This window comes from Paenibacillus pectinilyticus (assembly GCF_001700435.1).
Taxonomy (GTDB): domain Bacteria; phylum Bacillota; class Bacilli; order Paenibacillales; family NBRC-103111; genus Paenibacillus_E; species Paenibacillus_E pectinilyticus.
Window position 1 is genome coordinate 356,363 of sequence record NZ_LYPC01000020.1, and the last position, 57,671, is coordinate 414,033.

Annotated in this window: 58 protein-coding genes and 1 pseudogene; 45 read left to right on the forward strand and 14 right to left on the reverse strand. The window is 43.5% G+C overall.

Annotated features, from left to right (window positions below):
- The first annotated feature begins 36 nt into the window (after positions 1-36).
- The 9 genes from A8709_RS15515 to A8709_RS15545 all read left to right on the forward strand — a co-directional run bounded on the left by A8709_RS15515 (position 37) and on the right by A8709_RS15545 (position 9,689).
- Positions 37-3,114 carry an efflux RND transporter permease subunit gene (locus A8709_RS15515; RefSeq protein WP_065853256.1) on the forward strand — a complete coding sequence of 1,026 codons (3,078 nt, stop codon included), beginning with the start codon at positions 37-39 and terminating at the stop codon, positions 3,112-3,114.
- A 144-nt stretch (positions 3,115-3,258) separates the two neighbouring features.
- Positions 3,259-4,548, forward strand: a complete 1,290-nt coding sequence (locus A8709_RS15520; protein ID WP_065853257.1) for a VTT domain-containing protein — start codon at positions 3,259-3,261, stop codon at positions 4,546-4,548.
- A gap of 50 nt (positions 4,549-4,598) precedes the next feature.
- Positions 4,599-5,132 (forward strand): RNA polymerase sigma factor, encoded by a 534-nt coding sequence (locus A8709_RS15525; protein WP_065853258.1) that lies wholly within the window; start codon positions 4,599-4,601, stop codon positions 5,130-5,132.
- Position 5,133: 1 nt separating this feature from the next.
- A complete protein-coding gene (locus A8709_RS15530; RefSeq protein WP_065853259.1) occupies positions 5,134-5,643 on the forward strand; it encodes an anti-sigma factor family protein in 510 nt (169 codons plus the stop codon).
- On the forward strand, positions 5,640-6,467 hold the full coding sequence (locus A8709_RS15535) for a hypothetical protein (protein ID WP_065853260.1): 828 nt from the start codon (positions 5,640-5,642) through the stop codon (positions 6,465-6,467). Before A8709_RS15530 ends, A8709_RS15535 begins: the two co-directional genes overlap by 4 nt.
- Before the next feature lie 804 nt (positions 6,468-7,271).
- Positions 7,272-7,448 (forward strand): response regulator, encoded by a 177-nt coding sequence (locus tag A8709_RS35170; RefSeq protein WP_244163219.1) that lies wholly within the window; start codon positions 7,272-7,274, stop codon positions 7,446-7,448.
- Between the two features lie 37 nt (positions 7,449-7,485).
- The gene (locus tag A8709_RS35605; protein ID WP_341833426.1) at positions 7,486-7,962 is read left to right on the forward strand and encodes a CBO0543 family protein; all 477 of its coding nucleotides are present in this window, start codon (positions 7,486-7,488) and stop codon (positions 7,960-7,962) included.
- Positions 7,963-8,214: 252 nt separating this feature from the next.
- On the forward strand, positions 8,215-8,343 hold the full coding sequence (locus A8709_RS35450) for a hypothetical protein (protein ID WP_279615871.1): 129 nt from the start codon (positions 8,215-8,217) through the stop codon (positions 8,341-8,343).
- A 125-nt stretch (positions 8,344-8,468) separates the two neighbouring features.
- Positions 8,469-9,689, forward strand: a complete 1,221-nt coding sequence (locus tag A8709_RS15545; protein WP_065853261.1) for an IS256 family transposase — start codon at positions 8,469-8,471, stop codon at positions 9,687-9,689.
- A gap of 269 nt (positions 9,690-9,958) precedes the next feature.
- On the opposite strand, the gene A8709_RS15550 is transcribed toward A8709_RS15545, so the two are convergent.
- From A8709_RS15550 to A8709_RS15560, 3 genes are all read right to left on the reverse strand, one after another.
- On the reverse strand, positions 9,959-10,219 hold the full coding sequence (locus A8709_RS15550; RefSeq protein WP_065853262.1) for a hypothetical protein: 261 nt from the start codon (positions 10,217-10,219) through the stop codon (positions 9,959-9,961).
- A gap of 51 nt (positions 10,220-10,270) precedes the next feature.
- Positions 10,271-11,845, reverse strand: a complete 1,575-nt coding sequence (locus tag A8709_RS15555; protein WP_065853263.1) for a multicopper oxidase family protein — start codon at positions 11,843-11,845, stop codon at positions 10,271-10,273.
- Positions 11,846-12,340: 495 nt separating this feature from the next.
- On the reverse strand, positions 12,341-12,682 hold the full coding sequence (locus A8709_RS15560; RefSeq protein ID WP_208607685.1) for a hypothetical protein: 342 nt from the start codon (positions 12,680-12,682) through the stop codon (positions 12,341-12,343).
- Between the two features lie 853 nt (positions 12,683-13,535).
- On the opposite strand from A8709_RS15560, the pseudogene A8709_RS33725 reads away from it, so the two are divergent.
- The 4 genes and pseudogenes from A8709_RS33725 to A8709_RS15575 all read left to right on the forward strand — a co-directional run.
- Positions 13,536-13,671, forward strand: a pseudogene (locus A8709_RS33725) (GMP synthase (glutamine-hydrolyzing)); the annotation flags it as partial.
- 218 nt (positions 13,672-13,889) lie between these two features.
- Positions 13,890-16,190: a type IA DNA topoisomerase gene (locus A8709_RS15565; RefSeq protein WP_065853265.1), complete on the forward strand. Its 2,301-nt coding sequence runs from the start codon at positions 13,890-13,892 to the stop codon at positions 16,188-16,190.
- Positions 16,191-16,616: 426 nt separating this feature from the next.
- The gene (locus tag A8709_RS15570) at positions 16,617-18,590 is read left to right on the forward strand and encodes a type IA DNA topoisomerase (RefSeq protein WP_244163216.1); all 1,974 of its coding nucleotides are present in this window, start codon (positions 16,617-16,619) and stop codon (positions 18,588-18,590) included.
- A gap of 19 nt (positions 18,591-18,609) precedes the next feature.
- Complete coding sequence (locus A8709_RS15575; RefSeq protein ID WP_141692558.1) at positions 18,610-19,305, forward strand: uracil-DNA glycosylase; 696 nt, start codon at positions 18,610-18,612, stop codon at positions 19,303-19,305.
- An 89-nt stretch (positions 19,306-19,394) separates the two neighbouring features.
- On the opposite strand, the gene A8709_RS15580 is transcribed toward A8709_RS15575, so the two are convergent.
- A complete protein-coding gene (locus A8709_RS15580) occupies positions 19,395-20,327 on the reverse strand; it encodes a zinc dependent phospholipase C family protein (protein WP_065853266.1) in 933 nt (310 codons plus the stop codon).
- Between the two features lie 190 nt (positions 20,328-20,517).
- Here A8709_RS15580 and A8709_RS15585 point away from each other — a divergent pair, with 190 nt between their 5' ends.
- The 6 genes from A8709_RS15585 (at position 20,518) to A8709_RS15610 (ending at position 26,505) form a co-directional block, all read left to right on the forward strand.
- Positions 20,518-22,701: a PAS domain S-box protein gene (locus A8709_RS15585; protein WP_065853267.1), complete on the forward strand. Its 2,184-nt coding sequence runs from the start codon at positions 20,518-20,520 to the stop codon at positions 22,699-22,701.
- A gap of 615 nt (positions 22,702-23,316) precedes the next feature.
- Positions 23,317-23,973, forward strand: coding sequence for a deoxynucleoside kinase (locus tag A8709_RS15595; protein ID WP_065853269.1), 657 nt, complete (start codon positions 23,317-23,319; stop codon positions 23,971-23,973).
- 117 nt (positions 23,974-24,090) lie between these two features.
- The gene (locus A8709_RS34565) at positions 24,091-24,240 is read left to right on the forward strand and encodes a hypothetical protein (protein ID WP_167357085.1); all 150 of its coding nucleotides are present in this window, start codon (positions 24,091-24,093) and stop codon (positions 24,238-24,240) included.
- A 127-nt stretch (positions 24,241-24,367) separates the two neighbouring features.
- Positions 24,368-25,060 (forward strand): copper homeostasis protein CutC, encoded by a 693-nt coding sequence (locus A8709_RS15600; RefSeq protein WP_065853270.1) that lies wholly within the window; start codon positions 24,368-24,370, stop codon positions 25,058-25,060.
- Positions 25,061-25,087: 27 nt separating this feature from the next.
- Positions 25,088-26,071 (forward strand): NAD-dependent epimerase/dehydratase family protein, encoded by a 984-nt coding sequence (locus tag A8709_RS15605; protein ID WP_065853271.1) that lies wholly within the window; start codon positions 25,088-25,090, stop codon positions 26,069-26,071.
- A 125-nt stretch (positions 26,072-26,196) separates the two neighbouring features.
- On the forward strand, positions 26,197-26,505 hold the full coding sequence (locus tag A8709_RS15610) for a DUF4870 domain-containing protein (protein ID WP_065853272.1): 309 nt from the start codon (positions 26,197-26,199) through the stop codon (positions 26,503-26,505).
- Positions 26,506-26,572: 67 nt separating this feature from the next.
- On the opposite strand, the gene A8709_RS15615 is transcribed toward A8709_RS15610, so the two are convergent.
- Positions 26,573-27,334: an MBL fold metallo-hydrolase gene (locus A8709_RS15615; RefSeq protein WP_065853273.1), complete on the reverse strand. Its 762-nt coding sequence runs from the start codon at positions 27,332-27,334 to the stop codon at positions 26,573-26,575.
- Positions 27,335-27,589: 255 nt separating this feature from the next.
- On the opposite strand from A8709_RS15615, the gene A8709_RS15620 reads away from it, so the two are divergent.
- The 6 genes from A8709_RS15620 (at position 27,590) to A8709_RS15645 (ending at position 33,742) form a co-directional block, all read left to right on the forward strand.
- The gene (locus tag A8709_RS15620) at positions 27,590-27,850 is read left to right on the forward strand and encodes a hypothetical protein (protein ID WP_065853274.1); all 261 of its coding nucleotides are present in this window, start codon (positions 27,590-27,592) and stop codon (positions 27,848-27,850) included.
- A 231-nt stretch (positions 27,851-28,081) separates the two neighbouring features.
- Positions 28,082-29,083: a ubiquinol oxidase subunit II gene (gene cyoA / locus A8709_RS15625; RefSeq protein WP_065853275.1), complete on the forward strand. Its 1,002-nt coding sequence runs from the start codon at positions 28,082-28,084 to the stop codon at positions 29,081-29,083.
- A gap of 32 nt (positions 29,084-29,115) precedes the next feature.
- On the forward strand, positions 29,116-31,083 hold the full coding sequence (locus A8709_RS15630) for a cbb3-type cytochrome c oxidase subunit I (RefSeq protein ID WP_065853276.1): 1,968 nt from the start codon (positions 29,116-29,118) through the stop codon (positions 31,081-31,083).
- The gene (cyoC, locus tag A8709_RS15635; protein ID WP_065853277.1) at positions 31,083-31,700 is read left to right on the forward strand and encodes a cytochrome o ubiquinol oxidase subunit III; all 618 of its coding nucleotides are present in this window, start codon (positions 31,083-31,085) and stop codon (positions 31,698-31,700) included. The genes A8709_RS15630 and cyoC overlap by 1 nt, the downstream gene beginning before the upstream one ends.
- Positions 31,701-32,030 (forward strand): cytochrome o ubiquinol oxidase subunit IV, encoded by a 330-nt coding sequence (cyoD, locus tag A8709_RS15640; RefSeq protein WP_065853278.1) that lies wholly within the window; start codon positions 31,701-31,703, stop codon positions 32,028-32,030.
- Positions 32,031-32,230: 200 nt separating this feature from the next.
- Positions 32,231-33,742 (forward strand): L,D-transpeptidase family protein, encoded by a 1,512-nt coding sequence (locus A8709_RS15645; RefSeq protein WP_065853279.1) that lies wholly within the window; start codon positions 32,231-32,233, stop codon positions 33,740-33,742.
- Between the two features lie 93 nt (positions 33,743-33,835).
- Here the strand turns inward: A8709_RS15645 and A8709_RS15650 are convergent, their stop codons facing one another.
- A complete protein-coding gene (locus A8709_RS15650; protein ID WP_065853280.1) occupies positions 33,836-34,951 on the reverse strand; it encodes an aminopeptidase in 1,116 nt (371 codons plus the stop codon).
- Positions 34,952-35,114: 163 nt separating this feature from the next.
- Between A8709_RS15650 and A8709_RS15655 the strand changes: the two genes are divergently transcribed.
- Together A8709_RS15655 and A8709_RS15660 are read left to right on the forward strand one after the other, a co-directional pair.
- Positions 35,115-35,657 carry a hypothetical protein gene (locus tag A8709_RS15655; RefSeq protein ID WP_065853281.1) on the forward strand — a complete coding sequence of 181 codons (543 nt, stop codon included), beginning with the start codon at positions 35,115-35,117 and terminating at the stop codon, positions 35,655-35,657.
- On the forward strand, positions 35,647-36,807 hold the full coding sequence (locus A8709_RS15660; protein ID WP_065853282.1) for an MFS transporter: 1,161 nt from the start codon (positions 35,647-35,649) through the stop codon (positions 36,805-36,807). The genes A8709_RS15655 and A8709_RS15660 overlap by 11 nt, the downstream gene beginning before the upstream one ends.
- 59 nt (positions 36,808-36,866) lie before the next feature.
- Here the strand turns inward: A8709_RS15660 and udk are convergent, their stop codons facing one another.
- Positions 36,867-37,502, reverse strand: a complete 636-nt coding sequence (udk, locus tag A8709_RS15665) for a uridine kinase (protein WP_065853283.1) — start codon at positions 37,500-37,502, stop codon at positions 36,867-36,869.
- A 101-nt stretch (positions 37,503-37,603) separates the two neighbouring features.
- Positions 37,604-37,921 carry a hypothetical protein gene (locus tag A8709_RS15670; protein WP_065853284.1) on the reverse strand — a complete coding sequence of 106 codons (318 nt, stop codon included), beginning with the start codon at positions 37,919-37,921 and terminating at the stop codon, positions 37,604-37,606.
- 347 nt (positions 37,922-38,268) lie between these two features.
- On the opposite strand from A8709_RS15670, the gene A8709_RS15675 reads away from it, so the two are divergent.
- The 11 genes from A8709_RS15675 (at position 38,269) to A8709_RS15725 (ending at position 48,079) form a co-directional block, all read left to right on the forward strand.
- Positions 38,269-38,625 carry a hypothetical protein gene (locus A8709_RS15675; protein ID WP_141692550.1) on the forward strand — a complete coding sequence of 119 codons (357 nt, stop codon included), beginning with the start codon at positions 38,269-38,271 and terminating at the stop codon, positions 38,623-38,625.
- Between the two features lie 122 nt (positions 38,626-38,747).
- Entirely contained in the window at positions 38,748-40,181 is a 1,434-nt protein-coding gene (locus tag A8709_RS15680) for a sensor histidine kinase (RefSeq protein ID WP_208607686.1), read from the forward strand.
- On the forward strand, positions 40,178-41,740 hold the full coding sequence (locus tag A8709_RS15685) for a DUF3369 domain-containing protein (RefSeq protein ID WP_065853287.1): 1,563 nt from the start codon (positions 40,178-40,180) through the stop codon (positions 41,738-41,740). The genes A8709_RS15680 and A8709_RS15685 overlap by 4 nt, the downstream gene beginning before the upstream one ends.
- A 334-nt stretch (positions 41,741-42,074) precedes the next feature.
- Positions 42,075-42,926 (forward strand): patatin-like phospholipase family protein, encoded by an 852-nt coding sequence (locus A8709_RS15690; protein WP_065853288.1) that lies wholly within the window; start codon positions 42,075-42,077, stop codon positions 42,924-42,926.
- 13 nt (positions 42,927-42,939) lie between these two features.
- Entirely contained in the window at positions 42,940-43,347 is a 408-nt protein-coding gene (locus A8709_RS15695; protein WP_065853289.1) for a VOC family protein, read from the forward strand.
- 384 nt (positions 43,348-43,731) lie between these two features.
- Entirely contained in the window at positions 43,732-44,763 is a 1,032-nt protein-coding gene (locus A8709_RS15700; protein WP_065853290.1) for an ABC transporter substrate-binding protein, read from the forward strand.
- Positions 44,764-44,791: 28 nt separating this feature from the next.
- A complete protein-coding gene (locus tag A8709_RS15705; protein WP_065853291.1) occupies positions 44,792-45,082 on the forward strand; it encodes a thiamine-binding protein in 291 nt (96 codons plus the stop codon).
- Positions 45,082-45,849, forward strand: coding sequence for an ABC transporter permease (locus A8709_RS15710; RefSeq protein WP_065853292.1), 768 nt, complete (start codon positions 45,082-45,084; stop codon positions 45,847-45,849). Before A8709_RS15705 ends, A8709_RS15710 begins: the two co-directional genes overlap by 1 nt.
- 17 nt (positions 45,850-45,866) lie before the next feature.
- A complete protein-coding gene (locus A8709_RS15715) occupies positions 45,867-46,643 on the forward strand; it encodes an ABC transporter ATP-binding protein (protein ID WP_065853293.1) in 777 nt (258 codons plus the stop codon).
- Positions 46,630-47,418, forward strand: coding sequence for a TatD family hydrolase (locus tag A8709_RS15720; RefSeq protein WP_065853294.1), 789 nt, complete (start codon positions 46,630-46,632; stop codon positions 47,416-47,418). Before A8709_RS15715 ends, A8709_RS15720 begins: the two co-directional genes overlap by 14 nt.
- 103 nt (positions 47,419-47,521) lie before the next feature.
- Positions 47,522-48,079 carry a DNA-3-methyladenine glycosylase I gene (locus A8709_RS15725; RefSeq protein ID WP_065853295.1) on the forward strand — a complete coding sequence of 186 codons (558 nt, stop codon included), beginning with the start codon at positions 47,522-47,524 and terminating at the stop codon, positions 48,077-48,079.
- Between the two features lie 179 nt (positions 48,080-48,258).
- Here A8709_RS15725 and A8709_RS15730 read toward each other — a convergent pair whose 3' ends face one another.
- The 3 genes from A8709_RS15730 to A8709_RS34570 all read right to left on the reverse strand — a co-directional run bounded on the left by A8709_RS15730 (position 48,259) and on the right by A8709_RS34570 (position 50,015).
- On the reverse strand, positions 48,259-48,561 hold the full coding sequence (locus A8709_RS15730; protein ID WP_065853384.1) for a hypothetical protein: 303 nt from the start codon (positions 48,559-48,561) through the stop codon (positions 48,259-48,261).
- 128 nt (positions 48,562-48,689) lie between these two features.
- Positions 48,690-49,676 carry a YpdA family putative bacillithiol disulfide reductase gene (locus A8709_RS15735; protein ID WP_065853296.1) on the reverse strand — a complete coding sequence of 329 codons (987 nt, stop codon included), beginning with the start codon at positions 49,674-49,676 and terminating at the stop codon, positions 48,690-48,692.
- 162 nt (positions 49,677-49,838) lie between these two features.
- A complete protein-coding gene (locus A8709_RS34570; protein WP_167357086.1) occupies positions 49,839-50,015 on the reverse strand; it encodes a hypothetical protein in 177 nt (58 codons plus the stop codon).
- Positions 50,016-50,194: 179 nt separating this feature from the next.
- Between A8709_RS34570 and A8709_RS15740 the strand changes: the two genes are divergently transcribed.
- From A8709_RS15740 to A8709_RS15750, 3 genes are read left to right on the forward strand one after another with little or no spacing between them, the layout of a single operon-like run.
- Positions 50,195-50,503: a Dabb family protein gene (locus tag A8709_RS15740; protein ID WP_065853297.1), complete on the forward strand. Its 309-nt coding sequence runs from the start codon at positions 50,195-50,197 to the stop codon at positions 50,501-50,503.
- A gap of 15 nt (positions 50,504-50,518) precedes the next feature.
- Positions 50,519-50,773 (forward strand): DUF2164 domain-containing protein, encoded by a 255-nt coding sequence (locus tag A8709_RS15745; protein WP_065853298.1) that lies wholly within the window; start codon positions 50,519-50,521, stop codon positions 50,771-50,773.
- A 42-nt stretch (positions 50,774-50,815) separates the two neighbouring features.
- Positions 50,816-51,454 carry an NUDIX hydrolase gene (locus A8709_RS15750; RefSeq protein WP_065853299.1) on the forward strand — a complete coding sequence of 213 codons (639 nt, stop codon included), beginning with the start codon at positions 50,816-50,818 and terminating at the stop codon, positions 51,452-51,454.
- Between the two features lie 131 nt (positions 51,455-51,585).
- On the opposite strand, the gene A8709_RS34575 is transcribed toward A8709_RS15750, so the two are convergent.
- Positions 51,586-51,750, reverse strand: a complete 165-nt coding sequence (locus A8709_RS34575) for a hypothetical protein (protein WP_167357087.1) — start codon at positions 51,748-51,750, stop codon at positions 51,586-51,588.
- 14 nt (positions 51,751-51,764) lie between these two features.
- Entirely contained in the window at positions 51,765-52,019 is a 255-nt protein-coding gene (locus A8709_RS15755; protein WP_065853300.1) for a YpbS family protein, read from the reverse strand.
- 162 nt (positions 52,020-52,181) lie between these two features.
- Here A8709_RS15755 and hrpB point away from each other — a divergent pair, with 162 nt between their 5' ends.
- Genes hrpB through A8709_RS15770 form a run of 3 tightly spaced genes read left to right on the forward strand, consistent with a single transcriptional unit; the run spans position 52,182 to position 55,696 of the window.
- Complete coding sequence (gene hrpB, locus A8709_RS15760) at positions 52,182-54,665, forward strand: ATP-dependent helicase HrpB (RefSeq protein ID WP_065853301.1); 2,484 nt, start codon at positions 52,182-52,184, stop codon at positions 54,663-54,665.
- A gap of 55 nt (positions 54,666-54,720) precedes the next feature.
- On the forward strand, positions 54,721-55,440 hold the full coding sequence (locus A8709_RS15765; protein WP_065853302.1) for a hypothetical protein: 720 nt from the start codon (positions 54,721-54,723) through the stop codon (positions 55,438-55,440).
- Entirely contained in the window at positions 55,433-55,696 is a 264-nt protein-coding gene (locus tag A8709_RS15770) for a hypothetical protein (RefSeq protein WP_065853303.1), read from the forward strand. The genes A8709_RS15765 and A8709_RS15770 overlap by 8 nt, the downstream gene beginning before the upstream one ends.
- Positions 55,697-55,785: 89 nt before the next feature.
- Here the strand turns inward: A8709_RS15770 and A8709_RS15775 are convergent, their stop codons facing one another.
- Positions 55,786-56,688 carry a LysR family transcriptional regulator gene (locus tag A8709_RS15775; RefSeq protein ID WP_065853304.1) on the reverse strand — a complete coding sequence of 301 codons (903 nt, stop codon included), beginning with the start codon at positions 56,686-56,688 and terminating at the stop codon, positions 55,786-55,788.
- Between the two features lie 158 nt (positions 56,689-56,846).
- On the opposite strand from A8709_RS15775, the gene A8709_RS15780 reads away from it, so the two are divergent.
- A complete protein-coding gene (locus tag A8709_RS15780) occupies positions 56,847-57,596 on the forward strand; it encodes an SDR family NAD(P)-dependent oxidoreductase (RefSeq protein WP_065853305.1) in 750 nt (249 codons plus the stop codon).
- Positions 57,597-57,671 lie beyond the last annotated feature (75 nt).

Genomic DNA, 57,671 nt, shown 5'->3' on the forward strand with positions numbered 1-57,671 from the left:
ACTCAATAAGAGAAAAAAAGGAATGAGGTTGGAATAATGAAAAGAATAATCGAAGGTTCAATGCAAAGGGCGATTCTAGTTGTAGTCTGTATGCTGCTTATTTTAGCTTGGGGCGGTGTCTCTGCCTTTCAAATGCAGCGTGATTACTTACCAGGCATTAATAATACAACACTGCTTGTTTCAGTACGGGCATCATCTTATCAGGCGGATCAGGTCAAACTAAATGTAACACCAAAATTAGAAGATGCTATTAGGTCTTCTGATGGCTTAATGGATGTAGAAACGAATTCCTATGATGGCGGACTTTTAATGAATCTGTACTATCCAATGGATTTTGATATGAAACAAGCAGAGAGTGACATCAAACAAGCGTTATCAAGCGCAGTGCTGCCAACTGACGTTGGGGCTCCGGTTATCACTCGTGTAACGACGAGTACATTTCCAATTTTGAGCTATAGCTTAACTTCAAACAGTACAAACATTGACGAAACTACACTTCGTTCTTCGGTCGAGGCTGATATAGCTAAACAACTGAAATCCGTTCCGGGAGTCGCAGATGTGCGTGTCACTGGAGCAGCAAACAATGGTTATGTTTTAAGTGTTAGGATGCAGGATTTAATGAAGAGTGGTTTAACCATGGATGATTTGAATCAGTCACTAACTGCCGCGCTGCCGAATTGGTCCACTGGTAAAGTGTCTAACAATAAAGACTCGTTTCCATTAACGGTGAATGGTTGGAACTTAACAGACCAAGAGTTAAGCAATATTCCGATAAAAAACAAGCAAGGCACCAACTTCCCGTTATCTACTGTGGCTGATCTATCCCATTCGCTGACTGACATTAAAACCGTATCCCGCACTAATGGAAAAGCAAGCATCCTTCTAGATGTTCTAAAAACACCGTCATCGAATATTACGGCAGTAGCCAAACTAGTCAAAGAGCGCGTAGCGCAAATAGCGCCAATTAAAAATAATGACGTTTCGTTAAACGTGATGCTTGACCGCGAACATGAGTTAAATGCTTCCCTATTAGGTCTTGTACGCGAAGGACTTTTGGGTTGCCTGTTCTCTATGTTGTGCGTTTTCTTCTTCTTCCGGAATGTGCGTTCGACACTGCTCATTGCTGTATCGCTGCCAATATCACTGCTTGCCACTACAGCTGTTCTGAAATCGATGGGTATTACACTTAACATTTTGACCGTGTCCGGTTTGATTGTTGCAATGGGGAGAATTGTTGATGATTCCATTGTTGTTCTTGATAATATGTATCGCAAATATCAGGAGAATAAGGACCAATCCACTTTACATGTGCTTTCATCTGCTGTAAAAGAAATGCTGCCAGCTATTTTTGCTTCTACCGCAACAACGATCGCTGTCTATGTACCTATTGCCATGGTTGGTGGTGTCATTAGCGCATCTTACTCTGGCTTTGCATGGTCTGTCGTCATTGCACTTATTGTATCTTTCTTTGTTGCGATGTTAGTCGTTCCAACTTTTGCATTTATGGGTTGGAGAAATGACACCTCAAAATCCGTAACACTTGAGCCGATGATGAAACCAGTTCTGCGTTTTGCATTTAGTCATAAGAAATGGATTACTTCGATTTCACTACTTATTTTCATCGTTGCTGCAATATTTGCAACTACGCTTCCAGTGAGCCTGCTGCCTACGGCAAATTCAGGAGATGTAGCGATTCAAATTGAACTGCCGAAGGGTAGCGCACTTCCTGAAGTGGATACAGAAGTCCAAAAAGTTGAAGACGTGCTGAAGGTAAATCCGAATGTCGCTTCGTATTCAGCCAATTTCGGATCAACGATGATGCCACAAGCCGATGACGTATTTGATGCTGGGGGCGGATTTATTCAGCTGCCTAACATAGCCAATATGACTGTTGCATTAAAGGATAAAAATAGTATAGATGCTGTCATTTCAGATTTACAAAAAACTTTACCCCAATTAAATCAAAAAGTAGTTTATACCGTATCGAATCAAAGTATTGCAGGTGATGATAAGCAGATGAAGATCATGCTTTCCGGAGCTGATCAGAAAACACTTGATGACGCGGCACAGCTCGTTAGAAGCAAGTTAGTTGAAGTACAGGGTCTTAGCGTACAAGGGGCGACTGATCTAACGAACGGAACACCCAAATATGCCATTACACTTAATCGAGCTAAAATTGAACAGGCCGGAGTGAACATTCAGGACGTTACCAAAGTAATTGGGCAATACATGATTGGCGGTAAAGACTTTGATATTCAGGTAGATCATAAGTTGATTCCAGTGGATATGTACATCACTCGTGTACCCAATACGAATGCAACGTCAACTGATGTGTTTGGAGCACTTGCCTCTGAAACAGTAAGTGGAGCAGATGGGCACAAAATTAGAATCGATCAATTGGCAACCATCGCTCCTAACCAAACTCCGTCATCTATTCAGGAACGTGATGGGCAATCCTTTTCAACGGTTACCGTACAAATCACTTCAATAGATATCAGTAAAGTTTCAAGCGCTGTTGACCAGAAATTGAAAAGCATCGCACTACCAAGTGGAGTAACGTACTCGACAGGTGGTATCACAGAGCAAGTTAAACAAATGATTGTGGATATGTCCATTGCCGTTGCATTTTCCATCTTACTCGTATTGCTGATTACTAGTGGAGTCTTTAAGGGTTGGAGAGCCCCTCTAGCCGTACTGTTAAGCATTCCACTTGCTCTAAGTGGTGTTGTGCTTGCCCTTATGCTCTTTGGAGGGGAATTGAACTTAGCTGCGCTTATCGGTGTCTTGATGTTAACCGGTATTGTCGTCACGAATGGCATTGTATTGATTGATAAAATTGAGAGAAACCGTAAAGAAGGTATGGCTATCAAAGATGCGATTATGCATGGTAGTCTCTCTCGGGTAAGACCGATCTTCATGACTGCAGGCACAACCATCTTAACGCTATTGCCACTGGCATTGACCCATAGTTCGGATACGGTTATTTCGCAAACACTGGGTATCGTCGTGATAGGTGGAATGATTACTTCAACTTTAAACAGTTTCCTGGTCATTCCTACGTTTTATGAGTGGTTGGTAAAAAAGAATCCAAAGACCCAAATCGATCAATCTTAAGGGGAGATTTATGGTTTGACGAATACCCTTGAGTATTAAGCTCAAGGGTATTTTTTATCAAAAGTATGCAAAAAGTAACAACGTATAAGACGAACTTCTCTAAGCTATAATAATTTTTTTGCTATGATATTCGTGGGGGTAAACATGACACACTTCATTCAAAATTTAGTGGATCAGTATGGGTATCTTGTCTTAGGGATTGCTCTTCTATTCGAATTCCTCGCCTTGCCATTACCGGGTGAAGTTCTTATGACATATGTAGGGCTTATGGTTTTTAAAGGAGATATGAATTGGACCTTAAGTATTCTTACAGCGGGAATTGGTTCGACGATCGGAATGACATTATCTTATTGGATTGGGTACCGATTAGGAATGCCATTTATCAATAAATATGGATCGAGATTTCATTTTGGACCTGAGAAGTTAAAGAAGACATCGTTATGGTTCGAGAGCTATGGAAATAAACTTTTAATAATCGCAGTTTTTATCCCTGGTGTTCGACATTTTACAGGGTATTTCTCTGGGGTTACTCGCATGCCGTATCGAACATATTTAGCTTATTCCTGTATAGGAGCATTTGTATGGACGGGCACATTTATCTCACTTGGAAAAATTCTCGGTCCCAAATGGGAGCAATACCAGCATACGATCACGAAATATTTACTCATTGCTGGGATTATTGCGGCTGTGATTTTCATTATGATCTATATAGTTAAAAAATATAGAACCCAACTATTTGAAATGCTTATAATTGGACTAACCAAAGGTGTCAGAACCTTTCGTTCTCTAGGTAAGGTTAAATTTCTTGTTTTAATATCTTTTGCCGTGTTTCTTACACTTTTCATCGTTATGGCGGGATTAGTTCAAGACTTCTTAGCAAAAGAATTTGCTGATTTCGATGATGTCACACGCTATATTGTTCATGTGGTTTTTAATGAAGCTTGGGGAACATGGATGAGTGGCTTCACATATTTATCTTCGTTACAAGTACTCCTGACAATATCGGCTTTATCTCTTATTTGGATAGTGATAAAAGGGAAAGACCGTATCTTAGAAACTAAATTCTTAATGCTTGTTTTAATTGGAGGAGAAATTTGGGATGTAGGGTTGCGGAGGCTTTTTCATCGTGTAGGACCTAATAACCTCTTAAATTCATTCCCAAGTGAACAAACGTTACTTACAATCATATTCTTAGGTTTTGCTACCTACCTGTTGGTTCGACACGTCAGTATTACTTGGTTTCGCACTATCGCTTTTCTCCTCGTTATTGCTGTCTCATTTCTCGTTGGTATTAGCCGAATTTATTTTGACATTCAATATCCAAGTGACGTAGTTGCGGGATATGTATTTGGTGGGGTTTGGCTGAGTCTGAATATTTTAATGTTGGAAATTTATCGCTTAATACGAAACAACAAGGTGAACTTTTTGACTTGATCTGAAGTCTTTTTGTATCGATGGATGGTACTGCGGGGGGAAGAGTATGCGTGGATCAAGAATTATATGACTTAATCGCTAAGGCGAAAAGCGGTGACAAAGAAGCATTCGCCTTACTCGTCAAGCGTTATAAAGATATCGTATTTCGTTACTCCTATGGGATGCTGGCAGATCGTATGGAGGCGGAAGATGTTTCTCAAGAAGCATTTGTTAAAGCGTTTTATTCACTTTCTAAATTGGATAATATTTATGCCTTTGCATCGTGGTTAAAACGAATTGTATCCAATTTATGCTATGACCGAATACAAAAACAAAAGAGAACGAATTCAGTATCTGACGAATTGATCGAAACACGGATTTCAAATAATGATATGGAACGAAGAGATCTCCGAATGACGATTGAAGAAGCGATGGGGAATTTGAGTCCTGAACACAGAGAAGCAATTGTTCTAAGAGAAATTGAGGGTTATTCGTATGATGAGATTTCAGGGATGCTCAACATTCCTCTCGGTACTGTAAAATCACGTATCAGTGCAGCGCGACTATTGTTACGTAAAGAAATGATTCGTGAATTGGAGGATTAAGATGTCAAACCATATAGAGGATCAGCTATCTGCCTACATGGATAACGAATTAACTGAGACTGAACGACAACAAGTCGAAGAACATTTGGATACATGCTTAGCATGTAGTGCGTTGCTCAGTGATTTATCGGGAATTAAAACTCAAGTATTTACTGCCTACCATTCGATTGAGGCTCCTGAAGGATTCGAAGACAAGGTAATCAACGCAATTGGGTTTAATGCTACACCCGTAAATGTTTCTAAAGGAAGCAATTGGTTGTTGTTTCCGCTTATAAGTGTTCTGTGTTTCATTACGATCGTTTTGGTAGTTATGGGATCTTACTTATTTAAATTTAGTTCAATTATGCTTAAAGTTGCTTATAATTTAATTCATGTATTCGGAGACATCTTAGGCTCGCACACTTATATCATTGCTGGCTTAGTCGGGCTTTCGATCGTTCTCATTGTTGCATCGAGCATTTCAATAAAACACATGCTAAAAGCAAGTGGGTTTAAGGGGGCTAATTGGTGAAAAAGAAAAGGTTATTATTTATTGCACTGATGTTTTGTGCCCTTTTATTTACAATACCGACGAATGCTATGGCAAAAGGGATTTTTGAACATCAAGATACGGTTGTGCCTGCGAATCAGGTGGTTGATGATGTAGTGGTTGTCGGTGCAGATACGACCATATGGGGAACTGTGAATGATTCAGTTATTGTTTTTAACGGAGACCTAAATTTAAAAGCATCTGCAAAGGTAAATGGTTTTGTTTTAGTTGTAGGTGGAAAGATACAGCAAGAACAAGGAGCATTCATCTCAGATGAGATAATCAATCTATCCTTTGATAAAGCTACCCAAAATAGTCTGTTGATTGGTGGAGGACTAGTCATTGGGATATGGTTATTGCAATTAACCATCAGTATTATTTTGATTTTACTGCCCTTATTGACAATACTAATCCTCAAACAGCGGATACAACCATTCATGACTCATGCGCGGCAGTCACCTGGTCGCTTATTGTATATAGGTTTTTTCAGTAGTCTCATTTTGATTGCACTAACCGTACTTCTACTTGTTACAGTCATAGGGATTCCAGTGGCAATTTTATTACTCGTTTTAGTATTGTTAGCTTTCATAATCGGTATGGCTGCCTTAAGTATTATAGTAGGTGAAAAAATTCAAGGTACGTTTGGTCGTTCTAACTGGATTATTTCATTAACTGGTTTGATCTTATTGGTTTCACTAATGAGCATTCCTCTTGTTGGGATGATTTTATTTCTGGGGATATTACTTTTTTCCATTGGGATTATAACTTTATGGATTTTGGAGATAGCAAAAAGAAAACTATCGTAAGATAAGGATTTACTACAAACAGATGACATTTTCAATTAGTAACTCTGACAATACAGGGCTAGATGTTCAAAGAAGTTATCAAACTAACGTGAGTGAAATGGAAATCCCGCACGCCTAGCATTTTTTCCTCAACTATAATGCCCTTCAATATAACCTATGCTTTTCATTTCATTCTCATATAAAGAGGGTATATTACAACTATTACTATGAAGTGGAGGAGTCTAGATGGTTTCTCAGCAGAAAAAAGAAGTAAAACAATCATGGATTCCTCGGAAAGAACGCTTATGGGTATTTGGTGCGATGGCTGTGTCCACAATCTATGTGATATGTCAGTTCTAGTGTCTGTTTCATTTACCATCAACAACATTACATAACCGTCGTTTTGAGCAAACATTCAAGGGTTTTGGATCCAATGCCCGAATAGCCTTATTCATTGTGCTAGCGAATTATGTTTTAGCATTTATCATTAAACAGCGCATTTGGGGGAGATTAGATTTTCTAAAAAAATGTTTAATTATGCTACTTCGTATTGTCAAAAAATATCATACCTCAATTGCCATTCTGGCTATTGCACTTATTACACTCCATTCGGTTGCCGTTTTTATGTATGGTTTTAAATGGGATTTCAATAACATTAGCGGCTACTTGCACTGATCATCCTGTTACCGGTACCGATTTCGGGTTTATTCCGTTACAGAAGACTCGATAAGAAATGGCATATAAGATGTGGCCTAGCATTTGCAGTGTTATTTTTGATTCACGCATTTCTATAGAAGTAAATTTGAAACAGGTGGTGGTGGGACATTGCATACAGGGGCAGATAATTATTTGCTGAAGCCATTTGCTTTCGAGGAATTGATTGCTCGTCTCCATGCTTTATATCGTAGAAAAGAAACGAACTTGCCGTTGTTATCATTCTTATCACTGCTTGTTTTTGTTCGTTCGATTCCACTGGAAACCATTCAACACAATGAAGTTTAGAAATTAGAGTCTTATTTGATGTCATTGCTCGATAGGAGTGAGAAATATACTAATAAACATTATCTTAGGCTTTATTATCCCTTGGATATTTGGTGTTTTTTTGTATAAAAAGGCCCCGAACATTGTAATAATCATATTTCCAGTTTCCTCAATCGTCTCTTCATTTATTAACGCAATCGGATTTCACCTAGAGTTCTGGGACTTCACCCCTTTGATTGAAGATGATGAAACGATTTCCGCACTCCCCTTTTATATTGGACTATATCCATTAGCAGCTTGCTCAGCAATGTATTGGATTGATGTGAAGAAAACTAATCCAATTTTAACCCTAGTTCTGCTGAGTATTTTATTAACTGGGCTTGAGTACATTGGATTCTTATTTCATAAAGTTCAATATGGGCATGGTTGGAATATTGGATGGACCTTTATTTCTTATTTAATTGCTACTTTTGCTGCTTACGTATACTATTTGCTTGCGAAAAATCATGAAGTCAATTTTAAAAGTAAAAAGTAAGGTGAATATATACCTTACTTTTACTTTTGATACAAGCTCTTGTAATAGAGAGATTTTAGTTCTCTTCTTAATGTTGGGAGACATTAAAGTTTTGAAGTGGTGTTAAGTTCAAAAGAGCTAAAACACCATTTATTGACATCTCATTCAACTGGTTATTTCTCATAAATTAACGAATTCTTTTTTAAGAATAAGCATATAGCCTATGACCTATGGATATAAATTGATTAAAAAAAGAGGAGAAAATTGGTCTACATGACTAAACAGTTTCAAATGACAACTCAGCAGGAACTTATAGATATCGTTCAGGCTTGTGTTGAGCAAAGACAACCAATTGAATACTGCAGTGGAGTTACTCAAACTTCTACAGAATATGGAACATGAAAATGCAAATTATGTTTTAATTGAGATTAAACCAGCATCTTAGCCCCGAACTGAGTCTGTAAAATAGATTGTGTAAACTCCTAAACCTATTAAAATGGAAGTATAGGAAAGGTTGGGGAGAACACATGGGATTATGGACAAAGCAGCAGCTCCGCGAGTTTATCAAGGAGAATAAGTTAGTAACGGCTCAAGATGCCCAAAACGCATTGAAGAATCTATTTGCAGAGACGATTCAGGAGATGCTAGAAGCGGAAATGGACACACACTTAGGCTATCAAAAGCATGAAGTCGAAAACAAAACAACAACGAATAGCCGTAACGGAAAGAGCAAGAAGCGTGTAACCAGTGAGTATGGAGAGCAAGAAATCATTGTTCCACGCGACAGACAAGGCGAGTTTGAACCTCTTGTGGTGAAGAAGCACCAGTCGAATGTAACGGGCATTGAGGACCAAATTATTGCATTGTACGCCAAGGGAGTCAGCACGAGAGACATCCAGGACCATCTCGAAAATATGTATGGGATTGAGGTCTCACCAACCCTCGTTTCCAACGTAACCAACAAAATTGTTCCACTCATCAAGGAATGGCAGAACCGCCCTCTACAAGGCGTTTATGCCGTTGTTTTTCTAGATGCCATTCACTTCAAAGTCAAGCAAGACGGGGCTATCGTGAACAAAGCAGCATACATGGTGATCGGGATTGATCTGGATGGAAGCAAGGATGTACTGGGCATGTGGATCGGTGAAAACGAGTCTGCAAAGTTCTGGCTTAGCGTTTTAAATGATCTGAAGAATCGTGGCGTTCAGGATATCCTGATCACGTGTGTAGACAATTTAACAGGTTTTACACAAGCTATCTCGGCCTGTTATCCAAAGACAGAAATCCAAAAATGCATCATCCACCAAATACGCAACTCCACGCGCTATGTCTCTTACAAGGATTTGAAGAAGGTAACGGCCGATCTGAAGCCCATTTACAAAGCTACATCGGAAGAAATGGCATTGGTAGAACTCGACCGATTCGAGGAAGCCTGGGGAACGAAATACCCGCTCATCCTTCGCTCTTGGCGTAATAATTGGGATGAACTGGCTACCTTTTTTAAATATCCGCCAGAGATCCGAAAACTTATTTACACGACCAACATAATTGAAAGCTACCATCGCCAACTTCGAAAGGTGACTAAAGGAAAAAGCATCTTCCCAACGGATGAAGCTCTCTTAAAAATGCTATATTTGGCCACCATGGATGTCACTCGAAAGTGGACAGGCCGCGTCCAAAACTGGGGGCAAATGCTGCTCCAGCTATCTGTTTTCTATCCAGATCGCATTGGCCAGCACCTGCGCTGAAAATTTTTCTCCCCTCGGGGAGAAGTCTTTTAAATGAGTTTACACAAAAGATTTGACAGACCCCCCGAACTTTTTGGAAATATTTTAAATATTTTAAATTACTTCCTTTGTTCTATTGCTTTATCTTTCTAAACACCTCTTTCCTGCGGAGGTGTTCTTTTTATTATTTTGTGAATTACGTCACAGAATACAAAAGAGGGGCTGCCGCGAAGCAAGCCCCTCACCTATCGTACCCGTTAACTTAGTCCACACTCGAGCTGAAGTGCTTGTTAAACCACGAGCTTCTCTAGCCATATTGAGTCAGGTTTCATTCTTCGTAATCCATCTGCTAACCAAAGCTTCTGCTGATCATTCATATAGGTGACATAATCATTGAAATCATCAACATCTTTTTCTCTAGGGTTCAATCCTTTAAACGGCAATTTCCAAATAGGATTTACAAAGGGACTTTCTTCACGATCTTTGAGAGCAAAGTCATTTTTAGGCATGGTAATATTTTTGTTTTTTCGAAAGAGAACTTTATCATCCACACGATCAGTAAACAGAATTTCTAAAAAATGCCGGTAACCTGTGTCATGGTGCTATCGTTTCCCGTTAATCATTCTCATTAGTATACTTTTAAGTCTCTTTTTTTTCTTCAGGATTTCAAAAGGTCGCATCATCTCGTAATCTTCATGTTCGAGCATGTGACAATGCCATACAAAAAGCCCAGCGAAAGGATTGAAACTCGCAATAAAAGAAGTAACGGTACCAGCGGGAGCACGAATCGAATCTTTAAATCCCCTTTCGTTAGGTTCAGGAGGAACCGCATGTCCTGTAAATTTTAGTTTTCCTTTGGCTTGGAAATGAGTAACATCAAAAGGTTGGCGCTCAAGAATTTGCATGTCAACGACATGTAGATGAATGGGGTGGTCATCGGCTGAGAGATTGATTAACCGCCAGATCTCAATTGTTCCTAATTCCACTTTCTCGGATATAGGATCATTCCACATTTTACTGTCCAGTAAATTCAGCGATCTTCCATATTCATCCTCCACCCTAACGAGTGTGAGATCTCTTGTCCTTTTTGCCATCTCTCTAGAGAGGAATTCAATTTTCGTTAATTGATCCGGAAGCGAACTGGTGTCTGTGCCTTTTAACGGAGTGGTTACTTTAAACTGCATGACATCGGTTGTTTCGGGGGAGGCACCCTTGAAGACATTTTTAAGAATGATCGTCTTGCCAAAGGATCGAGAAAAATCGACGATCACATCCGCACGTTCTGTCGTTAGAAGGAGGATATCATTCATTTTCACTGGTTTCTCTAATAATCCGCGATCGGTCCCAATTTGATAAAATGGCTGTCCAGAGTCCAGTTTGAATGTCATGGCTCGACTATTACAGTAATTTAACATACGAAATCGGTATTTTCTCGGTTCTACTTCAAGATAAGGGGATACTTTGCCGTTTACCAAAATGTAATCTGCGTCAAAAGGTGTAACAATTGAAGGATAAGGAAGCCGAGGATTCTTTTTATCTGGAGTAGCAGGGTAATAGAGCGAACCGTCCGGGTTAAACGAGCGATCCTGTACCATAAGAGGGATTTCATATTTTCCCTTCGGCAGATTCAGGGATTGTTCATGCTCATCACGAATGATAAAAAAACCTCCAAGTCCCGCATAGTTGTTTAATCTTGTAATGCCCATTGTATGGTCATGATAAAATAACGTAGTGGCTTCAAGGTTGGGATACTCGCATACTTTTCTTTTAAACATAGGTCCTGTTTGTTCAAAATTCCTCGTAAACCAAGCATCAGGGTATCCATCACTATGGTCATGCTGTTTTCCACCGTGTAAATGAACCACAGTCCTAACCTGTGGCAGTATTTTTTCTGCACCATGAATTGTCGTATCGATGGGGAGAAAATGCGTTTTGGGCAGATCATTCATCCATTTGACATATGTCGTTTCGTCCTTCATCACGTCAAAAGTAGGACCTGGGTACATTCCGTTGTAGCCCCATAAGCGGGTAGGCCCTAGATCACGATGTAGTTTTTGGGTAAATTCCCTCATGGTCACTTCATAATACGAACCTTTTTTGTCATGTTTTATCGGGGAAATGGTTTTGGGAATTGGCAGTTTATCGACGAATTTTTGAAGTTTTACTTTAACGGGCATATGAGTGGAGACCTCCTCACGGTTAATACCTTAAGTAAGCGTATGAACGACAGATGTCCCACTATGTTTAATTGTGGATTTTTTTCTTAATCTATTCCCTAACAATTAATGATTTTTAGATGTATCATTACTCATTCTATAAGATTGGAATAATTTTCTAGGGAACCATGAAGCTATCATTTTTGTATGCTGCCCGTTAGTTTAAAATCTTCCCCGCGGATACGACTTAGGACTTCCTACTCCCTCCATACACAAAATTAAATAAGCGTTCACCCAAAAGAGTGAACGCCTATTTAATTTCAAAACTTAATTTGTTACTTCATTAACCGAATTTCAAATATGTAAAAACATAAAAAACATTGATTGTTCTTCAACAGAAATATTTTAAAGGTACAGTGGGCCAAAGACAAAGGCTTCAGACTTAAAGTTCTACATGATTCCTGATTAACTATATCTACAAAAGTCACCTTTGAAATACAGAAGCTCCGTTTACTTTCACAAAAATAAGGGATACATTCCCAATGTTACAATAATTACATCCAGAATCCTATGAATTATATTCTTCCAATGGCTTTCGAAATCGGCTCGCCCTTTTTCATCAAGTACTACAATCTCGCCATCTAATATGGTCCCTTTCGGAATAGGCGGGTTGTGCAGCTCTGGATATTTGGCTGTTGAATTTGTGTTTTTTGTTTTTAGATTAAGTTCATCCAAATTAGAAACGATCAACCTTATGACATCCCACTTAAGTTCGTCGAAAGTGGAAGAGTCATCAAAAGCCAGATTGTTTTTACTGTATTGTAGAAGCATTGGAGAAATAAACATTTTCTTCATCACCCATAATAATGGTACACCTTAGAGGAGTCTATGACTAATGGAATTTGAAGGAATTAAGGAGCCTTGTTAAATGAAAAAACTAATAATTCCCAGTTCATTTGTTTGTTTGAGCATTGCAACTGCAAATCATTTCCAGTTTACTTCGCTCTTAAAGGAAGATGAACCACATGGGTGAATAAGCTCGGAGTCATGATCTCCGAGCTTCAATTAATTAGGCTGCGGCCGCCATGTAATTAAACTGGTATAGACTTAATACAGGCTGCAGGTGACTTATTCGGGAGCCAGTTGATTTAACTAGTCTATGATCGATGAATGAGCTTATTTGTTGAGTAGGTTAGATAGCAAATCCTCATTGGCCGTAAATGGCCTGTGGGGATTTTAGGGAGAGTGAGAGTTGGAAGGATTATAGGTTGGAAGTATTTGAGGAGATAATAAAGAAGGTAGAAAGTTTGGTGTGTTTCTAACCCTATCAAGTCAAAGACCATCAGATATTTCTAACACGATTATTTCCCAGCTTCATAATGTATTTATTCACAGGCTAATAAATAATAATGATTTATTAACGATGAGCAAAACTATCTCCTTTTTGGACAAAACTTCTTTCGATTCTTTGTCTATTTTACCACCTGGAGCTTGCGTTTTTACTGGTACAGCAACTGAAACACCTATTGTAGTCCAAATCCCATTACTAGATAAAAGTCTGCATCCTATGAGCGAAACAGTCAATCTTGAAAGGTTATGGGGACTAGATAGTTCACATCAAGCTCCATTGTGTTAGAGAGTTATGGAAAAATGGTGTTAATAACAAACAGGGAATTTGGCTCATTCTCTGTTTTCTACAAAAAGAGGAAAGATGACAGCCGACTGGGCACTTATCCCTAGGGATGTGCTGGAGAAGATTTCCGTACGTATCGTAAATGAGGTAGAGAACTAACTTGAATCGTATCGTATACAACATCACATCCAAACCGCCAGCTACCATCGAGTGATTCGAATTAAGAAGTAATTTGATTTCTGCTCGGATAGTGAAAATTCAAAACTAATTAACTTACTGAATTAATATTTACTTACCAATCTGCAGATGATATAATAATTGCAATAATAAAGTATGACTTAAAAGGTCCAGAGTTAGTAGCTCGGGCCTTTTTTGTTTGCAGTTTTCGTTCTCAACTTTGAGTAGATATATTAATTAAGGAGCGATAATCTGTTGAAGACATTAATTATTGCGGAAAAACCGGATATGGGACGAAATATAGCTGCCGCAATAGATCCTAAAGCAAAAAATAACCGTTCTTATTTAGAAGGCGAACAGTATATTATTACTTGGGCAATTGGGCATTTAATTGGATTAGCTGAACCAGATGCATATGATGATAAGTACAAGAAGTGGAACATAAACGATTTACCTATTATTCCCGATAATTTTAAGTTAGTTCCCAATAAAAATACAGTTGATCAACTTAAAGTTATTGCTGATTTAGCTAAACGGTGCAATTTGGTAGTCAACTCTTGCGATGCCGGAAGAGAAGGCCAGTACATCTTTTCGCTAGTCCAGAGATATCTAATGTTAAGTCAACCAGTTAAACGATTATGGATTTCTGATTTAACTCCAGAAACAATTAGAAAAGGATTTTCAGAGCTTAAAGATGGTTCTGAATATGAAAACTTAACAAAAGCTGCAACTGCCCGAAGTGAAGCAGATTGGCTGATTGGCATGAATGGTTCGAGAGCTTTTACGACTAAGCATAATGTATTGCTCTCTGTTGGCCGCGTACAAACACCGGTGCTTGCTCTAATTTATGACCGTCAGAAACAAATTGAAGCATTTTCATCGCTCAAATTTTATGAACTTGAGGGTTATTTCACTCAAGAGGATATTTCGTATAGAGGCATGTGGCAAGGCGAACGATTTACTGATGGAGAAAAAGCAAATTCGATTGCAACCAAAGTCAAGGGAAAGCCAGCAAGAATTAATTCCTATGAAGTTAAGGAAACAAAGGAATTTCCATTTAAGTTGTATGATTTGACTTTGTTGCAACGAGAAGCAAATGGGAAATATGCCTTTTCAGCTAAGAAGACATTGGACCTTGCGCAAGCTTTATATGAAAAGCATAAAGTAATATCCTACCCAAGAACAAATTCGAACTATGTAACCGAGCAAAATATCCCGGACATGCATAAGTCTTTAAATGCCTTACAAGGCACAGCATACCATGAGCTTGTTCAAGGTGCTAATCGTAATCTTGTTAATATTAATAATAAATTTATTTGTAATCCATCAAAGGTCGAAGATCACCATGCAATATTACCAACCAATAAAAAGGCTACATCACTTAATCCAGATGAACAGAAACTTTATGATCTAATTGTGAGACGTTTTTTGTCGCAATTCTATCCACCTGCATTCTATAAGGTACACACAGTGTTGACAGAAGTTGAGAACGAAATATTTAAGACAACTGTTAAAGAGCTACTCTCGCTAGGGTGGAAAGTTATTTATGCAGATCAAAAGAAGGAAAAGGCAAAGAATCAAAAAGGGAAAGAAAAAGATGAGGAAGAGGATGAAGAAGTAGAAGTTAGTGAGCCATTTTCAGTCAATGCTCAGGGGGAAGTCCAATGTTCGGATGCGATAGTTAAAGAGAAAGACACCCAACCTCCTAAGCATTTTAATGAAGGTACATTGCTGAAGGCGATGGAAAGTGCCGGTAAACAAATTGAAGATGATGAGCTTCGCGATGCAATGAAAGACTCTGGCCTTGGAACGCCAGCAACTCGTGCAGCTACAATCGAGAGGCTGAAAAATGTAGGATATGTAGAGATGCAGGGGAAAAAAATTCAAATTACTCAGAAGGGTCGGACCGCAATTGAATTGATTCGGGGTGCAGGAATTGAACTCTTGACCTCCCCTGAAATGACAGGACAATGGGAACGTAGACTAAATGAGATTTCTCGTGGAACTGCATCAAATGATCAATTCATGGAGAACGTGAAGAAATTTGCCACTAGAATTGTCGAAAAAGTTAGAGTGCAATCTCGCGCATCTAAAACCTCATTTGAGAGCGAGACCCTAACTAAGGTAGCTACTACTAAAGGACGAAGTAAAATTACTAAGCAAAGTTCAGACACAAAAAGCCCAAATGATAAAAGTGTTTCAAACGAGACCAGTCGTCGTTCGACTGCCAAAAAGTCTAGATCACTTGAAGAAACTACTTCCGTGTCTTCTAATGCATCACCAAGTATAATTGCCAGATGCCCACGGAAGGGTTGCAACGGTTTAATATTCATGGGCCGCAAGGGTTATGGATGTTCTAAATATAAGGAAGGTTGTAAATTTGTTATCTGGAAAGAAAACTTCGGGCGTATTTTGACAGATGCTCAGGTTAAATCTTTAATTGAAAAAGGTAAAACTGGCAAACTAAAGCTTGAACGAGAGGATGGATCCTCAGTTGATGCACGTTTAATAATCGTGAATGCGGAGGCTGGTGAACCGACTCTTATAATTGAATAAGGGTATATTAAATATTGTTAATTTAAGTGACATAAATTGTTTTGTTCCAACAAAGGATGATGTATTTATTATTGTTAGTTCGGGGTTTATGATAGGTTATTATTTAATAAAATGAAATTTGTCTTGAAAACCTAGATAAGTTAAGAGCAATTAAAAGATATTGTTTTGATTCTTCTTGAATCAAATGCAAATCTTTAGTTGTTCTTTATTTTTTTTGAATTAGCATTTATTACAGACATGATTTAAAATAAAATTTAAAAGTCTAAAAAAATGCTTGGAAATTGTTTTGATGTATAAATATTCATACTGATGAATATTAAATTTAAAATATTAAATTTTAATTTATTGAAAACGTGTAGTTTCGATGAAAATACTTATGCGCGAGTGAATACGTTGAATTTATTTTAAGTGAATGTTACTGGTAGAGTGCGCGGTATCGGCAATTTCGATGAAAAATGCATATGCGAACTTTCCATTTGTGAATATATTTTTTCCCTCATTCAACGACATCTCGGGCTGCGGCAGCCCGTTAAACGGTTGTGGATTTCGGATTTAACCTCCGAAACGATTCGCAACGGCTTTGCCACGCTCAAGGATGGCGCGGAATATGAGAATCTTACGCGTGCTGCGCGTTCGCGAAGTGAAGCTGATTGGCTGATCGGCATGAATGGCTCACGCGCTTTTACGACGAAGCATAACGTCTTACTCTCCGTCGGTCGCGTGCAAACGCCGGTTCTTGCGCTTATTTATGATCGTCAGAAGCAGATTGAGGCGTTTTCCTCACTCAAGTTCTACGAGCTGGAGGGACATTTCGCGCAAGGAGAGACACCTTATCGCGGGATGTGGCAGGGGGAGCGATTCACCGATGGTGAGAAGGCTGCTGCGCTTGCTGCCAAAGTGAAAGGGAAGCCTGCGAGAATCCAATCCTATGAAGTGAAGGAAACCAAAGAATTCCCATTCAAATTGTATGATTTAACCTTGCTGCAGCGGGAAGCGAACGGGAAATATGCGTTCTCCGCTAAGAAAACGTTAGATACCGCGCAAGCCCTCTATGAGAAACACAAAGTTATCTCTTATCCGAGGACGAATTCTAACTATGTGACGGAGCAAAATATTCCGGACATGCATAAGGCTCTGAACGCCTTGCAAGGAACGGCTTATCATGAACTTGTCCAAGGCGCGAATCGCAATCTTGTTCATATTAATAATAAATTTATTTGCAATCCATCCAAGGTTGAGGATCACCACGCGATCCTGCCTACCAATAAGAAGGCTTCCGGTTTAAGTCCCGACGAGCAGAAGCTGTACGATCTCATTGTACGACGCTTCTTGTCACAATTTTACCCGCCAGCGGCTTATAAGGTGCATACGGTCATGACTGAAGTTGAGCAGGAGATGTTCAAAACAACGGTTAAGGAACTTCTCTCCTTAGGCTGGAAGGTCATTTATGCCGATCAGAAGAAAGAGAAGGCCAAAGCCACCAAGGGCAAGGAAAAGGAAGACGAAGAAGAGGAAGAAGTCGAAGTCAATGAGCCGTTCTCGATTGATGCGCAAGGGGACGTGCTATGTACGGATGCCATCGTAAAGGAGAAAGATACGCAGCCTCCTAAACATTTCAATGAAGGGACCCTGCTCAAAGCGATGGAAAGCGCAGGGAAGCAGATTGAGGATGAAGAGCTCCGCGATGCGATGAAAGACTCTGGTTTAGGCACCCCGGCAACCCGCGCAGCGACGATTGAACGACTGAAGAAGGTCGGGTATATCGACATGCAAGGGAAGAAGATTATTTTGACTCAGAAGGGCCGCATGGTTGTTGAGTTGATTCGCGGAGCGGGTATTGAGCTGCTAACCTCGCCGGAGATGACCGGTCAATGGGAGCGCAGATTGAACGAAATCTCCCGCGGCACGGCATCTGATGAGCAGTTCATGCATAACGTGAAAAGATTCGCGACGCTGATCGTGGATAAGGTACGCAAGCAAGCCCGCGCTTCGAAAACGGATTTCGAAGCGGAGAATGCGCCTGAGCCAAGCACGAAGCGCAGCGCATCATCACGCGGTGATGGAGCAGCGAAAGCGCCAGCAGCGAGGAAGAAAGCACCTGCTGCAACGAAGCTTTCAGGTGATGGGACGAGCACGTTCATCGCGACATGTCCAAGACCGGGATGCGGCGGTTCCCTCTTCATGGGACGTAAAGGGTATGGCTGTTCCCATTATAAAGAGGGCTGCAGTTTCGTCATCTGGAAAGAAAGCTTTGGTCGGAGTTTAACAGAAACGCAGGTACAAGCGCTTGTCCTTAAAGGGAAAACAACGAAGTTGAAGCTTGTGCTTGCTGATGGCACAGAAACAGATGGGAAAATCGTATTGAAGGATGTTGCAACAGGTGCGCTTGGTACCGAATAACGGCATGGAGGAGGTCCAAGTGAAACACGTCACGAATGATTGGTTAACGGTGCTGCAGGATGAATTTCAGGCACCCTACTTTGAACAATTACAGTTTTTTCTTCAGGAAGAGTATCAGACGGGGACCATTTATCCGCCAGCGGATGATGTGTTTAGTGCCTTGGAATTGACCTCATTCGCAGATACGAAAGTTGTTATTCTCGGGCAAGATCCCTATCATGGAAGCGGACAAGCACACGGGCTCAGCTTTTCTGTGAAGCCAGGGATGGCAATCCCTCCTTCTTTGAGGAATATGTACAAAGAGTTGGAGACGGATATGGGCTGTGAGATCCCGGATCATGGATATTTGAAGTCATGGGCAGAACAAGGGGTTCTTCTTCTGAATACCGTCTTAACGGTGCGCGAGGCTGCTCCCAATTCCCACAAGGGAAAGGGCTGGGAACGCTTTACCGATCGTGTCATTCAGGCACTAAATGCCCGAGAGACACCGGTTATCTTCGTCCTATGGGGCAGTCATGCACAGGCGAAGCTGTCATTTATTGATACGAATCGACATTATATCATCACATCGGTGCATCCGAGTCCTCTTTCGGCCTATCGTGGATTTTTGGGAAGTAAGCCCTATTCTCAAGCAAATGCCTACTTAAAACAACTGAAAATGACAGAAATCGACTGGTGCATTCCACCATTCGCACACATCAAAAACCATGAATGACAATATTCATGGTTTTTTTCATTTCTATGGACCAAAAACTGGATAATGTTTCGAATAGTATGAGTAGCTATAAGAATGTCGGATACTTGCTACAGGATCGAATTGACATAAGTTAAAGGTAAGTCAAGTTCGCAGTCCTTTCCAGACTCATAGGATCGGTTTCCAAGTACTGCCTGAAGCGATGCATAATCAGCATCTGAGCCGCTTTGCAACGCGCGGATGGTCGCTTGAAGAACCTGCATGGCGTCATCCATGGCGATGTCGAATAGCTCCCAGGCACTGTACGTATAGGTTTCGTTAAGGTCAGTTGGACAATTCCAGACATGGTTAGATTCATTGAAATAATCAAGTGGAGCAGGCTTCTTCTTAAACACCAATGGCGATATTTGACCCAGTGTCAATACCCGTTTCAGCCCGCTTGGATCGTGGAAAAGCCGCTGTGCGCGAATCATGTCGTAGTAAGCGTCGTTCCAATCCTGGTCGCTCATTTTCGAGGCAATCTCAGGGTAGTGCTGCTTGGCAGCAGCGGATAGCGCCGGTACGATTCCAAGGGGAAATGAGTCACCTACATAGATTTCTTTCCAAACCGGTGTTTGCCACGTTTGGATGCCACGCTCATGCTTGGCGACAATGGTATCCATGATGATCTCAAAGCGTTGATGATCCCATTTCTTAAAACCAGATTTATAGAAGACATAGGGATGCAAGTTACGGTCTAACACGTGATGCGTAACAAACCCGAGTACATAGAGAACAGCTGGATTATACAAGCCACGGCCTTGTACCTGCTGGATGAGATCTAGCAAGAAGGGCCCACAGGCTTCCTTGTGCATGCGACTTCCAAGCTCGTTAAGTGTTTTGTCTTTTTTCCAAGGCAGGAAGTTATGATAGAACAGAAAGTCAGGTCCTTGACAACCGAGTGAGAAAATATGCCGCAGCTGTTTATCATTCAGTACTGATGTATGACCCAGCTCATGCATGGCTTTTTGTCCGAAAATGAGATGTGTCCAAATATTAGGCAAGGGTGCACTCCTCCTATAGGCTGAAATGAAATATGATTGCTTTCATTTTAACATATTGCCGGAAGGACTAGAGCACATTTCGCGGACTAATTCGTAACCACGCGCAGTGCGGGCAGGATTGCAAGTGACGTTGTCGAATGTATCAAACAGTGATGATCACCATCCAAGCCTTAATGATAGGGGATAAAATATGAGTATGCTATCGAAAATGGAGCCTTCGTTTGACGCTATTTTTGAGTTCACAACCATCGGCATGGCTCTTATGACGCTTGAAGGGCAATGGCTGCGAATCAATAACAGTTTAAGTCGTATTCTTGGTTATTCCGAAGAGGAACTTCTTGCAACGAGCATGAAGCACTTATTTGAGGTTAAACAGGCTCGACATATAGATAACACGATGGAGAAGCTGATTTCTGGTGAGATAGCCTCCTTCCAAATGAATATACTTATGAAACATAAGGATACGTCATTTAAAAATGTGGATTGGCTCATGTCCGTAATCCGAAATTCGGATCATGAACCTTACGCATTTGTTGCTCAGGTAAAGGATCTGTCCACGCAATCGGAGATGGAACGGAAGCTTGCCGAGAGCGAGCAACGCTATAAATCTTTGATTGAACATAACCCTGCAGGGATTCTAACCTGTGATATGGATGGACGTATTCTCTGTGTTAATCCAGCGATGGAGCGGATTCTAGGATTCACTGAGAACGAATTGATGTGCCAATTCATTCACCAAATCTTTCTCCAGAACCATGAAACGGTTAGTTCAGCTGACAGTATCCTCTCGCAACAAGATAATTATATGTTGTGTTTTTTACATAAAAATGGCGAGATTATCGAACTTGGTGTGAAGAATGTACCTATTATCGTCAAAGACAAATCCGATGGGATGTATCTTATTGCCAAAGATATTACCCAATTCATTAAAGATCGGGAATCTCTTCGCATTGCACAGCAAGATCTGCATGACACGGTTCGAAGGCAGCAAGGCATGACGTTGAAGTTTAGACAATTAAATGGAAGTTTCATCCATACCCTATGTGATGGTGAACTGCTGTATCGTTTAGGTTATAAACCGAAGCATATTTTGGGTAAAGGGTTGCATGAGATTTGGCCGACTCCAATAGCGGATTCGATGGAAGATTATTATCAGAGAGCTTGGCAAGGCGAAGAAAATGTCATGTACGAAGCCACGTTCCGCGGCATCACTTATTTGACGTCATTGCGACCTATTATTGAGCAGGATCGTGTCATAGAAGTGATCGGTTCATGTGTAGATATCACCGAACGTAAGCGGATGGAAACGGAGCTGCGCGACACGAAAGAACTGCTGGAATCTGTTATTAACAATACATCAGACGGCATTTGTGTGCTTGATTTGAACGAGAGAGTGATCTCTGTTAATGCTGCTCATGAACACATTTTCGGGTGGTCCCAAGAAGAGTTACTTGGTCGACCATTACCCAATTATCCGGATTTTCTGGAAGATGAACGAAGAGGAATGTATGAGAAGTTAAGGTTAGGGCAACGAATTACCGATGAAGAGTCGGTTCGACTACGTAAAGATGGTCAACTTATTCATGTTAGTCTAACGAAAACCCCGATTAAGAATGAGAAGGGGGACATCTTCGGATTCGCAGGCATTACGAGAGATATTACGGAGCGCAAGCAAACCGAGGAGCTGTTGCGGAAATCAGACAAGCTTTCCGTAGCCGGTCAGCTGGCGGCAGGGCTTGCCCATGAGATTCGTAACCCGTTGACTTCACTCCGCGGCTTCTTGCAGCTTTTGCAGCATGATTTGAAGGGCAAGCAACATTACTTCGATATCATGCTATCTGAACTGGATCGGATCAATTTCATTGTGAGTGAATTTCTCGTTATTGCGAAGCCGGAAGCCATTACATATAAAAAGAGTAATTTGAACGCCATTTTGCAATCTGTAATTGCCTTGTTAGATACACAAGCGGCCTTGTGTAATGTACAACTATTGTTGGAGTTTCAATCGGAGATTCCAGAGATCATCTGCTCGGAAATGCATTTGAAGCAATTATTTATTAACTTGATCAAAAATGCGATGGAGGCGATTCCGAAAGATGGGCAAATCAAAATGACGGTTTCTGTGCTGGAAAATGATCTGATCCGTGTGAGAACACAGGATAATGGCTGCGGGATTCCGGAGGAACGCTTGAAGCAGTTAGGGGAGCCGTTCTATACAACCAAGGAAAAGGGGACAGGCTTAGGGTTGATGATGTGCTTTAAAATCGTCGAAGCCCATAAGGGGACTATGACTATCCAAAGTCAAGTGGGATATGGTACGACGATTGACGTCTTGTTACCGACACAATCGAATGAGCATAATCATCATGCATGAGATGCAGCTTTTGAATATGATAAAACCGCCGACGGCTTGAATCCGTGAAGGCGGTTTTTGTATTTTTTAAAAAGCTATGCTAAATTCTGAAGTTTCGCGTGAATACCAAGTGGAGACAGAGGTATTATTCTCATTATAAACTTGTACATGATCGTTGGTATATTTGGTGATAATCCCTGTATTTACTTGATAATATACACCAAGTTGGTCAAGTGACCACACAAAAACGGGTGTTTTCGTTAACGCAGCAGCAAATATCTCTGTATCTGTGTCTAGTAGCTTAGTTCCGTAAATCATCGTTACACCTCTGTCTTCTGGATAGTATCGTATTGCTCTTATATATAGAGACAGTACGAAAACGGAAATCATCACACGGTCATGTTAATTATTTTGCGGGGTTTCGTTATTTTTTAAAAGCATGATCAAGATTGACTCCTTTTTCATCACATGCCCGTTACTTAAAGGATTTCCTAAATTAAGTAGAATATGATCGAAGGTGAACATGAAAGGTGAAAATTGAGGGTTCCCACTCGCTGAATTTCCTTGTATAATGGGTAAGCTTTGCTGAATTGACAGTGGGTAAATTAATGATTGGGTAGAAGGAGAAAGGGGTCAATGGCAGTGATTGTGGTTGGGGGAATGATTGGTCTAGGTAAAACATCTGTATCTACTTTGCTTGGACAAGAATTAAATTCAAATGTTTTCTACGAGAGTGTTGATGATAATCCGATTTTACCGCTTTTTTATACGGCTTCACCGGAGGAAATCGAAAAGCATCGGTATCCATTTCTGCTGCAATTGCACTTTTTGAATACGAGATTTAAGGCCATTAAACAGGCATTGGTACATAATCGAAATGTACTGGATAGAAGTATTTATGAAGATTGGTATTTTGCCAAAGTAAATCGCGAGCTGGGTCGTATTTCACAACTCGAATTCGATGTATATGAAGGTTTGGCAGATAACATGATGTCCGAACTCGCAGAGCTTCCAAAGAAATCACCGGATTTGATGGTGTATCTCAAAGCTTCATTTGAAACGGTGATTCACCGTATAGGTCTACGCGGACGCAGCTTTGAACAAGATGAATCACTAGTTGCGTATTATCGTCAGTTGTGGTCAGGTTATGATGACTGGGTGATGAACCATTATCATGCTTCCGAAGTGCTCATCGTAGATATGGACCGGATTGATGTAGTCAATCGAGCAGAGGATGCCGCGCAGATCGTAGAAGAAGTTCGAGCAAAATTATCTGATTTAGCAATTGTATAAGGCGAATTTTGTCGAAATGTCGAAAAGACCCCCTCAAAGCTGAGGGGGTCTTTCGAATGATGTAGCAGAAGAAAAAAACCAGTGTTGTAATCCACGGAAGCGAAGGTGATGTAATTGTTGTTTATCGTATGTTACAAAGGCAAGCCTATGAGCGCAGCCCTGCCGAAATTAGCTGCAAACGAGAAGATGCTGAAGCTGAGTCGTTTTTTTACCAATCTAGAGCTTGTCGAAGTACAGCAACAATGGCAGACAGCCTCTAATTCCTAGGGCCTTACACTTACAGATAGCTTAGTGCCGCTCCGTCATCGATGAGATGTACGGAGTTTTTTGTGTTGTCGATTTTTATGTTAAAGTAAATGGGATCGTCTGTTATAGAGAGGTGGGTGTCCAAACGATGTTATTGGAAGTAATTGCGACATCACTAGAAGATGCAGTGAGAGCTGAGGCTGGCGGTGCTGATCGCATTGAACTCGTTTCAGATCTCAGACAAGGTGGTTTGACACCAGATATGGCGCTTGTGAAGCGTATAACGGATTCCGTACGAATTCCTGTACATGTGATGATTCGGCCCCATGCGCGCTCGTTTCACATGTCAAAGAGTGATGTTTCGGCGATGAGACTCGCCATTCAAAGCGCTGAACAAGCAGGCGCAGCAGCCCTTGTATGGGGAGTGCTCACCCCTGAACTTGAGATTGACCGCGGTACCATAGAGGAGCTCTTAGCTGCAAGTTCCTTGCCTGTCACGTTTCATCGGGCATTTGATGAGATTAAACAGCAAGAAGAAGCCTTACAAATACTCCAAACTTATAAGGGAATTCGTTCTGTACTTACATCAGGCGGGGCGCCTAGCGCATTGCAGGCCGTCGAGCAGCTAAGTCATCTGGAAGCATTGACGAAGGGGCGCCATTTAAGGATTATGGCAGGAAGCGGACTTACCTTACAGAGCTTGGAGACTTTCGTGCTGGCGACGAGTGTTCAATGTGTTCATCTTGGAACGGGCGTAAGAGCCAATGGTGATGTAGATGAAATGGTTGATGTAGAGCGCGTGAAGCAGGCGAGAGCGATTTTAGATCGAATAGTACATTGATAAATAACTGTGGGAGGAGAGAAAACTGTGCATATACTTATTCTTGGCGGTACTAAATTTCTGGGAAGAGCTCTGACTGAGGCGGCGCTAGCAAAAGGGCATGAAGTCACATTGTTTCATCGTGGATTACATGATGCCAATGCTTTTCCGGAAGTACGACACATTCTTGGAGATCGAGATACGGATATGGGGAAACTGCAGGCGGGATCATGGGATGCCGTCATCGATACTAGCGGATACCAGCCTGAATCAGTCGCGGCTTCAACAGACGTGCTGAAACGTAGTGCCAAGCACTACACGTTCATTTCAACTATTTCGGCCTATGCCGATTTAAAGCAAGTTCTTTTTGATGAAACCGCACCTGTGAGACGATTGGAGGATGCTGAAGACCCAGGTCAGCGATATGGTGCATTAAAAGCGCAGTGTGAAGAGGTTGTTAAAGAAGCCTTTCCTACTGGCGCATTAATCATTCGTCCTGGACTTATAGTTGGGCCGTATGATGCGTCAGACCGATTCACGTATTGGCCAGCACGATTGCAACGCGGCGGTCAAGTGTTGGTGCCGCTTCCGAAAGAGCGGAAACTGCAATTCATTGATGTGCGCGATCTCGCGGCATGGATCCTTATCTTAGTTGAAGCGGGAGTAACGGGCACCTTGCATGCAAGCGGTAGTGATTACACGATGGAAGAAGTTGTAGAAGCTTGTCGGAGGGGAGACATTGAAACGGATCTCACTTGGGTGACGGAGGAATTCTTAGTTGCAAGTGAGGTAGCCGGTTGGATGGATCTTCCGCTCTGGTTGCCCAGCGATAGCTTACTCGGCATGCTTCAATTGAATAATGCAAAAGCATTCCAATCCGGATTGAAAACACGATCACTGGTGGAAACGGTTCGGGACACATTGGCATGGGACCAGACGCGAGATGCTGCAATTGTGAGGCAAGCCGGCTTAAGTCCAGCGCGTGAAGCTAAATTGCTGGAAGATTGGAAGAAGCTTAACCAAACGGAGTAGGAATTAAACCTTGAATCGTAATGAATACGAGTTCAATGATTTGGATGCTGTACAAATTTTTAGGCATAAATGATGGTTGGCGAATATAATGGAAGAGAAAACTCTGAGAAGATGAGGTGCTGTCCATGTATGATGCCACAGATATTCAAAGTAATAAGGGAATGGCGATTTTGGCGTACATTTTGTTTTTTGTTCCTCTTATCGCGGCAAAAGACTCGAAGTACGCATGGTACCATGCGAATCAAGGCCTTACCTTGTTCCTAACTGGGGTCATCGTGAATGTTGTACTAGGCATTATCCCATTCATCGGTTGGCTGCTTCTACCCCTTGCCAATTTAGCCGTGGTGATTTTGGCGGTATTGGGCATCGTTGCAGCTGCACAAGGCCAAGTCAAACCTCTTCCGTATATCGGCAGTTACACACTTCTGAAGTAGTACGTACATACATAGACAAAAAGGCTGACCTCCGGTGAATGACTACCGGAGGTCAGCCTTTATTTGTCTATCCCTTCACGTTCTGAGCAATAATTTCAGCGATCCGTTGGTTCACATGGTTAGTGAATAGCCCACCGTGATAACAAAGGATATTCTCGATATCAAACTCGGTGTATTTCTGCAATGACGCTAAGGCCAAAGGATAGTCTGAACAATACGCTGGAATAGGACCCTCAAGTACACCGTCCGTAACAACCATGGAATCCGCGGCAATTAAGGTTTTGCTTGCTTTATGATAAAGGCTCATATGGCCTGGTGTATGTCCTGGCGTGAGGATCACGGTAAGCCCGCCAAACCGATCAATTTCTTGTCCATCTTCGAGAATCGTGTGAACAGGCCCTTTAGGCGGATTCTCAAGTCTATTCCGAAAGGCTGCCTTCATTTCGGGTGCTGCGTCCGCTGGCAAGTTAGCCATGGCACGCTCGATTGCTTCAGGTGTAATTTTGATGAGACGTTTCTCGCCTTGGATATATGGTTTTTCTAATTCGGTCGCGAATACTTCGATGGGCCGCTCGGAAGCTTCCAGAAGCGTAGAAAGGCTGCCGATATGATCGATATCTTGGTGTGTAATAATGATGGAGTCCAAAGCCTTCAAGGGAACGGCAATGTCTTCGAACGCTTTTTGAATTAATGGCATGACACCTGGGTGGCCTGTATCGACTAGGAGAACTCCTTGTTCATCAACCAATAGAGCGGGGTGGATGACAGTGACGTTGCCCATAACAGGTACAGCTAGCTCAAGTGAATAAAGTCCTTTGGATATTTGCATGCGAAGCCCTCCAATGTGAAATGATAAGTGAAAATGGAATAGTGATATCATATCCAAAGGGTGATAGTCTGTCAAATAAATAATTAATAATATCACATAATTCATTGAATGTCAATACTAATATTCTTACTAATAAAAGCAAACTAAATTTTGTCCAAATCTTGATCATCGTGTGAATAAAATATGAACAAAATCTTTTTTTTGTGGTATACTACTATTAAAGCACTTACATTTAAGTCAGGAGTTGTGATGACAATGTCTAATAGAGCCGTGTCCGTTAACCCTATTGAGCGCGTAGAACGAGATGTTATGCCATTAGTGAAAATGATGACATTTACCGCTTGGGCTTTGCTTGCTGTTGGTTTAGTACTAAGCTTGTTCAGCATAGAAAGTTTCAATGATCGCAATACACCTTTAATGGTCGGTATTGGATTTATGGTAGGTAGTGTCCATGTTTATGTGATTCGTACAGCTATTCATTTGGTACATTCTCGTTCTGTTTCCAAGAGTGAATGAGTTTTGGAATTCCAAGGAATACTATATTAGCCTTTCAAGTGAGAACACTTGAAAGGCTTTTTGTCGTTCATAATTTTCCATCAGAGTCAACAAACGTTCTGTGACAGTTGTTTTACATTCCAACGTCAAACCATTGACGTATTTGTTAAGACCTGTTTGTGATGATGATCTTTTATGAACAAGGTGATATGTTACTTATAGATAGGATTTGTGATTGGGAGGGTATAGAGAATGAAGAAGAGAAAGCTTGTCCAAGCAGGGATGCTCTTCACGATGGTTGCCATCATTACACTACTTTCAGGTTGTGGCCATCAAGCAATGGTATTGGATCCGAAAGGACCGGTAGGCGCACAGCAAAGGGATCTTATTGTGATTGCCACCATATTGTGCGCAATTATCCTCGTGCCGGTGCTTGCACTTACGGCATGGATCGTTTGGCGCTATCGTGATAAGAAAGGAAATAAAGCTTCGTACAAGCCGAACTGGTCACACAGTACTTCATTAGAAGTCGTGTGGTGGGCTGTTCCGATTATTATCATTGTAGCCTTAGCAGTTGTTACGGTGAAATACACGTATGCATTAAATCCTTCTAAACCTTTGAAGTCTGATAAAGAGGCTATTACGATTCAAGTTACATCGCTCGATTGGAAATGGTTATTCACTTATCCAGAGCAAGGCATCGCAACCGTCAATTATTTGCAAATTCCTGAAGATACACCGATTAAATTTGAACTTACATCTGATGCGCCAATGAATTCCTTCTGGATTCCGCAGTTAGGTGGACAGATTTATACGATGTCAGGTATGAAAATGACGCTATACTTACAAGCCGATGAGATCGGGCATTATTTCGGAACAGGTGCGAACTTCAGTGGGGAGCATTTCGCGGACATGACCTTCGATGTGAATACGACGTCTCGTGCGGACTTCGACACATTCGTTGCGAAGACCAAAAATGTACCGACAAAATTGACGGATGAGACGTACAAAGAATTATCCATGCCAGGTAAATCAGGTGTGAGATATTTCTCCTCCATCCCTGACGATCTATTTGACCGGACCGTGATGAAATATATGCATGGTGCAACGGTTACCAATGGGATTGAACCGGGGCATAAGAGCATGGGTTCTAAGGAAGAAGGCACGATTAAAGCCGATACGATTGAAAAGAACAAGCCTATGGACCACTCCAAAATGGATATGGACCATAGCCAAATGAATATGTCAAAGTAATTGATTAAAGTTTCACGAAGGGAGATCATCTCATGCTCGATAAAATAAAAGATTTCGCCTCTGATTTTTTCGTAACGGGCGATCCGATGATTTTGGGTGCCCAGGTCAGTATCGGGCTCTCGATGGTAGCAATTGTTTTCGTGCTCACCTTTTTCAGGAAATGGGGCTGGCTCTGGCGTGAATGGTTGACGACTGTCGATCATAAACGAATTGGGATCATGTACATCATTTGTTCGATCCTGATGTTGTTCCGCGGCGGTGTGGATGCGCTTCTCATGCGCTTGCAGCTCGCGATTCCGGACAATCAGATCCTGCAGCCGGATCACTATAATCAAATTTTCACAACGCATGGCGTTATCATGATTCTGTTCATGGCGATGCCGCTGATGTTTGGTTTGTTCAACATTGTTGTCCCATTACAAATCGGGGCGCGCGATGTCGCGTATCCGTTCTTAAATTCATTAAGCTTCTGGATGTTCTTCTGGGGCGCTATGCTGTTCAACGTTTCCTTCGTAATCGGGGGTTCACCAGATGCAGGTTGGTTGAGTTATCCGCCTTTATCTGAAATGTCACATAGCCCAGGAGTTGGAGAGAACTTCTATATATGGGGCATTCAAGTTTCGGGTATCGGTAGTTTAGCAACGGGGATTAACTTTATTGTGACCATTTTGAAAATGCGCACACCTGGCATGAAATTGATGAAAATGCCAATGTTTACATGGTCCGTATTTTCAAGCTGTATCATGATCATCTTCGCATTCCCAATCTTGACCGTTACACTTGCGTTATTGTTCTTAGACCGTTTCTTAGGTGCGCATTTCTTCACCTTGGACGGCGGCGGAAATCCAATGATGTACATCAACTTAATATGGATGTGGGGTCACCCTGAGGTCTACATTGTCGTGATTCCAGCCTTCGGTATCTTCTCAGAAGTCGTGTCGACCTTCTCGAAGAAGAAGCTGTTCGGCTACAAATCCATGGTTTTCGCGATGCTCATCATTAGTTTATTATCCTTCTTTACATGGGCGCATCACTTCTTCACGATGGGTTCAGGCGCAGATGTGAATGCTTTCTTCGCGATAAGTACGATGCTCATTGCGATTCCGACGGGGGCCAAAGTATTTAACTGGCTGTTTACGATGTTTAGGGGGAAAATCCGCTTTACGACACCGATGCTTTGGACAATCGCCTTCATTCCTTGTTTCATCGTCGGGGGGATGACAGGGGTACTCTTATCTGTGGCACCTGCTGATTTTCAGTTTCACAACAGTTATTTCTTGATTGCACATTTCCATCAAGTATTAATCGGTGGGGTTGCGTTCGGATATTTCGCGGGTCTTTACTACTGGTGGCCGAAGATGTTCGGCTTCAAACTCAATGAACGTCTGGGACGTTGGGCATTCTGGTTATGGAACATTGGTTTCTATGTTTGTTTCATGCCGCAATATTTCCTAGGGCTAGATGGGATGACTCGTCGTACCTACACGTATAGCTGGGATATGGGCTGGGGCCCGCTAAACATGGTTTCCACAATCGGTGGTTTCCTGATGGGGGTAGGCTTCCTATTCCAAGTATGGCAAATCGCGCACTCGATTAAATTCAGAGAACCAGATCTTACGGGAGATCCGTGGGATGCACGCACATTGGAATGGTCGATTCCTTCACCAGCACCACTTTACAACTTTGCTGTGCTTCCGAAAGCGGATGTAACAGATGCTTGGTGGGAAGAGAAGCAAGGCACGGTACCGAAGCAGCCTGTACCTACCACGTATGAACCTATTCATATGCCGAAAAACTCTGCAATTCCGTTCATTATCTCGGGTATGTGGTTCTTCGCAGGCTTCGGGTTCGTATGGGATTGGATGTGGTTGACGATTCCGGCATTAATCGGAGTTGCCATCTGTATGATTGCTCGTTCCTTCAGCTATGATACGGATTACTATATTCCAGCGGATGAAGTGAAAGCCACGGAAGACGCATGGAGAGGAGTGAAGGGCTAATGGCACATACAGTTTCACATGCAGCACATCATGACCACGAACACGATCATGAGCACGATCATGAATCGCTCAAGACGTTCGGCTTTTGGATATTTCTAATTACGGACTGTATCTTATTCGGTTCTTTATTCGCCACGTACGTGGTGCTTCATCAGAACACGAACGGTGGACCTACACCGGAAGAACTTTTCAAGATGCCAGGTATTATTGCTGAAACCTTCATCTTGCTTACGAGCTCCTTTACGAGCGGGATCGCTGTGCTTGGTATGCACAAAGGCAACATGAAGCAACTCATCGGCTGGTTAGCCGTTACAGTGCTTCTAGGAGCGTCCTTCGTTGGCTTAGAGCTGAATGAATTTATTCACATGGTTAATCATGAAGGAGCAACAATCAGCACGAGCGGGTTCTTATCTGCGTTCTTCACACTAGTTGGTACGCACGGACTTCACGTATCCGTTGGTTTGATCTGGATGATTGGATTAATCTTTCAATTGAAACGCCGCGGAATTACGGCTGTTACGAAACGTAAAGTGGCGATCATTTCCCTATACTGGCATTTCCTTGATGTCGTTTGGATCTTCGTATTTACGGTTGTTTATCTCATGGGGGTGATGTAAGTGAGTCAATCACATACTAGTTCGCATAACAATCATGAGTCACATGGTTCATTGAAATCGTATATCATTGGATTTGCACTCTCGATTATTTTGACCATTATTCCACTTGTGGTTGTTATGAACCATATGCTTGAAAAAACGGGGACATTGGTATTGATTTTGATCATGGCTGTTCTGCAATTCGCTGTTCAGTTGTTCTTCTTCATGCATGTCAAAGAGGGCGAGAATGCGCGCTGGAACATTATGGCGCTGATCTTCGGACTTGTCATTCTGATTACGATTGTTGCTGGTTCGATCTGGATTATGACTTATAATATGGTTGGACACTAAATCATTCATGTCGTTAATGAAAAACGTTCTTTGCCACTAGTGGTGAAGGGCGTTTTTTCGTTATGGATAGGGCATCGAGGTATTGCGGGTGATAAAAGGGTTGTCTTTCTATTTCTGACATGATACATTATGTATCAGAGATACTAATTGTATCGAACAACTGGTGAGACAAGCTAATTTCATGAACGGAGAGGAGCCGAATGATCCGACGAAATCAACGTTTCCATAACCAACTTGATGATCACCTCATCCATTTGCACAAGAACTTGTTCATTAGTCATTCAGATCCGCTTTATTATGAGAAAGTCATTCGCTATTTGGATGCGAACTCGCCGGAAGCCCATTATAATTTGGGTCGAAAATTTCATGTGAAAGGAAACTGGACTCGCGCTCGATTTCATTATAAGGAAGTGCTTAGAACCTATCCTTCACCCTTTTATTCCGCTGCGAATCGAGCGATCCATCAGTTAGACCTGCAGCACGCGGCACATCTCGAAAGTTTGGAAAACACGCTTCCAGCTAGTAAGAAGCCGTTATTGCCTCCTTTTATGAAAACGTTACTCATTGTACTCCTGCTTATTAATGTTCTCTTGGCTGCACTTTTCTTAGGTAATTCATCGATTTCCCGTACGGTTTCCAAAATGAAACTATGGGGCGTAGGCAGTGAGGTTACCTATGAGACGGTGGACAAGCCGTTTATCTTGTATGTCTCGCCAGAGACAGCGCGTTCTGACATTGAGAAGTCGCTGCACAATCAAGCCCTTGTTCTTGCAAAAGAAATGCCGAATGCCAATATTTTGATTTATAGTATTGTTTCGCAGGATGCAAGGGATACCGGCAAAACTATGCTGTTGACCAATGCAGATGTGATCAAGAAGGCCATTGCCGTTGCCACCTATCAGCCAAGTGCAGAGGACATGGTTCATATCCGCTTCCTGAATGCAGAATTTGAAGAGCACCAACCGCTTAGTGCGATTGGTGCTAATTTAGTTCGGACGGCTTTGACATCCTACGAAAAAGATGTTGGTGGCCCTCCGTCGAACGTAGATGAGCTGCTGCAAGACTATCCGAATAATTATTTAAGCTTTATCCCTGTAGAAGCTGATTCAGGCTCGAATCAGGTCTCAACGGTCTATGATGGCCGGGGGGGATGGGTGTATGATCCCCATGCAGGGGATATGGCCCATATGTTTTATGCGAATACAGATGAGGGAGCAGGAGTGCCTTATGACCCCGTTCATCTAGAAGTTAACAAAGCGGAGCACCAGTTAAAGCTGGTAAGCGGTTCATATCTCCTGTGGGATAAGGAAATCGGGCTTGGAGCTGGCGGCAGCACGCCAGAGGGCGAATTTCGCGTCATAGACCGCGTCCAGCAGCCAAAAGGGAAGACAACCCAGAGCTATGGCGAAGCAGGCTTAGGGCTAGGCGCAATCGCTTTACACGGCACTTATGATGAGACTTCCATCGGCGCGGATAAATCTCTGGGCTGTGTGCGCTTAACGAATGAGGATGTCCAACAGATATTCCCATTCGTTCCAAAAGGCGCAGAGGTGCGCATTCTCTCGAACACAGTCTCGGGCTCGAACTTGAGCTCGCCATCAGCTGCTCCAGAACCTGCGGAGCCTTTAAAACAAGCAAGCTTGCTCATACCGCCTGTCTTACCCAAACATAAAGAATCCACGGAAAAGGTCGTCTTCCATTGGTTAGGCTGAAAAAAGCAGTTGAAGCTTCACGAGGAACCTCGTAAGCCTCAACTGCTTTTAACGTCTTGGAGGACGATGTTGCACGGTGTCCTACCTAATTAACTACATTAAATTCTCGGGATTCAATTTCTCTAGCTCAGGAATGACAAAACGTCCGTCTTTCCGTATGAGCACATCGTCGAAATAAATTTCGCCGCCGCCATACTCTGGACGTTGAATCAAGACCATATCCCAGTGTACAGATGAACGGTTCGTATTATCCGCAGTTTCATAGGCTTGACCTGGTGTGAAATGGATGCTGCCGTCAATTTTCTCATCGAACAAAATATCTTTCATCGGATTTTGTATATAAGGATTCACACCGATCGCGAATTCACCGATGAAACGAGCCCCGTCATCCGTATCCAGGATCTCATTCAACTTCTTCGTGTCATTGCTGGTCGCTTGAATGATACGGCCATTCTCGAACGTCAGGACGATGTTCTCGAAAGAGGTGCCGGAATAGATCGTTGGCGTGTTGTAACTGATGACACCGTTAACGGAATCCTTCACAGGTGCTGTATACACCTCGCCGTCCGGGATATTGCGAAGGCCAGAACACGGAACAGCTCCGATATTTTTGATCGAGAAGCTGAGATCGGTTCCCTTCGCGACTAGACGTACACGATCGGTACGGTTCATCAGATCAACGAGAGATTCCATGGCTTTAGCCATTTTGCTATAGTCGAGGTTACACACATTAAAGTAGAAGTCTTCGAAGGCTTCCGTGCTCTTACCAGCCAATTGCGCCATCGAAGGATTCGGATACCGCATCACGACCCATTTGGTGTTATTGATGCGCTCATCGAAGATGGGACGTTGGAAATGCTTCAGGAATAGCTTCATTTGCTCATCAGGCACATCGGAAGACTCTGTGATGTTATCGCCGCTGCGAACAGCCACATAAGCATCCATCTGTTTCATTCGCTCCAGTTCAAAATTAGACCATGCGCTGAATTGCTCCTGCGTGCCTTTCATTTGCAGACTGCGTGTGATTGCTGGATCACGCAATTCAATGAAAGGGTTACCCCCTGCGGCATAAACTTCCTCAATTAAGCATTTCGCAAGCTCAGGATCTTTAACACCTATCATTTCAATCAATATGTTCTCACCGGGTTGTAGGTTCACCGAATATTGAATAATGTTTCGTGCAAACGTTTGAAGTCGTGGATCTCTCATCTATAGGTCTCCCTTTAATAAAAAATACGTACCGTTAAATTATAACGCAACGCGTTGTGGTAATCCAATCGAGGATCATGGCTTCGTGGAGTTGGAAGGGGTATACTACTTCTAGGAGTAAGGTGCTTTCAAGAAAATGGGACGACAACTAGAGGAGGACGCTATGGCAAGAGATCAAATTAAAGTGCCCTTTGGGTACGAACCCCCGCCTGATACAGAGAAAGGTACCGTATTCGTCTTCGAAACGTTCGAGGACTGGACGGAACGAGAGATGAACGGTTTCATCGCATGGGCAGAGAGTAAGAAGTTCGTACGAGCCGTCTTTTATCCACAGCATGAAGAAACGCTTCGTAGGATGGATATTCGCGCAGAGCTGCCTTATTACGCCCGTGTAAAGCATCTAGAGTCATTGCTGGAGGATGTCGATACGACGCTTTCAATCGAACTGGATAAATGGGAAGGAAAGCGGAAGAAATACACTCCCTTGGATACATCACTAAGCTTCCTGGCGGAGAAATCGCCTAGCCCGTATTTTATTTGTATGAGTGACCGCTATGCCAACCTTTTTGTGACCTATCCATCCTTCAAAGAATGGATCAAAAAAGCAAGACTCGTCATCTTCACGCAGTTCCGTGTTCCCCTTCATGGCAAGCTAAATGACTATGCCGATCGATGGGAAACGGTGGATTTCGGGAATGGCGCTTAAAACACTTCTTCGTGGGAACTATCAATTAACGACATTAATTATGGTCATCATTGTGGCAGGAATGAGTCAAGGGATGCTCCTGCCACTGCTGACCATATTGCTGGATCGATCCGGACTTTCCCCAGATGCAAATGGTGTGAATGCAGCGGCTCTATACATTGGGATATTTGCGACGATGTTCTTCATAGAGAAGCCTGTGCGTCGATTCGGCTATAAACCCGTCATCCTATCCGGGATGGGGCTCATCATTGTTGCAAATTGTCTATTCCCAGCCTGGCAGCAGGTTGGTTTTTGGTTCGTTTTACGATTACTAGTGGGCATCGGGGATAGTGCACTGCATTTTGCTACACAGCTATGGATTGTAGCTTCAAGCCCAAAAGAGAAGAGAGGTCGCAACATCTCCTTATATGGGATGGCTTATGGCATCGGGTTTAGTCTAGGGCCGCTAGGGATTACGTTACTAAATGCGGGGATCTGGGTCCCCTTTCTGTCGACAAGCGGCTTCTTTCTCCTCATTATGTTCCTTCTAACGCGCCTTAAGAATGAGAAACCAGAACGATCGGAACGCGCAGAGGCCGCACATAAACGAGCAACCACTGTCATTTCACTGGCCTGGTTTCCTCTCGTTACGTCGCTGCTCTTTGGTTACATGGAAGCCGCGATGAATAGTAATTTCCCTCTCTATGGCCTTCGGATAGGCATTTCAGAGTCTGTAATCGGTTTATTGCTCCCTGTGACGGGCATTGGAGGGCTTATCATGCAATTGCCATTGGGGATTTGGAGTGATCGAGTGGGGCGAAAGCCAATTCTAATGGGAACCGCGATCTTTGGAGCTACCGCTTTCGGCTGTGTGCCATTCGTTGGGGCGAATCTATGGGGTCTTGGGATCTGTTTAGGAGTAGCAGGAGGGATGGTCGGATCGTTCTTCTCACTTGGTTTGGCCTATGCTGCGGATATTTTGCCTCGGCATTTATTGCCGACGGCCAATATCATCGCTTCGATTCAATATAGTGTGGGGAGTATCATTGGACCTTTAGTGGGAGGGATGGCACTGCGATTCATCAGTGTGTCCAGTATATTTTACTTTTTAGGACTCGTTTACTTGTTATTTGGGCTTTCCGGGTTCATTTTCCGACGTCGTGCGGTATGAAAAAAGCCACTGTTCCTTTGAATAAAAGGTACGGTGGCTTCTTCGTCTTGGAGGGTTGTTTAGCCGATTTCGTAATTGGCCGCTTGATCCGTCATATAACGCTCTGTCAAGATCGTCAGGAGGGAGATACCAATTTGGTTTTCTCCGCCTTCCGGGATGATAATGTCAGCATATTTCTTCGATGGCTCAATAAAAGCATCATGCATAGGCTTTACAGTCGTCAAATATTGATCGAAAACGGACTGCAGCGTGCGGCCGCGCTCATTAATATCGCGGGATAAACGGCGTAGAACACGGACGTCAGGGTCTGTATCTACAAATACCTTGATATTTAATGCGCCGCGAAGCTCTTCATCCGTTAACACATGAATCCCCTCCAGCAGCACAATCGGCTTGACATCAATCCGGATCGTTTCATGGGAACGAGCATGCTGAGAGAAATCGTAGACTGGAATGTCAACGGGACGCCCGCTTTTTAACTCATTTAAATGTTGTAGAAGCAGAGCATTCTCAAATGCGCGTGGATGATCATAATTAATGCGTTCCCGTTCTTCAAAGGTCAGTCCGCTATGATGAAGATAATAATTATCTTGTGAAATTAACGTGACATTCGTGGATCCGAGTTTTGTAATAATCGATCTAGCTACAGTTGTTTTACCTGAACCGGTACCACCGGCAATACCAATCACGAGCATGTTGTAGTGCCTCCCCAAATAACTTAAAAAGCTTCCTACGTAGTTTAACATACTGTGTACATAAAAAGAAAAAGCGATCGATGATCGATCGCTTTTTGGGGTTATCTAATCTGCTTAGGTGTATGAAACTTCTCTTGATTAGCGTCGATGTCTTGAGCAGCTTGGTTCAATTGCTCATAAGTTTGTTGGATTTGTTGTCCGAACTGTTCGTTATCAAATGTGGCTAATTGCTCCTGTGCTTGTTTGACCTGCTGGTGAGCTTGCACTAGGGCTGCTTGTGCCGATTGGATGCCTTGTGGATTGGCTTCGCCAATGGCAACTTGCAGCTTATGCTGTGCGTCTTGTGCCTGCAGCATCGCGTGATCGGCTGCATCAATAGCGTGCTGAACGGGTTGCTGGTGTTGATTGGTTCCTGTCATGGGGAGAGACCTCCTATAGAATCATTATGTAAAAGAGAGAAGCAATGAAAAGCGACTCTACTACATTGCACCAAATTAGGGGAAATCATTCGGAAATCGGGAAATGAAATTATTTCCTGGGTAAGCGCAAAATGTGAGCGATCGGATGAAATTTCGACAATAATTGTCAGACAATTTTGAATAAATTAACTATTAAGAGAAGAGTGTTCATTCTGGCACTTGTTACCAAAATAAAAGTGGACAAACGCTGTGATTATTCATAAGCTAGAGAGGATAGTTTCTAACAGAATTAGACAAAAAACATCTTCACGGGGGATGAAATGATGAATAAAGTCAAGAGTTTGTGCATGATAGCTGCTTTAACATTCGTTATTTCCGGTTGCGGTTCCGCAAAGACGACAACGTCTGAGGCCAAATCGTATACACCAACCTTGGAAGTGACAGCCGTTGTTAAAGATGATATCGCAACTCTCAATATGACGACAGATTTGAAGATCTCGAAGGAACATTATGACCAACAGAAAGTGCAAGGCGAAGGTCACATCCATATCTCGATTGATCAAGGTGAGAAGATCGTGGTAACAGATAAACAATACGTCACGGAGCATTTAAATAAAGGGACTCACGAAGTGAAGGTCTCCCTCCATAATAATGATCACACACCTTATAATGTAAGCAAAACGATCTCGGTTGAAGTTAAGTAGGGGTGAGCATGCCTATTCGCGACAGAAATAGAAATAGGAATCTAAGCTTACAGAAACGTATTGTTGTCCTCGTTACGGTTGTGACTGTAGGGATGATTTCAACCATGATGATTTTTGACACGATGAGTATGAATCAGTCCATTCGAGAAGCGTATGTAAGTCAAATCAGCGGTATGACGATTGCCATCAATGGTCGATATGAAGAATCACGCAATATCACAGATGTTCAGCAAATATTCGATTACATTCAATATAAGAATAATCGCGTTTTGGAATTGAAACTGTATGATAAGCAAGGTAAAGTTCTCGCGGCATCAAATCGCAAAGAAATTGGGATGATTATCCCTTCATCTAGTGTCATTATCCCTACACAAGATAAAACGATCGTTGATCGTGTTCCTATGGCTGAGAGTGACAAGCCTATTGTCAGACTAACCGCTCCGCTTCAAGAGGATGGGATTGTAGTTGGGGCTGTAGAGGTCATTTTCGATTCCTCGGAGGAAGAGCTGCTTCTCAAGCAAAGAACGAAACTCATTCTTATTGTCGGTCTTAGTATCGCGGTTGTACTCTCCACGTTATTGTGGCTGATTTTGCGCGTTGTTGTCATTCGTCCGCTAAGTCGTCTGCGCGAAGCGGCAGTTATCGTAAAGCAAGGCGGGGATTTGCCTAAGCTGCAATTCAAGGCATCGCCAGAGATTGCTGAGGTCTCGGAAGCTTTCAATGACATGGTGAGTAACTTGGAGGATCGTTATCAACAACTCCAACAAGCGTTGAACACGCTGCAAGTTACACAGGATCAGCTCGTTCAATCGGAGAAAATGGGGGCCTTGGGCAATCTAGTTGCCGGCGTTTCACATGAGATTAATACACCGATTGGGATTGGCGTAACCGCCATTAGTTTTTTAGATCAGAAAACCAAAGAATTCCAATCCCTGTACGAAACAGGGAAGATGAAGAAATCGGATTTAGAGCAATTTCTGACCGTTACACATGAGACGAATGCTATGGTGCAGTCGAATCTGGAGCGTGCCTCCTCCTTGGTGAGAAGCTTTAAACAGATTTCCGTAGATCAAAGTGTGGAGATCAAGCGAACTTTCCTTTTTAAAGAGTATATAGAAGGTATTATGGCTAGTTTGAAGCCCGCCTTCAAAAAGACCCGTTTGCGCATAGATGTTCTGTGCGATGACCAGTTACATGTGTATTCATATCCTGGGGCTTTATCTCAAATTATAACGAATTTAGTAATGAATTCGATGAATCATGCTTATTCCGCGGATGAAGAAGGCACTTTAATCCTCCGTGTAGTGGAGCAGCCTGATCATATTTTAATCATGTACTCCGATGATGGCAGAGGTATGACGGCTGATGTGCTGGATCACATCTTCGATCCTTTCTTTACGACCAGCCGTGGTCAAGGGGGGACGGGATTAGGTATGAACATTGTCTATAATCTCGTTACGCAGTCCTTATATGGCACAATTCAATGTTCAAGTAAGCTGGGGCAAGGCAGCTTGTTTGCGATAACAATCCCCAAAGAGGAGGAAGCGGTGTTATGACCCAAGAAGTGGAGTCTGCAGATCAAGATGAACTTCTTTTTGCTGCAGAGGAAGACGGGGAAACTACGAGTCAGAGGACAGAACAAGATCCTTGGATCGTCCTGATTGTGGATGATGAGAAGCAAATTCATCAAGTAACCAAAATGGTGCTGCAAGATCTCGAATTTGCGGGTAGGAAGCTGGTATTTCATAGCGCGTTCTCTGCTGCTGAAGCGAAGCAAGTATTGACCCAGCAGCCGCATACGGCTCTTGTGCTCCTGGATGTCGTCATGGAACATGAGGATGCTGGCTTGCAGATTGTTAAATACATCCGTGAGGAATTAAATAATCAAGCGATACGCATTATTTTGCGGACAGGTCAACCAGGACAAGCGCCAGAGCGCACGGTCATTATGGATTATGACATTAATGATTATAAAGAAAAGACAGAGCTAACCTCACAGAAGCTATTCACGACGGTTGTAACAGCGCTGCGTTCCTTCCGCGATATCAAAACGATTGAGAAAAGTCGAATCGGCCTGGAAGAAATCATTAAGTCTTCAGCGACCTTGTTCGAATTGCAATCGATGAAGAAGTTTGCTTCCGGCGTTCTTACCCAGATGACTTCAATCGTTAATTTACATAAGAATGCTATTCATTGCAGTTTTGCAGTGACCAAAGGCGTTGAAGATATTTATATTCTAGCGGCCAGCGGTGATTATGCTTCTAATCAAGATGAGAGAGCCCGTGATGTTGTCCCTTCATATGTCCTAGAGGAGATTGAACAGGCATTTCAAACACGTAAGAGCAGCTTCGCGGCGGATCGATTCGTCATCTATTTTCAGAGTAAAATGGGTATGGAAAATGTCATATATATGAATGGTTTTAATGAACTGAGTGAATGGGAGCATTATCTCGTAGATATTTATTGTGCCAATGTCTCTGTGGCATTCGAGAATATCTATTTGAACAATGAGCTGGAGAGCACACAACAGGAAATTATTTATACGATGGGCGAAATCACCGAAACACGCTCTCAGGAGACAGGGCATCATGTCAAAAGAGTGGCTGAGTATTCACGATTGTTGGCTTTAAAAATCGGCTTGTCCGAGCAAGAAGCAGAAATTATCCGTTTGGCAACACCGATGCACGATGTAGGCAAGGTGGGCATTCCGGACGCAATCCTGAACAAACCAGGATCCTTAACCAAAGAAGAATTCGAAATCATGAAGTCTCACTCTAAATTAGGCTATGAAATGCTTAAGCATTCAAATAAAAAAGTGCTGCATGCCGCGGCGATCATTGCTCATCAGCACCATGAACGCTTCGATGGCACAGGTTATCCACAAGGACTAGCCGGGGAGAACATTCATCTGTATGGGCGGATAACAGCTTTGGCCGACGTTTTTGATGCGCTTTGCAGTGATCGGGTGTATAAGAAAGCGTGGGAGCTTGACCGCGTGTTGGATTTACTGCAATCGGAGCGTGGAAAGCATTTTGATCCTGTGATCGTGGATCTCTTTCTAACGCATCTGGATGAATTTCTGGTCATCAAAGAGATGTATAAGGAAAATCGTTAATAGGGTTAAGGTTCTGCGAGGAATAAGCAAGGGCAAGTAATGGCATTCTCGTAAGTCGTCATCAATACGGAAGTAAATCAAGCCTTGTTCTTCGGAACAAGGTTTTTAATTACTTCGCTGGCACATATTAGGAATAAAAGGATCTCTGAAACCTTACGTACACGTAAATTTCGTCAAAATTACGGATGAACTGTGATTTTCCCGAATTTGTCTAAGAAAGTGAGAGGAAATCTGCGTATTTGTCTCGATTTCGAAGAGAATGACGTATTTCTTTTAATTTACAATTCCTGTATGCTAGAAAGGGGCTTGAGACAGACAGAAAGAAGGTGTCACCATGGAAGGAATTGGACTCGTACTGGAAGGCGGAGGTATGCGAGGGGTATACACCGCGGGAGTCTTGGAATACTTTATGGAGCAAAATTTATATTTCCCGTACGTTGTTGGCGTTTCTGCGGGGGCATGCAATGCCGTTTCATATATTTCTAAACAACCAGGGCGGAATAAAAAAGTGACGATCGGCTATATCGCAGATCACCGTTATTTAAGCTATCGGAATTTATTTCGAACGAAAAGCATATTTGGCATGGATTTTATTTTCAATGAACTGCCGAATCGGTTAGTGCCATTTGACTATGATACGTTCTATGCGTCTTCACAGCAATTTGCCATTGGCACAACAGATGCTCATACAGGGGAACCGATTTATTTTACAAAGGAAGAGCTGCAGCTGCAAACGATGCCGATTGTACAAGCATCCAGCTCATTGCCATTCGTAGCCACACCGATCCATCATGACGGCAGGATCTTATTCGACGGCGGATTGGTCGACCCGATTCCGGTTCAGAAATCCGTTGCAGATGGCAATCGCAAACATATTATTGTACTGACGAAGGAAGCTGGCTATCGGAAGCGGCCATTCAAGCAGCGCTGGTTAGCGAAAAGCTTTTATCCGAAGTATAATGGTCTTGTGGACGTGCTTGTGAATCGGAGTGGAATCTACAATAATACGTTGGAGACGATTGCGAAGATGGAAGCGGATGGAAGTGCCATCATTATTCGTCCTTCTACGAAAGTAGAAGTAGGGCGGATGGAGAAGGATCCACGCAAACTCGAGAAATTGCATGAAATGGGTTATGAGGACGCAAAGCGGCTTGGGCCGCAGTTGAAGGAATGGTTATTACATTAGGGGGTTGCTCAGAGTGGGACATGATAATCAGAAGGTTAAGACGTTTTTAATGTTTACGGGTCAGGCTGAGGAGGCCATGAAGCTATATACCTCTTTATTTGATCAATCGGAGATTGTCAGCATTCAGCGCTTTGGGCCGAATGAACCGGGAGCTGAGGGAAGCGTAAAGAAAGCCACATTCACCATTCATGGGCAACAATTTATGTGCATAGACAGTCCGGCAAAGCATGATTTTACGTTCACACCATCGATTTCACTTTATGTGACCTGTGAGAGTGTGGAGGAAATTAATCGTGTATTTGAAACGCTGGCGCAAGACGGTAAGATCTATATGGGGCTAGATGCGTATCCATTTAGTGAACGATTCGGCTGGGTTGGCGATCGTTATGGTGTTTCTTGGCAATTGAGTGTTGAAAAATAATTTCGCGTAGACTTAGGACAAATATTGGGGTACCCGGTTTTCTACAACGGAGTACCTTATTTGCCGCGGTATCGAGTAGAAGCAGCTGACACTTGTTCTCAGAGGAAAGTTGCAATTTGTCGAAACATGCGGTAAGGTAGAAGCTAACCAATAAGAACCCACGGGAGCTTGAGAAGTCAGGCTGAGATTGTGACCGTCATTGTCACTAACCGTTTATCTGATCTGGGTAATGCCAGCGTAGAGAATTCATACAAATGCACGTCCATCGATACGATTTTTCATAACAATTCGATTGGAAATATCATTTTCTACACATGGCGCTCCCGGATAACGGGGGCTTTTTCTTATGGGTACATACAGGAACGTGGAGAGGGGAACAAAGCAATGAAATGGAACAAATTAGTGCCGCTAGTGCTACTCAGCTTTACCGTCGTTATGGCAGGCTGCGGCAGCAGCACGGACAAAGGGGCAACACAGTCAACGACGCAGCCGACGGCAACAGGTAAAAAACTAACCGATGTCAAGGTTGTCCTAGACTGGACGCCGAACACGAACCACACAGGCTTGTATGTGGCGAAGGATCAAGGATTTTTTGAACAAGAGGGCCTTAATGTCCAAATTATTGCGCCAGGGGAAAGTGGAGCCGATACGATGATTGCTTCAGGTGCCGCTGAGTTTGGCGTGAGTTATCAAGAAAGCATTACACAAGGCCGTATTCAAGGTGTACCGCTGGTATCTATTGCCGCTGTTATTCAACATAATACATCTGGATTTGCTTCACCGGTTGCGAAGAACATCAAGACGCCCAAGGATTTTGAAAATAAAACATATGGCGGCTGGGGTGCTCCTTCCGAAAGCGCAATGATTGATTCTTTGATGCAAACAGAAAAGGCGGACCCGACGAAAGTGAAAATGGTCAACATCGGGGATGCGGATTATTTTACTGCGGTTAAACGCGATATTGATTTTGCTTGGATCTATTATGCATGGACGGGGATCGATGCGGAATTGCGCGGAGAGCCAATGAACATGATTTATTTGAACAAATATTCGGATAAACTTGATTATTATACACCAGTTCTGGCGACAAATGAGAAGATGATCTCTACGAAGCCGGAAATCGTCAAAGCATTCGTGGCTGCGGCGGCGAAAGGCTATCAATACGCGATTGCGAAGCCAGAAGAAGCGGCTAATATTTTGATCAAAGCAGTTCCAGATCTGGATCCTAAGCTTGTCGTTGCTAGTCAAAAATGGTTAAGCCCACGCTACCAAGATGATGCTGCACGCTGGGGTGAGCAAAAGAAGAACGTGTGGGAAAATTACGCAAATTGGATGCTAGAGCACAAACTGCTTGAGAAAAATTTGGATGTCGATGCGGCATTCACCAATAACTTTTTACCGGCAAGCACGAAATAAATTCATTTTCTTGTAGAGGAGAATTCCGATGGCTAATGCACTTGTCAGTATTCAAATCATTCCGAAAACCGTAAATGGGGAAGATGTTATTCCTTATGTGGATCGCGCGATTGAAGTGATCGCCAATTCAGGGGTTAAGTTTTTCGTATCACCACTGGAAACAACGATGGAAGGTGAGCTGGATCAACTCCTTCTTATTATTCAGGACATGAATACGGCGATGATTGAGATGGGCAGCCCCAATGTCATCTCACAAGTGAAAATTTACTTCAATCCGTCAGGCGCTTCGATGGACAAGTTAACGGAGAAATACAGATAATGAACATCCAGCGATGGATCAAAGCAGGATGGCCACCACTTGTGGTAGTCATCCTTCTGTTGTTTATTTGGCAGCTTGCCGTTACGTGGGGAGGTACGGCCAGTTGGTTGCTGCCAAGTCCGTTGAAAATATGGCGAGACGGCACAACAGATATGCCGCGTGTGTGGATGCATACATGGGCTACGTTGCGTCTAATGTTTATTGGGTTCGGCGTTGGGACAGTTGGCGGTATTCTTGTGGCCAGCTTTTTGCACCGATTGCCGTTCGTGAAGGCGGGTTTCTATCCGCTGCTCATTCTTTCTCAAAATATCCCTGTCATCGCGCTGGGTCCGCTATTAATTATTTTATTTGGTTTTGGCCTTTTACCTAAAGTTTTACTGATTTCACTCATTTGTTTCTTCCCTGTCACGATGTCTACACTAGACGGCTTTATGCAGACAGATCGTAGTATGTACAACTATATGCAAATGATTGGCGCGTCGAAGCGTCAAATATTTTATAAATTGGAGCTGCCGCACGCGCTGCCTTTTTTGTTCACTGGGCTGAAAATCTCAGCCACTTATAGTGTGATGGGCGCTGTTATCGCCGAATGGCTGGGCGGAAATGTGGGGCTCGGCTATTATATGATCCTCCAAAAATCAGCTTTCCGAGCGGATCGTGAATTTGTGGCCATCGGGATCATTGTGATCCTGAGTTTACTTTTCTTCTGGCTCATTGCTGGGCTTGAGAAACTCGTTATTCGTTGGACAGTCAAAAGGTCATCGTAGAAAGGGGAGCTGTGACCATGGGTAAATTAAAGCTTACCGGGATTCAACATGCATTTGCAAATAAAAAAGGGCAAGTCCCTGTACTTGCGGATATCCATCTGCACGTGGAAGAAGGGGAGTTCGTTTCGATTATTGGCCCCTCCGGCAGTGGGAAAAGCACTTTGTTTCATATCATTGGTGGTCTTATTCAGCCTGTTTCTGGTGAAGTGTGGTTAGATGGTGTGAATGTAACGGGGAAAAAGGGGCTCATCTCGTACATGCCGCAGCAACCGGCTCTATTTCCTTGGCGCACGATTGAAGCCAACGTTGCTCTAGGTCAGGAAGTCGCGGGTACATCGCCACATAAAGCGATCTCGAGTGCGAGAGAGTGGCTGCCAAAGGTAGGCTTAGGCGGTTATGAGCGAGAGCTTCCGCATGTATTGTCAGGCGGTATGCAACAGCGGGTCTCGTTCCTACGTGCCTTGTTAAGCCCGCAAGAGCTGATGTGCTTAGACGAGCCATTCGGCTCTTTAGATGCGTTAACCCGGCAAGATATGCAGGCATGGCTGCTTGATATTTGGGAGCAGAACAAGCGATCCATTCTATTTGTTACGCATAGTATCGAAGAGGCGCTATTTCTCTCCGATCGTATCTATGTGCTATCGAATAAGCCGGCAAGCGTCTTGGAGGAATTGACGGTTCCTTTTGCAAGACCACGACAAGAATCGGTGCTTCAGGATCCGGAATTTCTGGCGCTGAGGCAGCATATTCAAGGACTTTTGCGACGGGAGACAACCAAACATGAAAGCCATTGATGCTCATATTCACCTGGACATGTATGCGGAATCGTCGGCGAAAACCATCATCGCGAATTTAGCAGCTTCGGATGTGGAGGCGTTGATTGCCGTGTCCAGACATCTTGATTCCTGCAAGGCGACTGAGCAATTGAAGAAAGACGCACCAGATCATGTCTTCGCGGCTTATGGTTTTCATCCCGAGCAGGAGCTCCCGTCGGAAGAGGAACTAGAAGCTCTAGTAAGTTGGATTGTTGAGCACGCGTCTGACATGATTGCAGTCGGTGAGGTAGGTCTGCCTTATTATAATCGCCAAGAGGCTGAAGCGGCGGGGCACATGTTCGATTTAAAGCCTTACGTTCAGCTTCTGGAGCGGTTCATTCTGCTAGCTGTTCAATTGGAGAAACCCATCGTTCTACATGCGGTCTATGAGGATGCTGAGATTGTATGTGATCTGCTAGCGAAATGTGGACAAACGCATGCGCATTTCCATTGGTTCAAGGGTTCACCGGAAACCGTAGCGCGTATGATCGGTGCTGGATATTTCATATCAATAACACCTGATGTTCTCTACGAGGAGGAAATTCGAACTCTTGTTCGTGAATACCCGTTGGAGCTCATGATGGTAGAAACGGATGGTCCATGGCCATTCGAAGGTCCGTTCGCAGGTGAAGAGACGCATCCACGCATGGTTCACGCTGTCATCGAACAAATTGCTGAGCTCAAAGGGAAAACACAGCAGGAAACGGCTTCTATGTTACGTAGTAACACCGATCGTTTCTATCGGTTGTCGTAACTCACTTGCCATGACTTCGCTAAATCCAACTGGACAAGCGTTCGTTATCGATTTATAATGAAATAGAACAAGTGTTCGATATTTGGGTGAGGTGGAAGAAATCATGACAAACCGTTGCGGTTGGGTTAACGAAGACCCGTTATATCAAGATTACCATGACCATGAGTGGGGCGTTCCCGTGCATGATGATCGTGTTCTATTTGAAATGCTAAATTTGGAAGGCGCGCAAGCAGGCTTAAGCTGGTATACGATTTTGAAGAAACGAGACAGCTATCGGGAAGCGTTTGATGGGTTTGATCCGCATGTGATCGTGGAGTATGATGATGCGAAGCTACAGGATCTTATGCAGAACCCAGGCATCGTTCGTAATCGATTGAAAATCGCAGCCGTTGTTCAGAATGCCAAGGCTTTTCTTAAGGTCCAGCAGGAGTTTGGCACGTTCGACTCGTATATTTGGAGCTTTGTGGGTGGAGAACCGATGCAGAATCATTGGGAAGACAGCCGTCAGCTGCCAGCCAAAACGGATATTTCTGATCGTATGAGTAAGGACTTGAAGAAGCGTGGCTTCAAATTTATTGGTTCCACAATTTGTTATGCGTATATGCAAGCTGTAGGTATGGTAAATGATCATACCCAAACTTGTTTCCGATATCACAACTAGTTTGTGAATAGATGTATAGATAAGGCCATCTGATGGACGATATGTCCGAGTCAGATGGCCTTATCTGCGGGTACAGAGAAAAATTATGGCTTACATGATAATTTACTAGATGACGGAATAAACACAAAACACACTCGTCCCAAGAGCAGCGGAGAGTGTGTTTATTTCATCTGATTTGTTTAATTGGCATGTTGGAGTTGTTTTTCCAATAAGTTCGCTTTAATTAAATAAATACGTTTGCGAATGTAGAAATCATAAACAGCACCGGTGAGTTCTCTTGGTTTAATGCGGTTATTCGTGTCATTATCTATGATTGTCACCGAACCATCGTCATAGAACTTGAATGTATAGTCGGCATAATAGGAGTGTGCTTCGTCCAGCATGGCGTCAATTTGTCCGGGTAAAAGATGGTCAGTGTCACACAATGCCTTCTGGTACCAATAATCTCTCTCTATAAAACGAAAATTGTGACTTGGGTTCATCATGTTAACAACCTCCTCATCTAATTGGAACGTTTGTTCTTATTTTCATTATAGCAAACAAATGTTCGTAATGGAAGAGGAATCTATGAAAAGATAGGAAATATTTTCAAAGAAAAAACCACCAATCTTTAAGATTGATGGTTGAGATCGTTAACGATATGTTTCGTAATTGCAATGCCATGCAAACGGCCGGATTCAATGAAAATTTCATTCGCATCATATTTGGATGAAGCCACAACTCCTGCGACATATAAGCCCGGAATGTTCGTTTCCATCGTTTCTGGATTCACGAGTGGTGCGTTCGTTTCTTCATGAAACTGAACACCAATGTCTGTAAGCAGTTGGCGATCCGGATGGAAGCCGGTGAGGGCAAGAACAAAGTCATTATCCAAGGTGACGTGTTCGGTTTCTTTTCGCACAACAATAGCATGCTCGTCAATCTTTATGACTTGCGAATCAAACCACATCCGAATACGCCCTTTGTTCACCATGCTTTCAAAAAGCGGCCGAACCCAAGGCTTAATATTCGCAGAAAAATCTTTGCCTCGATAAACGACCGTCACATCAGCGCCGACACGGAGTAAATCCATAGCCGCATCTACAGCGGAATTGTTACCGCCAATGATTGCAACCCGAGCACCCGCGTAAGGGTGTGCCTCCTTGTAATAATGCGTTGTTTTGGGCAACTTCTCACCAGGGATTCCCAACAAGTTAGGATGGTCGAAATAGCCTGTAGCCACGATGACCTTCAACGTATCATAAGAAGCCTTATTGCCAAACTGATCAGAGGTATGGACTGTGAAGCCAGTAGCAGTTGGTTCAATACGAACAGCTTCCTCATACGAACGAATGCGCAGCTTTTCTCTACGTGCGACCTCTCGATAGTAGACCAACGCTTCTTGCCGATAAGGTTTATCATGAGGGGTCGTAAACGAATATCCGCCAATCTCAAGCAGTTCAGGTGTGCTAAAAAATTGCAGATACGTCGGATATAAATAAATGGCATTCACGATACAACTTTTCTCTATGAGTAAAGGTGACAGGCCTTCGCGCTCCAAGGCAACAGCAGCCGATAGCCCGCAAGGTCCTGCACCAATTACGATCACATTTTCCACAGTAGCATCCTCCTCACTTAAACTTTGCTACATCTATACTAGCGCACGTTACAGGGGATGCCAAGTTGAAATGAGCCGTAGAATTAGTCGAATTGATGAAAATAGAGCAGTTACCTGCTCCTCTTGAGGAACAAGTTACCTGCTCTACTTGGCTTTAGGCGATTATTTTTGATTCAATTGATGCCCTTCATTCTCTTCACTGATATCGTCTTTAGCGAGATTAACTGTTGATGTACTTGGTGCATTTTCAAGCGTATCGTTGACGAAAGCCATATCCTGATTCTCTGCATTCATATTCGTTGTACCTGTATAATTGCCTTCATGCTTCTTGTTCTCCATGTGAACACTTCCTTCTCATTTGATATCACGTTCGGCTTTACTATGCGCAGGGGATTTGAATTTTATTCCTTTTTTAGGCAGGGGAGGGATCTATCTGGGGGTTGGTCTAGTAAAGTAGTTCAAAGAGGTAAAATCCGCTATAATAAGCAAAGATGGAAAATGAAGGAGAGATCATTTAAATGAATACGACGAGTATTAAACATATGGTTGTTTTCAAGTTACATGCAGGGAAAGAAAATGCTGCCGCAGAGCAATTTCTCAAAATGAGTGCGGAAGAGCTTGCACCGATTCCTGGTGTTGAGCAATTTGAAGTGCTGCGTCAAGTGAGCCCGAAGGCTGATTATGACTATGGGTTTTCAATGGTGTTTGCCAATCAAGCCGCTTATGAGGCTTATAATAACCATCCTGTACATACGCAGTATGTGGCGGAGCGGTGGATGAAAGAAGTTAGCTCCTTTCAGGAAATCGATTTTCAAATTATCGCGTAAATGGGGTGTTCGGAGATGAAAGTTTTGAAATTACCTAAGGATGAAAAGGACGCCTTGATCAGCGATTTACAAGAGCATTTGGATATGGAACTAGGCGTGACCGTTGGTCAAATAGCTGCGGAGCAATTGCTTGACTATATGCTTCAGCAGCTGACAGGCCCGATTTATAACCAAGCGATCGAGGATGCGCTAAAGGGAGTTAGAGATCGTATGAACGTGCTCGAAGATGATCTGTATGCGATGAAAGTGACGAAACTCACACGCAGATAGCATCCATTGACGAGTATTGGGCGGATAGGAGCTGGACAGGCAATGAAGAAGTCAGAAGAGATGTTTGATGTGTTTGATGCGAAAATGAAGTGGCTCGGCGTGGCGCCTCGCTCTGAGGTTCATGCCAAGGGTCTCTGGCATCAGACCTTCCAATGCTGGATTGTCAGCTTGGAGGAGAATGAACCGAAGCTGCTGCTTCAGTTAAGGCACCCAGACAAGGATTTGTTCCCGGATTTATTGGATATCTCCTGTGCAGGGCATCTTGCAGCAGGCGAAACAGTCGAAGAGGGAACAAGGGAGCTGAAGGAAGAGTTAGGTCTTTCCGTCTCATTTGAATCGTTAATTCCATGTGGCGTGTTCGCAGAAGAAGATCTCATTTCGGACAAGCTGATAGACCGTGAGTTCTGTCATATTTTTATCTATCACTGTGACCAACCATTGAAAAGCTATGTCCTGCAGGCGGATGAGGTAAGCGGACTATTCAGTGTGCCAGTATCGGAGTTTAAAGAATTAGTCTACGGTGAGCGGAGTGAGGTTAAGGCTATTGGTTACAGAACGGATGCCAAAAGCGGGGCGAATGTAGATATGTCGTGGAACATTACTCTGGCAGATGTAGTGCCGCATCCAAGGGCATATTATGAGCTGTTATTTCAAAAGATGGCAGGGCTGGCGTGGCTGTGATGAGAAGTACTGCTCGCGGAGTTCTGCAAAGATGAACGACAGGGGATAGTTAGTGTTCGTTGTCCGTCCAGTACAAAACAGAAGAACCGAATCAGCGAATCTGATCCGGTTCTCCTTCCGCGATGATGCAATTAAACGAAGTAAGCATTCGCTATGTAGACATAAGCAATGTAACACACGATGGAGAGCCCGATGCAGCTGATTCCCCAAGCGATCTTTTGCTTAAACAATAGCAAGAACCCAGCGCTGAAGGCGGATCCCATGACAAGCATTGAAATAAACGTTAGTACACCCATGGAAATGTATCTCCTTACCCTTTGTTTACATAATCACGGACCATATCCTCTGAAACGAGGGTACGGAGTGGAGAAATACCTTCTTTGGCATGGGCGATAATTTGGGCTGTAATCGCGTTAATTCGATCAACGCTAAAAGGTAGCCCGCGTTTGCACAAATCGACCGCAACATCAATTGCTTGCTCTCTCTGTGCATCTAGCTCAGCAAAACGAACGAGGTGCATATGCTGGGCATTTGAATGTTTGGAAATCGCTTCATGTACATTCATGTTAAAGTTCTCCTTTAGTGACTAGATTGTCTTCTAGTATACACGATTGAAAAGCGATCGAACAGGTTTCTACGGAGAAAACAGATGAACAAATCGTGATCTTTCATTCACGCTGTCAATAGTTAATGACATTAATTAGATGGAAAGCTCGGAGTGAACCTAATGAACGTGTTACCCATAGTTGCAGTCTTACCACAATTGCTTGAAAACTTGCAAGATCGGAGTTGTGCTATCGTCGTCGCACAGCCTGGCGCAGGTAAAACAACGCAGGTTCCACTAGCATTTTTGGAAGCCTCTTGGCTGCAGGGCCAAAAGATTCTCATGCTGGAGCCGAGAAGATTAGCCGCTCGTGCGGCTGCTCGCTATATGTCGAAGCTGCTGGGGGAAGAAGTCGGCCAGACGATTGGTTATCGAGTGAAAAATGACACGCGTGTTGGACCTGCAACCCGGATCGAAGTCATTACAGAAGGTGTCCTGACTCGAATGCTGCAGCATGATCCTGCCTTGGATGGGGTAGGCATTGTGATTTTTGATGAATTTCATGAGCGCAGCTTGCATGCAGATATTGGCCTAGCATTGAGCCGCCAATCACAATTGCTGCTTCGTGAAGATTTACGTATTCTAATCATGTCAGCTACGCTGGATGCAAAGGCCGTATCCACGATGCTGGGTGATGCACCGATAATTGAAAGTGCAGGTCGGACTTATCCAGTCGAAACACATTACCTCTCAAATAAAGTTGTAGGGAGAATGGAAGCGGCTGTGGTTGCGACTGTGCAGCAAGCTTTGCGAACACATACCGGAAGCCTGCTTGTCTTTCTGCCAGGTGCTGCTGAAATTCATCGTGTAGCGAGCGGACTTGCGGCTCTAAGATTAGGCAGCGAGGTGGAAATCGCACCGCTCTATGCGAATCTAACGCAAGAGGCTCAGGATGCAGCGCTATCTCCTGTTCGATCACCCGGTCATCGCAAAGTCGTATTGGCTACATCGATCGCTGAGACGAGCTTGACAGTCGAAGGCATCACGGTTGTGATCGACAGCGGCGTCATGCGAGTGCCGAAGTTCTCGCCCCGCACCGGCATGACCCGTCTGACGACGGTGCCGGTGTCCATCGCCTCTGCGGATCAGCGCAGAGGCCGGGCGGGACGTCTCGGTCCAGGCGTGTGTTACCGCCTGTGGACCGAGACCGAGCATCGGCAGCTCCCGCCGAGTTCTACGCCCGAGATCCGCGAAGCCGATCTCGCGCCGCTGGCGCTGGAGCTTGCCGCTTGGGGCGCACCAGACCCCGCTGCGCTGGTCTGGTTAGATCCACCGCCTGCCGCTGCCTACCAGCAGGCGCGGGAACTGCTCGTTCAGCTCGGCGCGCTGAACGAGAACGGACTTACGCCGCACGGCAAGCGTGTGGCGGCGTTAGGGTTGCACCCGCGGCTTGCGCACATGGTGCTGCAAGCCATTCCGCTTGCGCTCGGCGCCTTGGCGTGCGAGCTCGCGGTTATGCTCAGTGAGCGCGATTTCATGCGCGCCACGGAGCGGGATGCGGATGTACGCAGCCGCATCGAAGAGCTTCGGCGCGCGGTGCGAGGCGACGCGCGCGAAGGGGTTGACCTTGGCCTGTGCCGCCGCATCGCGGCGGAGGCCAAGGTCTTGATGCAGTCGCTCGGCGTGCGGCCGAGCGAGGTCAGGGCTGAGGCGAGCGGGCTGCTGCTCGCCTTCGCCTACCCCGACCGCATCGCGCAGCGGCGGTCGATTGGGCGTTTTACACTCAGCAGCGGCCGCGGGGCCGTGCTGCCGGAGCTGCAGCCGCTCTCGAACGAGCGGTATATCGTTGCTGCAGAACTCGACGACACCGGAGTCGAGAGTCGGATTTACCTCGCTGCTCCGCTGCTCGAAGAGGAGCTGCTTAGTAGTTTCCAAGCACAAATCCGCAAGGAGCAAGTTGTGGAGTGGGATAATATCGTTGGCTCAGTGAAAGCTAGAGAGCGTTGTATGCTTGGTGCTCTTACACTGAAAGACAAGCCACAGCAGGAGCCTGACCCAGATCTGGTTCTGCAAGCACTGCTGGCAGGGATTCGCGCGGAGTCTTTAGACGTGCTGCCTTGGACGAAGAGTGCACGGCAATTGCAAGAACGATGTATCTTTTTGCATCGTTTTACGGAGAATTGGCCGGATTTTCGGGATGAAACCTTACTTGCAACGTTAGAAGAGTGGGCAGGCCCTCATCTGTATGGACTCAAAAGTAAAGGCGCCTTAAGCAGGATTAACTTGACAAACGTACTTGAGGAAATGCTAACATGGGAGCAGCGCCGTTCGTTAGATGAGTGGGCACCTACGCATATTGTAGTGCCTAGCGGATCACGTATCCCTGTTGATTATAGCAACATGGAGTCACCGACCTTATCTGTCCGGTTACAAGAGATGTTTGGTTTGGCGGATACGCCTCGCATTGCGAAGGGAAGGGTTCCCGTCACCCTGCACCTCTTATCACCAGCCCAGCGACCGATGCAGGTAACGAAGGATTTGGCAAGCTTTTGGCGAGATGCCTATTTCGAAGTGAAAAAAGATCTCAAAGGAAGATACCCCAAACACTACTGGCCTGATGATCCGATGGCGGCGATTCCGACGAACCGTGCGAAACCAAGAACCTAAGCGATTTTGACATAGACACAGGAACATGTTTCACTGAGAAGGGAACGGAGCAGTCATGACACTTCACAATGATTCTGCGGATCTCGATATTTATGTTTCAGCTGGATTTGCCACAGCGTCAAATTTTCTGGATAACTTTGCGGATGCGTTAGCTTTACGCTATGAACAATCGGGTAGGCATGTGCGCGTGCATGTTCATTTTCCATACGGGGATTGGGACCGATCTAAGCGGAGGCAATTGCAAGAAATAGTGAGGGATGCTTGGCATCTTGCTCATAGGAAGAAATCCGTACACGGTGGTAAAAATCTAGCCCAATTCGTCTTGGATACCATGGGGCAGGGTGGAAAATTGCTCTTCATAGGCCACAGTGCTGGTGCAGTTGCAGCTGTCTTGGCAGCCGAAGAGCTTGATAGTGCAGGACGTGATGTTCTCGGTGTGATCCAAATCGGATCACCGAAATGTGCGATTCCAGCAGCTCTCAAACCCAAAGTTCTCTGTATACAAGCTACAAACCAGCAGAATCAAAGGCACGATCCCATATCACGACTTGGCACATGGGGAGGATGGCGGAGGACGCGGTTAGGATTGTTTCGTTGGCACAGCAGGAAGCATGCGCCGATCCATCAACGTATACTCCCTCTTATCGGTGGGCATGCGGATTATTTTCGAGACCACGCCCCTTACATATGGCAAGCGTCAACCAATTTACAAACGACCATGAACACCATTTGGACATGGCTGCAAACAATAGAAAAGGATGTTGAACATGATTGAAATTTTAAAAGCTACGATGGAACACAGTAAAGAAGACGGATACCTTGGGCATGTTGAATTCAAAGTTGAAGGCCATGAACATCCTTACGAAATCACGCTGCAAAGCACGAAGGGCAAAAATGACTGGAGCTACGCGCTGCATTTCTTGCGTGAATCCGGAAAAGAAGAGGATATCGAGGCGGTAGAGGAACTACTTGAAGAAGATGAGTATTTCGATCTGCTTGTGAACGCGGCGAGAGAAACATTAGCGAAATAGATAGACCACATCAGACGAAAATTTATTTGAAAAACCTTGAGTGATCAAGAGTTGTTAGAAGCCGCGCTATTTGCGCGGTTTTTTTGTTGTTAGCGTTTAACCTGAAAATGTTGCTTAAAACGTTGAATAAATAGATTAGATATTTGTGAACTTTTACTCGTATCTGAACGCACCCAGCCTAAATGTATCGGCACTTGCTCCACGTCTTCGATTTCGAGCATAACAAGACTGCCATTCAAAGCATACGGGCTATCGAAGAATGAAAAATCATACCCAATGGTTGCTGCAAGACTTTCTTTCAATGCCGTCGCTATGGCATTCGGATTATTGCTCGTAAACAAAATGGGGAGCGGACCATAATTCGCTTCGAACTCATGCAAAAAATCATGAACATAGGACTCATCATATAAAGCAAGTGAATACTTCTGTAACTCGAAAGGTGTAATTTTCTTCTTAGCTGCAAGAGGAGAATTATTCCAAACGCCAATGACAATCCTTCCTTCCCATATCGGTTCAAAAAGCATGCCAGTCCCTTTTGCTGTATCACCTCTCATTCCAACTAATCCTAAATCTACTTTGTTCTGTCTGATTGCATTCAAAGTATTATCAGAATTTTCTTCGGTGATTCGGAAAGAAACATCTGGATACTCATTTTTGAAGTTGGATACGGTCTTAACAAGAGAACTCATCACACCGGGAATGGATGCTACACGTAGTTCAGCTTGCATAATTTGCGATAATCGTAATACTCTTTCCTTCATTTCTTGTAGTTTGGTTACAACTTCTAATGCGGTTTGAATGATGCTGACGCCTTCCTTAGTAGGCTCAACTCCTGACCGAGAACGAATAAATATGGGAAGGCCCAATTCAGATTCCAAACTAGCGATGGACTGGCTGACGGCCGATTGCGTTACGTTAAGATTGTTTGCAGCCATCGTAAGTGATTTTGTTTTGGCGACTTCGATAATATATTGCAACTGATCTAACTTCATGTGTTCACTCCTTTCACATTAATATAACTTATTTAATTGTTAATAACATTAATTTTATTTATCTAATTTAGTGAGTTATACTAGGTTCTGTAAAGAGGTTTGATTTTCAAACAAGTATATTTAGGCTGCTAACATGCCTACTAAAGGAGATCTGAATCATGAGACTACTAGGAAAAACAGCGATCGTGACAGGTGGTGCAGGTGGAATTGGAAAGGCAACTGTGAAAAAGTTTTTGGAACAGGGCGCTAAAGTCGTTTTTACCGATATTAATGAACATCTTGGGCAACAAACATTAGAAGAATTTAAAACGATTTCGAACGAAGTTGTTTTCATAAAACACGATGTTCAAAAGGAAGAGGACTGGAATCGTGTCGTGAATACGACAATTGAAAAATTCGGAACTATCGATATTTTGTTCAATAATGCAGGCATTTATAGCACCAAACCGGTAACGGATTATGCAGTAGAAGAATGGCAAAAGGTGCTCGGCATTAACGTGATCGGGGTGTTTCTAGGAATGAAACATGTGGTTCCGAGGATGGTCGCGCAAAAGAATGGTTCGATTATTAACACATCGTCAGTGGCAGGTATTAAAGGAAGTTCGGATACGACCTTATATGGTGCAAGCAAAGGCGCTGTTCGTATCATGTCTAAGGATCTGGCCAAGGAAGTTGCAGCACAACAAGTGCGCGTCAACTCGATTCATCCAGGCGTTATTCAAACACAAATGGGTGATGAAGTCGCTTCCGGAAAACACGTGACGACGACACAATTGGCAGCAGGTATTCCATTGAATAGACTAGGAACTCCAGAGGAAGTAGCTAATCTGGTTGTGTTTCTTGCCTCAGACGAATCTAGTTTTATTACGGGTGCAGAGATGGTCGTTGATGGCGGTATGACAGCGTAAAATGAGGTCGATTTATTTTAGGGACTAGAAATCGGTTTTCTGCATATCCGAATTTATTCTTGAAGGGGAAATCGG

What these genes read in the sequence shown, in the direction of transcription:
- A8709_RS15620 (WP_065853274.1), top strand. Translation starts at nt 27,590, where the DNA reads ATGTCTAATAGAGCCGTGTCCGTTAACCCTATTGAGCGCGTAGAACGA.
- A8709_RS15585 (WP_065853267.1), top strand. Translation starts at nt 20,518, where the DNA reads ATGAGTATGCTATCGAAAATGGAGCCTTCGTTTGACGCTATTTTTGAG.
- cyoC (WP_065853277.1), top strand. Translation starts at nt 31,083, where the DNA reads ATGGCACATACAGTTTCACATGCAGCACATCATGACCACGAACACGAT.
- A8709_RS15520 (WP_065853257.1), top strand. Translation starts at nt 3,259, where the DNA reads ATGACACACTTCATTCAAAATTTAGTGGATCAGTATGGGTATCTTGTC.
- A8709_RS15780 (WP_065853305.1), top strand. Translation starts at nt 56,847, where the DNA reads ATGAGACTACTAGGAAAAACAGCGATCGTGACAGGTGGTGCAGGTGGA.
- hrpB (WP_065853301.1), top strand. Translation starts at nt 52,182, where the DNA reads ATGAACGTGTTACCCATAGTTGCAGTCTTACCACAATTGCTTGAAAAC.
- A8709_RS15670 (WP_065853284.1), bottom strand. Translation starts at nt 37,921, where the DNA reads ATGACAGGAACCAATCAACACCAGCAACCCGTTCAGCACGCTATTGAT.
- A8709_RS15655 (WP_065853281.1), top strand. Translation starts at nt 35,115, where the DNA reads ATGGCAAGAGATCAAATTAAAGTGCCCTTTGGGTACGAACCCCCGCCT.
- A8709_RS15675 (WP_141692550.1), top strand. Translation starts at nt 38,269, where the DNA reads ATGATAGCTGCTTTAACATTCGTTATTTCCGGTTGCGGTTCCGCAAAG.
- A8709_RS15770 (WP_065853303.1), top strand. Translation starts at nt 55,433, where the DNA reads ATGATTGAAATTTTAAAAGCTACGATGGAACACAGTAAAGAAGACGGA.
- A8709_RS15710 (WP_065853292.1), top strand. Translation starts at nt 45,082, where the DNA reads ATGAACATCCAGCGATGGATCAAAGCAGGATGGCCACCACTTGTGGTA.
- A8709_RS15600 (WP_065853270.1), top strand. Translation starts at nt 24,368, where the DNA reads ATGTTATTGGAAGTAATTGCGACATCACTAGAAGATGCAGTGAGAGCT.
- A8709_RS34570 (WP_167357086.1), bottom strand. Translation starts at nt 50,015, where the DNA reads ATGGAGAACAAGAAGCATGAAGGCAATTATACAGGTACAACGAATATG.
- A8709_RS15660 (WP_065853282.1), top strand. Translation starts at nt 35,647, where the DNA reads ATGGCGCTTAAAACACTTCTTCGTGGGAACTATCAATTAACGACATTA.
- A8709_RS15555 (WP_065853263.1), bottom strand. Translation starts at nt 11,845, where the DNA reads ATGCCCGTTAAAGTAAAACTTCAAAAATTCGTCGATAAACTGCCAATT.
- A8709_RS15765 (WP_065853302.1), top strand. Translation starts at nt 54,721, where the DNA reads ATGACACTTCACAATGATTCTGCGGATCTCGATATTTATGTTTCAGCT.
- A8709_RS15745 (WP_065853298.1), top strand. Translation starts at nt 50,519, where the DNA reads ATGAAAGTTTTGAAATTACCTAAGGATGAAAAGGACGCCTTGATCAGC.
- A8709_RS15630 (WP_065853276.1), top strand. Translation starts at nt 29,116, where the DNA reads ATGCTCGATAAAATAAAAGATTTCGCCTCTGATTTTTTCGTAACGGGC.
- A8709_RS15750 (WP_065853299.1), top strand. Translation starts at nt 50,816, where the DNA reads ATGAAGAAGTCAGAAGAGATGTTTGATGTGTTTGATGCGAAAATGAAG.
- A8709_RS15755 (WP_065853300.1), bottom strand. Translation starts at nt 52,019, where the DNA reads ATGAATGTACATGAAGCGATTTCCAAACATTCAAATGCCCAGCATATG.
- A8709_RS15730 (WP_065853384.1), bottom strand. Translation starts at nt 48,561, where the DNA reads ATGAACCCAAGTCACAATTTTCGTTTTATAGAGAGAGATTATTGGTAC.
- A8709_RS15545 (WP_065853261.1), top strand. Translation starts at nt 8,469, where the DNA reads ATGGGATTATGGACAAAGCAGCAGCTCCGCGAGTTTATCAAGGAGAAT.
- A8709_RS15650 (WP_065853280.1), bottom strand. Translation starts at nt 34,951, where the DNA reads ATGAGAGATCCACGACTTCAAACGTTTGCACGAAACATTATTCAATAT.
- A8709_RS34575 (WP_167357087.1), bottom strand. Translation starts at nt 51,750, where the DNA reads ATGGGTGTACTAACGTTTATTTCAATGCTTGTCATGGGATCCGCCTTC.
- A8709_RS15720 (WP_065853294.1), top strand. Translation starts at nt 46,630, where the DNA reads ATGAAAGCCATTGATGCTCATATTCACCTGGACATGTATGCGGAATCG.
- A8709_RS35450 (WP_279615871.1), top strand. Translation starts at nt 8,215, where the DNA reads ATGACTAAACAGTTTCAAATGACAACTCAGCAGGAACTTATAGATATC.
- A8709_RS15775 (WP_065853304.1), bottom strand. Translation starts at nt 56,688, where the DNA reads ATGAAGTTAGATCAGTTGCAATATATTATCGAAGTCGCCAAAACAAAA.
- A8709_RS15530 (WP_065853259.1), top strand. Translation starts at nt 5,134, where the DNA reads ATGTCAAACCATATAGAGGATCAGCTATCTGCCTACATGGATAACGAA.
- A8709_RS15725 (WP_065853295.1), top strand. Translation starts at nt 47,522, where the DNA reads ATGACAAACCGTTGCGGTTGGGTTAACGAAGACCCGTTATATCAAGAT.
- A8709_RS15645 (WP_065853279.1), top strand. Translation starts at nt 32,231, where the DNA reads ATGATCCGACGAAATCAACGTTTCCATAACCAACTTGATGATCACCTC.
- A8709_RS15740 (WP_065853297.1), top strand. Translation starts at nt 50,195, where the DNA reads ATGAATACGACGAGTATTAAACATATGGTTGTTTTCAAGTTACATGCA.
- A8709_RS15595 (WP_065853269.1), top strand. Translation starts at nt 23,317, where the DNA reads ATGGCAGTGATTGTGGTTGGGGGAATGATTGGTCTAGGTAAAACATCT.
- A8709_RS15515 (WP_065853256.1), top strand. Translation starts at nt 37, where the DNA reads ATGAAAAGAATAATCGAAGGTTCAATGCAAAGGGCGATTCTAGTTGTA.
- A8709_RS15690 (WP_065853288.1), top strand. Translation starts at nt 42,075, where the DNA reads ATGGAAGGAATTGGACTCGTACTGGAAGGCGGAGGTATGCGAGGGGTA.
- A8709_RS15685 (WP_065853287.1), top strand. Translation starts at nt 40,178, where the DNA reads ATGACCCAAGAAGTGGAGTCTGCAGATCAAGATGAACTTCTTTTTGCT.
- A8709_RS15700 (WP_065853290.1), top strand. Translation starts at nt 43,732, where the DNA reads ATGAAATGGAACAAATTAGTGCCGCTAGTGCTACTCAGCTTTACCGTC.
- A8709_RS15615 (WP_065853273.1), bottom strand. Translation starts at nt 27,334, where the DNA reads ATGCAAATATCCAAAGGACTTTATTCACTTGAGCTAGCTGTACCTGTT.
- udk (WP_065853283.1), bottom strand. Translation starts at nt 37,502, where the DNA reads ATGCTCGTGATTGGTATTGCCGGTGGTACCGGTTCAGGTAAAACAACT.
- A8709_RS15715 (WP_065853293.1), top strand. Translation starts at nt 45,867, where the DNA reads ATGGGTAAATTAAAGCTTACCGGGATTCAACATGCATTTGCAAATAAA.
- cyoA (WP_065853275.1), top strand. Translation starts at nt 28,082, where the DNA reads ATGAAGAAGAGAAAGCTTGTCCAAGCAGGGATGCTCTTCACGATGGTT.
- A8709_RS15705 (WP_065853291.1), top strand. Translation starts at nt 44,792, where the DNA reads ATGGCTAATGCACTTGTCAGTATTCAAATCATTCCGAAAACCGTAAAT.
- A8709_RS15680 (WP_208607686.1), top strand. Translation starts at nt 38,748, where the DNA reads ATGAGTATGAATCAGTCCATTCGAGAAGCGTATGTAAGTCAAATCAGC.
- A8709_RS15610 (WP_065853272.1), top strand. Translation starts at nt 26,197, where the DNA reads ATGTATGATGCCACAGATATTCAAAGTAATAAGGGAATGGCGATTTTG.